The sequence below is a fragment of the Marinicrinis lubricantis genome, assembly GCF_042658665.1.
Lineage (GTDB): Bacteria > Bacillota > Bacilli > Paenibacillales > KCTC-33676 > Marinicrinis > Marinicrinis lubricantis.
The window spans coordinates 1-57,094 of record NZ_JBHSQV010000175.1 but is presented as its reverse complement, the minus strand read 5'-3'; the positions used below and the strand labels follow the sequence as shown (position 1 = coordinate 57,094).

The 57,094-nt window shown below is 47.3% G+C and carries 61 protein-coding genes, 2 pseudogenes, 1 riboswitch and 1 other annotated feature (1 of these 65 cut by a window edge); of the genes and pseudogenes, 8 read left to right on the top strand and 55 right to left on the bottom strand.

Going from position 1 to position 57,094, the window contains the following annotated elements:
* The 7 genes from ACFPXP_RS16915 to ACFPXP_RS16885 form a co-directional block, all read right to left on the bottom strand.
* Nucleotides 1-6 carry the start of a hypothetical protein gene (locus tag ACFPXP_RS16915; protein WP_379895527.1) on the bottom strand. The gene continues 216 nt to the left of window position 1, outside the view, so 6 of the gene's 222 nt are visible here — the first part of the coding sequence; its start codon is at nt 4-6; its stop codon lies off the left edge, out of view.
* Nucleotides 7-80: 74 nt separating this feature from the next.
* The gene (locus ACFPXP_RS16910; RefSeq protein WP_379895526.1) at nt 81-734 is read right to left on the bottom strand and encodes a flagellar brake protein; all 654 of its coding nucleotides are present in this window, start codon (nt 732-734) and stop codon (nt 81-83) included.
* Nucleotides 735-991: 257 nt separating this feature from the next.
* Entirely contained in the window at nt 992-2,329 is a 1,338-nt protein-coding gene (gene ypeB / locus ACFPXP_RS16905) for a germination protein YpeB (protein ID WP_379895525.1), read from the bottom strand.
* A gap of 77 nt (nt 2,330-2,406) precedes the next feature.
* A complete protein-coding gene (locus ACFPXP_RS16900) occupies nt 2,407-2,562 on the bottom strand; it encodes a hypothetical protein (protein ID WP_379895524.1) in 156 nt (51 codons plus the stop codon).
* 54 nt (nt 2,563-2,616) lie between these two features.
* Nucleotides 2,617-3,330 carry a glutamic-type intramembrane protease PrsW gene (gene prsW, locus ACFPXP_RS16895; RefSeq protein ID WP_379895523.1) on the bottom strand — a complete coding sequence of 238 codons (714 nt, stop codon included), beginning with the start codon at nt 3,328-3,330 and terminating at the stop codon, nt 2,617-2,619.
* Nucleotides 3,331-3,518: 188 nt separating this feature from the next.
* On the bottom strand, nt 3,519-4,115 hold the full coding sequence (locus ACFPXP_RS16890; RefSeq protein ID WP_379895522.1) for a genetic competence negative regulator: 597 nt from the start codon (nt 4,113-4,115) through the stop codon (nt 3,519-3,521).
* 262 nt (nt 4,116-4,377) lie between these two features.
* Nucleotides 4,378-4,671: a hypothetical protein gene (locus ACFPXP_RS16885; protein WP_379895521.1), complete on the bottom strand. Its 294-nt coding sequence runs from the start codon at nt 4,669-4,671 to the stop codon at nt 4,378-4,380.
* A gap of 230 nt (nt 4,672-4,901) precedes the next feature.
* On the opposite strand from ACFPXP_RS16885, the gene ACFPXP_RS16880 reads away from it, so the two are divergent.
* On the top strand, nt 4,902-5,783 hold the full coding sequence (locus ACFPXP_RS16880; RefSeq protein WP_379895520.1) for a polysaccharide deacetylase family protein: 882 nt from the start codon (nt 4,902-4,904) through the stop codon (nt 5,781-5,783).
* An 8-nt stretch (nt 5,784-5,791) separates the two neighbouring features.
* Here ACFPXP_RS16880 and ACFPXP_RS16875 read toward each other — a convergent pair whose 3' ends face one another.
* Together ACFPXP_RS16875 and ACFPXP_RS16870 are read right to left on the bottom strand one after the other, a co-directional pair.
* On the bottom strand, nt 5,792-5,980 hold the full coding sequence (locus ACFPXP_RS16875) for a hypothetical protein (protein WP_379895519.1): 189 nt from the start codon (nt 5,978-5,980) through the stop codon (nt 5,792-5,794).
* Nucleotides 5,961-6,563, bottom strand: a complete 603-nt coding sequence (locus tag ACFPXP_RS16870; RefSeq protein WP_379895518.1) for a CPBP family intramembrane glutamic endopeptidase — start codon at nt 6,561-6,563, stop codon at nt 5,961-5,963. Before ACFPXP_RS16870 ends, ACFPXP_RS16875 begins: the two co-directional genes overlap by 20 nt.
* 121 nt (nt 6,564-6,684) lie before the next feature.
* Here ACFPXP_RS16870 and ACFPXP_RS16865 point away from each other — a divergent pair, with 121 nt between their 5' ends.
* From ACFPXP_RS16865 to ACFPXP_RS16855, 3 genes are all read left to right on the top strand, one after another.
* A complete protein-coding gene (locus ACFPXP_RS16865; protein ID WP_379895516.1) occupies nt 6,685-7,617 on the top strand; it encodes a hypothetical protein in 933 nt (310 codons plus the stop codon).
* 63 nt (nt 7,618-7,680) lie between these two features.
* Nucleotides 7,681-7,909: a binding site (T-box leader), on the top strand.
* An 87-nt stretch (nt 7,910-7,996) separates the two neighbouring features.
* On the top strand, nt 7,997-9,583 hold the full coding sequence (serA, locus tag ACFPXP_RS16860; protein WP_379895515.1) for a phosphoglycerate dehydrogenase: 1,587 nt from the start codon (nt 7,997-7,999) through the stop codon (nt 9,581-9,583).
* Between the two features lie 120 nt (nt 9,584-9,703).
* Nucleotides 9,704-10,519: a sulfite exporter TauE/SafE family protein gene (locus ACFPXP_RS16855; RefSeq protein ID WP_379895514.1), complete on the top strand. Its 816-nt coding sequence runs from the start codon at nt 9,704-9,706 to the stop codon at nt 10,517-10,519.
* Between the two features lie 54 nt (nt 10,520-10,573).
* Here ACFPXP_RS16855 and ACFPXP_RS16850 read toward each other — a convergent pair whose 3' ends face one another.
* From ACFPXP_RS16850 to ACFPXP_RS16805, 10 genes are all read right to left on the bottom strand, one after another.
* Complete coding sequence (locus ACFPXP_RS16850; protein ID WP_379895512.1) at nt 10,574-11,995, bottom strand: sensor histidine kinase; 1,422 nt, start codon at nt 11,993-11,995, stop codon at nt 10,574-10,576.
* Between the two features lie 2 nt (nt 11,996-11,997).
* Nucleotides 11,998-12,711, bottom strand: a complete 714-nt coding sequence (locus ACFPXP_RS16845; protein ID WP_379895511.1) for a response regulator transcription factor — start codon at nt 12,709-12,711, stop codon at nt 11,998-12,000.
* Nucleotides 12,712-12,876: 165 nt separating this feature from the next.
* Complete coding sequence (gene ccsB, locus ACFPXP_RS16840; protein WP_379895510.1) at nt 12,877-14,118, bottom strand: c-type cytochrome biogenesis protein CcsB; 1,242 nt, start codon at nt 14,116-14,118, stop codon at nt 12,877-12,879.
* Nucleotides 14,115-15,782, bottom strand: a complete 1,668-nt coding sequence (locus tag ACFPXP_RS16835) for a cytochrome c biogenesis protein ResB (RefSeq protein ID WP_379895509.1) — start codon at nt 15,780-15,782, stop codon at nt 14,115-14,117. Before ACFPXP_RS16835 ends, ccsB begins: the two co-directional genes overlap by 4 nt.
* A gap of 18 nt (nt 15,783-15,800) precedes the next feature.
* Nucleotides 15,801-16,334, bottom strand: coding sequence for a redoxin domain-containing protein (locus tag ACFPXP_RS16830; RefSeq protein ID WP_379895508.1), 534 nt, complete (start codon nt 16,332-16,334; stop codon nt 15,801-15,803).
* A gap of 101 nt (nt 16,335-16,435) precedes the next feature.
* Nucleotides 16,436-17,182: a pseudouridine synthase gene (locus tag ACFPXP_RS16825; protein ID WP_379895507.1), complete on the bottom strand. Its 747-nt coding sequence runs from the start codon at nt 17,180-17,182 to the stop codon at nt 16,436-16,438.
* A 166-nt stretch (nt 17,183-17,348) separates the two neighbouring features.
* Nucleotides 17,349-17,891, bottom strand: a complete 543-nt coding sequence (locus ACFPXP_RS16820; protein ID WP_379895506.1) for a spore maturation protein — start codon at nt 17,889-17,891, stop codon at nt 17,349-17,351.
* 6 nt (nt 17,892-17,897) lie between these two features.
* Nucleotides 17,898-18,497, bottom strand: coding sequence for a nucleoside recognition domain-containing protein (locus ACFPXP_RS16815; protein WP_379895505.1), 600 nt, complete (start codon nt 18,495-18,497; stop codon nt 17,898-17,900).
* Nucleotides 18,498-18,519: 22 nt separating this feature from the next.
* Nucleotides 18,520-19,683 (bottom strand): D-alanyl-D-alanine carboxypeptidase family protein, encoded by a 1,164-nt coding sequence (locus ACFPXP_RS16810; protein ID WP_379895504.1) that lies wholly within the window; start codon nt 19,681-19,683, stop codon nt 18,520-18,522.
* A 228-nt stretch (nt 19,684-19,911) separates the two neighbouring features.
* Complete coding sequence (locus ACFPXP_RS16805; RefSeq protein WP_379895503.1) at nt 19,912-20,742, bottom strand: AraC family transcriptional regulator; 831 nt, start codon at nt 20,740-20,742, stop codon at nt 19,912-19,914.
* A gap of 203 nt (nt 20,743-20,945) precedes the next feature.
* On the opposite strand from ACFPXP_RS16805, the gene melA reads away from it, so the two are divergent.
* Nucleotides 20,946-22,244 (top strand): alpha-glucosidase/alpha-galactosidase, encoded by a 1,299-nt coding sequence (melA, locus tag ACFPXP_RS16800; RefSeq protein ID WP_379895502.1) that lies wholly within the window; start codon nt 20,946-20,948, stop codon nt 22,242-22,244.
* 76 nt (nt 22,245-22,320) lie between these two features.
* Here melA and ytfJ read toward each other — a convergent pair whose 3' ends face one another.
* The 26 genes from ytfJ to ACFPXP_RS16670 all read right to left on the bottom strand — a co-directional run bounded on the left by ytfJ (nt 22,321) and on the right by ACFPXP_RS16670 (nt 45,232).
* Entirely contained in the window at nt 22,321-22,770 is a 450-nt protein-coding gene (gene ytfJ, locus ACFPXP_RS16795; protein WP_379895501.1) for a GerW family sporulation protein, read from the bottom strand.
* A gap of 124 nt (nt 22,771-22,894) precedes the next feature.
* Nucleotides 22,895-23,581 (bottom strand): DUF2953 domain-containing protein, encoded by a 687-nt coding sequence (locus tag ACFPXP_RS16790; protein ID WP_379895499.1) that lies wholly within the window; start codon nt 23,579-23,581, stop codon nt 22,895-22,897.
* A gap of 120 nt (nt 23,582-23,701) precedes the next feature.
* Nucleotides 23,702-24,304: an SMC-Scp complex subunit ScpB gene (gene scpB / locus ACFPXP_RS16785; RefSeq protein ID WP_379895498.1), complete on the bottom strand. Its 603-nt coding sequence runs from the start codon at nt 24,302-24,304 to the stop codon at nt 23,702-23,704.
* Entirely contained in the window at nt 24,273-25,055 is a 783-nt protein-coding gene (locus ACFPXP_RS16780) for a segregation and condensation protein A (protein WP_379895497.1), read from the bottom strand. The genes scpB and ACFPXP_RS16780 overlap by 32 nt, the downstream gene beginning before the upstream one ends.
* A gap of 5 nt (nt 25,056-25,060) precedes the next feature.
* Nucleotides 25,061-25,531, bottom strand: coding sequence for a 6,7-dimethyl-8-ribityllumazine synthase (gene ribH / locus ACFPXP_RS16775; protein ID WP_379895496.1), 471 nt, complete (start codon nt 25,529-25,531; stop codon nt 25,061-25,063).
* 38 nt (nt 25,532-25,569) lie between these two features.
* The gene (locus tag ACFPXP_RS16770) at nt 25,570-26,790 is read right to left on the bottom strand and encodes a bifunctional 3,4-dihydroxy-2-butanone-4-phosphate synthase/GTP cyclohydrolase II (RefSeq protein WP_379895495.1); all 1,221 of its coding nucleotides are present in this window, start codon (nt 26,788-26,790) and stop codon (nt 25,570-25,572) included.
* A gap of 26 nt (nt 26,791-26,816) precedes the next feature.
* Nucleotides 26,817-27,473 (bottom strand): riboflavin synthase, encoded by a 657-nt coding sequence (locus ACFPXP_RS16765; RefSeq protein ID WP_379895494.1) that lies wholly within the window; start codon nt 27,471-27,473, stop codon nt 26,817-26,819.
* 4 nt (nt 27,474-27,477) lie between these two features.
* Nucleotides 27,478-28,584 (bottom strand): bifunctional diaminohydroxyphosphoribosylaminopyrimidine deaminase/5-amino-6-(5-phosphoribosylamino)uracil reductase RibD, encoded by a 1,107-nt coding sequence (gene ribD / locus ACFPXP_RS16760; protein ID WP_379895493.1) that lies wholly within the window; start codon nt 28,582-28,584, stop codon nt 27,478-27,480.
* Nucleotides 28,585-28,980: 396 nt separating this feature from the next.
* Nucleotides 28,981-29,142, bottom strand: a riboswitch (FMN riboswitch).
* A 199-nt stretch (nt 29,143-29,341) separates the two neighbouring features.
* Nucleotides 29,342-29,782, bottom strand: coding sequence for a peptidylprolyl isomerase (locus ACFPXP_RS16755; RefSeq protein WP_379895492.1), 441 nt, complete (start codon nt 29,780-29,782; stop codon nt 29,342-29,344).
* Nucleotides 29,783-29,800: 18 nt separating this feature from the next.
* Nucleotides 29,801-31,135 (bottom strand): diaminopimelate decarboxylase, encoded by a 1,335-nt coding sequence (lysA, locus tag ACFPXP_RS16750; protein WP_379895491.1) that lies wholly within the window; start codon nt 31,133-31,135, stop codon nt 29,801-29,803.
* Nucleotides 31,136-31,233: 98 nt separating this feature from the next.
* Nucleotides 31,234-32,820, bottom strand: a complete 1,587-nt coding sequence (locus ACFPXP_RS16745; protein WP_379895490.1) for a spore germination protein — start codon at nt 32,818-32,820, stop codon at nt 31,234-31,236.
* A 16-nt stretch (nt 32,821-32,836) separates the two neighbouring features.
* Entirely contained in the window at nt 32,837-33,268 is a 432-nt protein-coding gene (locus ACFPXP_RS16740) for a stage V sporulation protein AB (RefSeq protein WP_379895489.1), read from the bottom strand.
* A 39-nt stretch (nt 33,269-33,307) separates the two neighbouring features.
* A complete protein-coding gene (locus ACFPXP_RS16735; protein ID WP_379895488.1) occupies nt 33,308-33,946 on the bottom strand; it encodes a stage V sporulation protein AA in 639 nt (212 codons plus the stop codon).
* 127 nt (nt 33,947-34,073) lie between these two features.
* Entirely contained in the window at nt 34,074-34,829 is a 756-nt protein-coding gene (gene sigF / locus ACFPXP_RS16730) for an RNA polymerase sporulation sigma factor SigF (protein WP_379895487.1), read from the bottom strand.
* Nucleotides 34,830-34,837: 8 nt separating this feature from the next.
* Nucleotides 34,838-35,284, bottom strand: a complete 447-nt coding sequence (gene spoIIAB / locus ACFPXP_RS16725) for an anti-sigma F factor (RefSeq protein WP_379895486.1) — start codon at nt 35,282-35,284, stop codon at nt 34,838-34,840.
* Entirely contained in the window at nt 35,281-35,634 is a 354-nt protein-coding gene (spoIIAA, locus tag ACFPXP_RS16720; protein ID WP_379895543.1) for an anti-sigma F factor antagonist, read from the bottom strand. The genes spoIIAB and spoIIAA overlap by 4 nt, the downstream gene beginning before the upstream one ends.
* Nucleotides 35,635-35,840: 206 nt before the next feature.
* A complete protein-coding gene (locus tag ACFPXP_RS16715; RefSeq protein WP_379895485.1) occupies nt 35,841-37,016 on the bottom strand; it encodes a D-alanyl-D-alanine carboxypeptidase family protein in 1,176 nt (391 codons plus the stop codon).
* Nucleotides 37,017-37,155: 139 nt separating this feature from the next.
* Nucleotides 37,156-38,487 carry a pyrimidine-nucleoside phosphorylase gene (locus ACFPXP_RS16710; RefSeq protein ID WP_379895484.1) on the bottom strand — a complete coding sequence of 444 codons (1,332 nt, stop codon included), beginning with the start codon at nt 38,485-38,487 and terminating at the stop codon, nt 37,156-37,158.
* Nucleotides 38,488-38,537: 50 nt separating this feature from the next.
* A complete protein-coding gene (locus ACFPXP_RS16705; RefSeq protein WP_379895541.1) occupies nt 38,538-39,359 on the bottom strand; it encodes a purine-nucleoside phosphorylase in 822 nt (273 codons plus the stop codon).
* Nucleotides 39,360-39,396: 37 nt separating this feature from the next.
* Nucleotides 39,397-40,575 carry a phosphopentomutase gene (deoB, locus tag ACFPXP_RS16700; protein WP_379895483.1) on the bottom strand — a complete coding sequence of 393 codons (1,179 nt, stop codon included), beginning with the start codon at nt 40,573-40,575 and terminating at the stop codon, nt 39,397-39,399.
* A gap of 84 nt (nt 40,576-40,659) precedes the next feature.
* A complete protein-coding gene (xerD, locus tag ACFPXP_RS16695; RefSeq protein WP_379895540.1) occupies nt 40,660-41,559 on the bottom strand; it encodes a site-specific tyrosine recombinase XerD in 900 nt (299 codons plus the stop codon).
* A gap of 190 nt (nt 41,560-41,749) precedes the next feature.
* Nucleotides 41,750-41,980, bottom strand: a complete 231-nt coding sequence (locus tag ACFPXP_RS16690) for a YqzK family protein (protein ID WP_379895482.1) — start codon at nt 41,978-41,980, stop codon at nt 41,750-41,752.
* Nucleotides 41,981-42,117: 137 nt separating this feature from the next.
* Nucleotides 42,118-42,570 (bottom strand): ferric iron uptake transcriptional regulator, encoded by a 453-nt coding sequence (fur, locus tag ACFPXP_RS16685; protein ID WP_379895481.1) that lies wholly within the window; start codon nt 42,568-42,570, stop codon nt 42,118-42,120.
* 177 nt (nt 42,571-42,747) lie between these two features.
* On the bottom strand, nt 42,748-43,380 hold the full coding sequence (gene spoIIM, locus ACFPXP_RS16680; protein ID WP_379895539.1) for a stage II sporulation protein M: 633 nt from the start codon (nt 43,378-43,380) through the stop codon (nt 42,748-42,750).
* 106 nt (nt 43,381-43,486) lie between these two features.
* Nucleotides 43,487-44,665, bottom strand: a complete 1,179-nt coding sequence (locus tag ACFPXP_RS16675; protein ID WP_379895480.1) for an endonuclease Q family protein — start codon at nt 44,663-44,665, stop codon at nt 43,487-43,489.
* A 3-nt stretch (nt 44,666-44,668) separates the two neighbouring features.
* Complete coding sequence (locus tag ACFPXP_RS16670; protein ID WP_379895538.1) at nt 44,669-45,232, bottom strand: NUDIX hydrolase; 564 nt, start codon at nt 45,230-45,232, stop codon at nt 44,669-44,671.
* Between the two features lie 135 nt (nt 45,233-45,367).
* Here ACFPXP_RS16670 and mciZ point away from each other — a divergent pair.
* Nucleotides 45,368-45,448, top strand: a pseudogene (mciZ, locus tag ACFPXP_RS16665) (Z-ring formation inhibitor MciZ); the annotation flags it as partial.
* A 19-nt stretch (nt 45,449-45,467) separates the two neighbouring features.
* Here the strand turns inward: mciZ and ACFPXP_RS16660 are convergent.
* On the bottom strand, nt 45,468-46,604 hold the full coding sequence (locus ACFPXP_RS16660; RefSeq protein WP_379895479.1) for a DUF3866 family protein: 1,137 nt from the start codon (nt 46,602-46,604) through the stop codon (nt 45,468-45,470).
* 188 nt (nt 46,605-46,792) lie between these two features.
* A pseudogene (locus ACFPXP_RS16655) lies at nt 46,793-47,919 on the bottom strand (M20/M25/M40 family metallo-hydrolase).
* A gap of 74 nt (nt 47,920-47,993) precedes the next feature.
* Between ACFPXP_RS16655 and prli42 the strand changes: the two are divergent.
* The gene (prli42, locus tag ACFPXP_RS16650) at nt 47,994-48,098 is read left to right on the top strand and encodes a stressosome-associated protein Prli42 (protein ID WP_379895478.1); all 105 of its coding nucleotides are present in this window, start codon (nt 47,994-47,996) and stop codon (nt 48,096-48,098) included.
* A 7-nt stretch (nt 48,099-48,105) separates the two neighbouring features.
* Here prli42 and ACFPXP_RS16645 read toward each other — a convergent pair whose 3' ends face one another.
* The 4 genes from ACFPXP_RS16645 to lpdA form a co-directional block, all read right to left on the bottom strand.
* Nucleotides 48,106-49,419 (bottom strand): dihydrolipoamide acetyltransferase family protein, encoded by a 1,314-nt coding sequence (locus tag ACFPXP_RS16645; RefSeq protein WP_379895477.1) that lies wholly within the window; start codon nt 49,417-49,419, stop codon nt 48,106-48,108.
* Between the two features lie 65 nt (nt 49,420-49,484).
* A complete protein-coding gene (locus tag ACFPXP_RS16640) occupies nt 49,485-50,468 on the bottom strand; it encodes an alpha-ketoacid dehydrogenase subunit beta (protein WP_379895476.1) in 984 nt (327 codons plus the stop codon).
* 14 nt (nt 50,469-50,482) lie between these two features.
* Entirely contained in the window at nt 50,483-51,508 is a 1,026-nt protein-coding gene (locus tag ACFPXP_RS16635) for a thiamine pyrophosphate-dependent dehydrogenase E1 component subunit alpha (protein WP_379895475.1), read from the bottom strand.
* 89 nt (nt 51,509-51,597) lie between these two features.
* A complete protein-coding gene (gene lpdA, locus ACFPXP_RS16630; RefSeq protein WP_379895474.1) occupies nt 51,598-53,019 on the bottom strand; it encodes a dihydrolipoyl dehydrogenase in 1,422 nt (473 codons plus the stop codon).
* A 209-nt stretch (nt 53,020-53,228) separates the two neighbouring features.
* Here lpdA and ACFPXP_RS16625 point away from each other — a divergent pair, with 209 nt between their 5' ends.
* The gene (locus tag ACFPXP_RS16625; protein ID WP_379895473.1) at nt 53,229-53,534 is read left to right on the top strand and encodes a DUF2627 domain-containing protein; all 306 of its coding nucleotides are present in this window, start codon (nt 53,229-53,231) and stop codon (nt 53,532-53,534) included.
* A 27-nt stretch (nt 53,535-53,561) separates the two neighbouring features.
* Here the strand turns inward: ACFPXP_RS16625 and ACFPXP_RS16620 are convergent, their stop codons facing one another.
* From ACFPXP_RS16620 to steA, 4 genes are read right to left on the bottom strand one after another with little or no spacing between them, the layout of a single operon-like run.
* A complete protein-coding gene (locus ACFPXP_RS16620; protein ID WP_379895472.1) occupies nt 53,562-54,434 on the bottom strand; it encodes a hypothetical protein in 873 nt (290 codons plus the stop codon).
* Complete coding sequence (locus ACFPXP_RS16615) at nt 54,413-55,111, bottom strand: glycosyltransferase family 2 protein (RefSeq protein WP_379895470.1); 699 nt, start codon at nt 55,109-55,111, stop codon at nt 54,413-54,415. The genes ACFPXP_RS16620 and ACFPXP_RS16615 overlap by 22 nt, the downstream gene beginning before the upstream one ends.
* Nucleotides 55,074-55,688: a copper transporter gene (locus tag ACFPXP_RS16610; RefSeq protein WP_379895469.1), complete on the bottom strand. Its 615-nt coding sequence runs from the start codon at nt 55,686-55,688 to the stop codon at nt 55,074-55,076. Before ACFPXP_RS16610 ends, ACFPXP_RS16615 begins: the two co-directional genes overlap by 38 nt.
* 47 nt (nt 55,689-55,735) lie before the next feature.
* Complete coding sequence (gene steA, locus ACFPXP_RS16605; RefSeq protein WP_379895468.1) at nt 55,736-56,860, bottom strand: putative cytokinetic ring protein SteA; 1,125 nt, start codon at nt 56,858-56,860, stop codon at nt 55,736-55,738.
* Between the last annotated feature and the right edge of the window lie 234 nt (nt 56,861-57,094).

Genomic DNA, 57,094 nt, shown 5'->3' with positions numbered 1-57,094 from the left:
GTTCATAAAAAAACCACCCTCAACATAGGATAAGGGTAGTTTATACACTCGTGCTCTTTTTTATACTGCGCCCAGCTGTCTTATTCTTTACGATTGGAGAGCTGGAATTCGAAGCAGTAACGAATGATTTTTTGCCTTTCTTTATCCCGCATATCCGTAAATTGAATCATTGCCAGCTGAATATGATTCTCCAAAGGCTTTGTACGAACGATTTCACCTTGAAAATGGGCATGTTCAATTTCTCCGCTTTTATACGGGATGAGTATCCATCCCGAGACTTCTTGATTGGAATGCAGCTGATAGGTATTGCTGCAGTATACCGCAATGCCACCACCGCTTACATCATCGGTCATACATGTAAATCGGATTTCATCCGTCGCTTTAAGAGCAACCTCCAGCTTGGCAGGAACCCGTAAAAAGTTTCTGCGGTTACTCTTCGAAACATCAGCAGGCTGAGGCTTGCTGATTTTATATAATTTCACTTGATCTGATGTTGACCCCAACACAGTAGTCGAAAAAAAATAATGTATGCCATCGGAATCGACGAATTGAACCGAAATTTGTTCACCGGTATGAAGTCTTCTCCATTTCCCCGACCTTTCGTCCAAAGGAACCTCGATGTACAGCGTATCCTGCTTCACGTCAGCGACTCTTGTCTTATAATGTCGGTTTTCTTCTTCTGGGTCAATGGAAGCGATTTGAATAGAAATCACTTGATTGATGTTTGGCAGCACAGCTGTTTCCACCTCTTATAGTTCTTTATGTATAACTCCACTTCCTATTATATAGCACCACAGCCCTATGAAAAAGGACTATTTTCCATAAATAACGCCTGACGGCGTTCTTTCAATACAAAACCTATTTTCATACAGGCATAGGGTCGGTGTGGTAACCTTTCCGGGACCCCCTTGCAGCCGCGTACTTTTCATTCATGGATGACACAAATTTAAAAATAAAAACCCTTCCGTTAAGGAAGGGCGATCCGGCTTCATTATACTTTTGTCTCCTGTAAATTTTCAATTTTTACGATGTTTCCTGTGTTGGCATCAATAAATACACGATAGAACGTTGAATTCGACCGACCGACGAATTGATATGCCAGGACTTCTTTTTTGAAATCATCTTGGATCAGCGCTAAACCGGAATCGCTGACTTTAAATCCGTCACTTAAGCTCTTTGCGGCTTCCTGCTTCGAGAGCTTCGGCGGACTCCACTTCCGATCCTTCTTCTCGTATACATAATCGGCTGCACTGAGGCCCGCAACTTCTCCGTTATCAAGTGCAACCCGAACAACCAATTTTTCTGGATAGATCACGACGTTATTTTTCTTTGTTGCGAAGGTGATGGAAGCCACGTTTTCATATTCGTCGTAGCTGATCGGCTCCATGGCGCCACCAATATTCTTCTTCAAAAACTGACTAGCTGATTGTATCGCTTGATTCTGATCGATTTGCTTGTTCTTAATTTCCCTCTCTTTTATGAAATAAACGAGGTGGCCGCCCTTCGTCGTGTAATCCATCTGCATTCTGGGTCCGCGTTTAGTTTGCGCGGTTACGCTGTAAGATTGAAATTCTGTTCCTTTCCCGTTGTGAACGACTTGGATATCGGAGCCCTGCAGCGCAAAATTTTGCTGCGCTTTTTGTAAAATCTCCTCTTTCGTCATCATTTTACCTGACAGCTGCTTAATCGATCGCGTCTCGTATGTGTCTGCAGATGACGGTCCGAAGTCAACATCCTCGTATTCTCCAACCTTTTGATCAACTAATTTGAAACCATCTATAATCGCGTTGTCTCTAACGGAGTCTTCTTGAGCGACCGCAACTTCTACATCCATCCATCGCAGATGATTTTCGATAACCTTGTCCTGCACATCCAGCACGTTTTTCGAAATTTCATCCGAATGCTTATATAGGGTTTGGAGTGTTTTCATTTCTTTTTCGGACAAAGGCTCCTTCTCGAAATCCCTTACCGCCGTATGATACGTAAAATCGGCAATATTCGCCAAAAACTTTTCGGTTTCGTGGAATGTCAGCAAACTTAGCGGCAGCTGACTAATTTCGCTTTGCGCTTCACTTGTAATCCGCCATACATTCACCAATTGTCTGCGTTGATAGTCCTTTGAATTGGTACTGATCGCTAGCGTATTCCCCAGCTCGTTATGGAGCTGATCCAGATGGTACGATAAATTGTGAAAAGCTCTTTGGTATGAGTTTTCAGCCTTAATTAATATCGAGTTTTTCTCTTGGTTCTCTTGGTATCCCCAATAAACGGCCCCGATCAGCAGGATTGCCGTAATCGGAAACATAATGGCGCTTAATCGTTTATACACCTTAAAGACCCCTTTCGTCCTTCATCCTTTAAGGATAGTGTGGATTGTCGAAAGGGGTCTTATGCATGAAGCTATGATTATACTTTCGGTTCGATTTCAAAGTCGCTCTCATTGTCGCAAATACACCGCTTAAAGCCGGTATGCATTCTGCCTTTCTCCTCTTTCGCCCGCAGAATGAAACGTTCCCCGCATCGATTGCATCGAATCGATACCTTTACTCTGGTACCCGCCATCAAAAGCACTTCCTCCAATAATGAAAATTCAAAAAGATTCATTTTTCACTTTCATTATTGACTTTTTGAACGCATTTCAATCTCATCTTCCAATAAAACGGTTCGAAATGGAGACTTCGCATTGGCCAAGTTGACTTTTCGAATGCCATACAGCCATAAAACCAGCATAAATAACACGATAAACCATGACCACACCGCTTCTGCATTGAGTACGATCCAATCGAACGCTCCATGCCAAAAAACAGGAAACAGCACGGAATACACCAAAAATCTCTGCTTTTTCTCCTTCACGAACTTAGCTTTGCCTAAATAATAGCCCATAACGACTCCGAACAAAGCGTGTCCGGATACGGGAAGAAAGGCACGCAGCAGCAGCATGGACATATCTGCATTATACGCCCAGGCATATATGATGTTCTCTAACGTGGCAAATCCCATGGATACCGAAACCGCATAGACAATACCGTCATACGGCTCATCAAATACAGAGTGTGTAAAAATCGCCACATACAAAATAAACCATTTGAGCGATTCTTCTAATCCCCCGGAAATGAGGAACGAAAAAACAATATCATTATCGCCGAGCCAGATCATGAGGCCACGTTGTAAAACCATGATCGGAAAAACCAGTAAAATACCGTAGAGAAACAGCTTCAAAACGATATGAAGCGGCTCTGTTACATACTTATCCTTCAAATAAAAATAAGTCAAGAGAGCGATGCCTGGCGCTGACGCCGCACTAAACAAGGATATGAACGTCAACGACACACCTCCCCCTAGTAAAACCAAGTGAATTACCAAATCGATGGCTTTCATAAGAAAAATCGATGATCAAGCACCCTTAGCGCGATACCAAGGAAAAAAGCACCTTTCGGTGCTTGGATCATCCGTTTTACGCTGTTCAACTTGTATGAGAAAACCTCTTCAGGCCATGTAAACTTTTAAATTCAGTGCGGTTAAAAATGATCACAAATGCGACGTACAGCATGCTCAGCCATGACGACCTTCCCATACTCCTCTAAAACTGCTGTAGTCACTGCTGACGATTCTCCAAACTCAGATAAGATCGCAATCACGGATTTAAGCGGCTCCTCATCCATTGTTTTCGGATCAAATTGCAGGAACCAACGATCGTTAAAGGCATACAGACTTCCCGCATCAACGACATGGCGCTGGACAGATTTGGCTGCTTGAATGACATTCTCAAAATCCTGAAATACAAAGGTGATGCTTTCACTTTGGTCAAGCGTAACTTCCATCTCGTACACATCATCATCGTCGTCAAGATCATCTTCATCATTTGCGTGTCTGCCTTTGCCTTTCGTGACGATCACAACCATCCCTTGAGCTGGCAGCGAGAAAACCTCCACCGCGAGAGGCCCAGTTGCATCAAAGCCTAATTCTGTATATGCTTGATCCATCATTTCACTGAATAAATCGTGAACTTTAGGAATTTCCTTCCACATGTCATCCTTCTGTATGCCTCTCTCTGTGAGATCCTCGAACGTAAGGAAAATCCTTATTTTATCTTGACTCAAACGTTCTATTTTCATAGAAGGATCCTCCCTTGCTGCATCTGTTATATTAAATTATGTTGAAAACATTCCATCGGTGAGTGAATATGCTAGTCTCTAATCATGTTATCATTATTTTCGTTGAAATGCACTAGTAAAATGAGAAAAATCGTGACGGCTTCCGGCCTTTTTCCAGAAGGGAATATGTACATCAATCGCCATTATTATATATATGAAAAAACGACCATTCTTTCCGCATGATCTGCGAATAAGAATGGTCCTCTTCAAGACTTTAAAAAAACTAATGCTTTACACTGTTTTGTCCGTTCTCTTCCATAATTTTATTCACTTCGCCCATAACGGAAGGGTCTTTTGAGGCCATTTCCGCTACTTTGTCTAAATCTGCTGCCGAATCCGTGCCGCTGCCACTGCTTTTGGATGTGCTGCCGCCAATGTCACGGGAGCTTTGCATCGTATTTTTGAGGCCTTGCGTCAACTGCGGCATCACTGCCATAACGGAAAAATTGCGCTTAGATAAATACATAACCGCTGCCGCACCTGCGATACCGCCTAATAAAAATGTGCCCATCCTCATGAAGGTTACCCTCCTTTTGATGTGTTATCCCGCAAAGCTATGTTGTGCAGAAATAGCGGAAACCATAACAAATAAAATTAGGAAAAGAATGCGGCATCCCCATTTTTTCAGAAAATTACCTCTGTTGCCGGAAGCCTTTTTACATGTACAATAGTATAGCCATTCTATATTCCAAGGATGTTGGACAGTTTTGGTATGCTCATTTTACCTACGTGAGGAGTACATTGCAGATGAAAAAATGGATGTTTGCTGCGGTCATCACCATGTCTTTAGCATGGCTTGCTGCATGCGGAAACGGAACCAACGAACCAACTTCAACCGAACCGAAACAGGAACCAAATCAGTCGGAGCAATCACAAGAAGCCGTAACACCTGACGCATCCGAAGCAGAAAATGCCGCTGATTCGGTTCATGAGCCAGCTCAGTCTGCGGAGTCGGAAGTGGAAGACTCTGGAGTCACAATGCAGTACTACATTAACGAGATTTTCGACGTGAAGCCAGTATCGGAGGAAATCAACGAAAAGGTCGTCCTCCTGACTTTTGATGACGGTCCAAAAGATGAACAAATGGTAGGACAAATGTTGGATATTTTGGACCGGCACGATGCGAAGGCGATATTTTTTGTGAATGGGTACCGAGTAGAGCAAAATCCAGAGCTTCTGGAGCTGATTTATTCACGCGGTCACGAAGTAGGAAACCACTCTTGGGATCACATTGTACTTAGCAAGGAATCAAGCGAAGTCATCGATCAGCAGATCGATGATGTCCAAACACTGGTGAAGGACATCATTGGCAAAGCGCCTAGATTTTTCAGAGCACCGAACGGTTCCCGCAACGACCACGTGACGAAAAAAGTTCAAGAGGAACAAATGATATACATGAACTGGTCAAACGGTTCGTTAGATTGGGATGCAAGCTCCCAGACACCTGAGGCGGTCATTCAAAATGTCATGGACCAGCTGCGACCTGGTTCCAATATTTTGATGCATGAGCTGCCTTGGACTGTTGAAGCGCTGGATCCTTTATTAACTCGTCTCGAGGAAGAAGGATATGGCTTTGTAGACCCGTCAACTATCCAAGCCATGCCCGAAAATGAAACCAAAAGCAAATAAAAAAGCAATCATTTCAGCAATTGATTACCCCACAGCATTAAAGAAACGGTCAATAAAATAAAAATAAACAACAATACGGAGTAATATATTTTGACCCATCTTCCCTTTTGGGATGGATGAACAGCACTTCTCGGAGGCAGCGAATCCGCTGCTTTCTCTTCTCTTTCATTATCGTCCTTAACTGGATTGCTCCTCACCTTTGTTCCCTCCAAATCGAATAAAGCACCCCATAACAAAATCAATAAAGAAGTGAGCCGCGATCGGGGTCCATAACGTCCCTGTTTCATCATATATCCATCCTAAACCATAGCTGATTCCAAACACAAGCCCTGTGAGCAGCCAATGTCTTAGATATCTGATATGGATAGCCGCAAACAAAATACTCGTCCAGTAAGGTCCCCATACATGTTGAATGGCTCCCCGAAACAAAAGCTCCTCACATACGGCGACGACCATACAGATCAACAAAATATGCCAAAGCGGTCTTTTGGCAAACAGCTTTTCATTAATGCCGCCATCATCGGTGAGCTCCTCCGGTACCAGCTTAGAGATCAGCAAATCAGCCGTCACGACAGCTGCAGCGAACAAAGCACCCCACCATAAAAATTGCAGGCTCTCTGGAAGATCAAGCAAATTCCACGCATAGCGCCTTTGAAACAATAAGATGACGAAGGCGGTGATTAATGTAATGCACTGCGTAAAATACAAATTAATGATCAGCAGCCGGTCGTCAATTTGATCGATATTCACTTGCCTAACACGTATTTTAAATTTCTTCATGTTCGTAACCTCAATTCTTATCATTTCGCTGTGTTCCTGCCCTTTTTCCTTCAAGTTTGAAAATAGCCATAAAAATAAAGAAGAAATTTGTCGATAACAATATACAGGAGGAGATTCAGCTATGGAAAAACGATTGTCAATGTCAGACTACGTATTGGTGCTGGTTTTTATTTTTATGTTCTTCTGTATTATTGGAGCCTTTTTCTTCGGATTGCAAATGGGGAAAGATAAAACGGAACAAAAATATGAGCTCATGCTCGAAGAAAAACAGGACTCGGGTGCTGCTGCTGCCAGTTCTTTAAACGCGTATGACCAACAGCAGTTCATTTCATTTTATCACATGGTATACGAACCATACCGAGAATTTCAAAATAAATGGTTTGATGAATTGGAGCAATTGGATCAAAACAGTAAGGCAGAAGATATCACTGCTGCACTGAAAAGCGTCAAAGGAGAATCACAAAATACATACGCGAAGCTGAAACAATTGACCGCTTCCCCCTCCTCCCCGCTGCTCATTTCGTCTCAGGAGCTTTATATGAAAAGCTTGCAGCAGTTTACTTCAGCGATGGATGAATTAATGAAACTGAAATGGGAAGGCAAAGCCCCAGCAGATACGATTCATGCAAATCAGGCTTTGATGGAAGCACAACGATCGGCCTTGAACGCGGAGGCATCGTTTTACGAAGCCATCACAAAATGGCACGAGAGGTATGAGTATCGAATCGAGGATATTGACTTGATGAACAAGCAAAATCTGACGATCGAGGAATGGAACAAGCTCGCCTTCAACTACAAAAATGCATACATTGCCGTATATATGAAAGAGCACCAAATGTATAAGGCTTATGCAGTTCATGATGTGACGGCTCAAATCGATCTGCTCTTATCGACTCAAGGGGCAGAAGCATTTCATTGGAGTAACGTCTCACAGGCTATCACGATGGTCGAAAATACAAGATCCGTACGAGCAGGCGATTTTAAAGCGAACAAAGCTAGGCTGTTTAAGGACGAGCTTTTCGTTGATATTCCTTTATTTACCTCAGCGGATTGAAATCACGATTCGGATATTGACATAACATATCAGAACGTGTTACATTTTAACAAATAATGAGATCATAAGACAGTGAAGGAGCCAAGCATTTGGCGAACTGCAGAGAGCCGGTGGTCGGTGTGAACCGGTGTTTCAAAAATGCGGAGCACTCCGGAGTTGTTGCGCTGAACCTTTCATTAGGCGCAGACGGTTTAATACCGTTATCATTGGGTCTACTGACCATGGAGGCATCGTGCTTACAGCACGGTGTAAACTAGGGTGGCACCACGAAGTGAAAACTCTCGTCCCTTACGTATATTTGACGTATGAGGATTGGGAGTTTTTTTGGAATGTGTGCTATTTTCATTAAAATAGACAATCATTTGAGGAGGAAACCATCATGTTTAAAGTACTTATCTCGGATCCTATCAGCGATCAGGGAATCCAGCTGCTGCATGACGCTTCGGATGTCCAGGTAGACAAACAAACAGGACTGAGCGAAGATGAACTGTGTGCCATCATTGGCGAATACGATGCATTGCTCGTAAGAAGCCAAACGAAAGTAACCCGTCGTGTCATGGAAGCCGGCACGAAACTGAAAGCTGTTGGACGGGCTGGTGTCGGTGTAGATAATATCGACCTGGAAGCCGCAACAGAACGAGGCATTGTCGTTATTAACGCTCCAGACGGCAACACGATCTCGACATGCGAGCATACTTTTGCGATGCTGATGTCCTTAGCCCGCAACATTCCACAAGCTTATAAGAAAACCGTCGGCGGCGAATGGGACCGCAAATCGTTCCTCGGCGTCGAGCTGCGGAACAAAGTGCTTGGTATCGTTGGAATGGGCCGAATCGGCAGCGAGGTTGCACAGCGTGCGAAAGCGTTCGGCATGGAAGTGATCGGTTATGATCCTTTTATGACAGAAGAAAGAGCAGAAAAGCTTGGTGTGAAAGCAGGCAGTGTAGACGATATTGTGACACAAGCAGATTTCATCACGGTCCATACACCGCTGACCAATGAAACGAGACATATGATTGGCAAAGAACAATTTGCCAAAATGAAGAAAGGTGCTCGCATCATTAACTGCGCTCGCGGCGGTATTGTCGATGAGAACGCCCTAATGGACGCGATCAATGCAGGCGTCGTTGCTGGAGCAGCATTCGACGTTTTTGAAGAAGAACCGCCTACGTCAGAGCATCCATTCTTAAATCATCCGAAAGTCATCGTGACACCGCATCTGGGGGCTTCCACAGTAGAGGCTCAAGAAAATGTGGCCATTGACGTATCCGAGCAGCTTCTGCATATTTTACGGAACGAACCGTTTAAGAATGCGGTCAACATGCCTGCTGTACCTGGAGACGTGCTTAAAAAGCTTCAGCCTTACTTTGTCGTCAGCGAGAAAATGGGAAGCTTCTTAGCACAAATTACTGAAGGCGCACTGCAGGAAATTCAAATTAATTTCTCCGGTGAACTAACCGATGTGGACACATCCACACTGGTTCGCTACATTTTAAAAGGTGTATTATCCTACCATCTCGGTTCGGATGTCAATCTCGTCAATGCAAACCATTTGGCGAAATCGAGAGATGTTCATATCGTTAGACAGAAATCCTCGGCGACAAAAGGCTTTACGAACCTGATTACTTTAACACTCAAAACGAATAAAGAAGAACGCTCGATTGCCGGTACACTGCTCAATGGGTACGGTGCCAGAATTGTCGCGATTGACAAATATCCCGTCGATATCGAGCCAAGCGGCACATTGATTCTCGTTTCCCATAACGATAAGCCTGGTATGATCGGCCGTCTTGGTACGGTGCTCGGCAACAACGATGTCAATATCGCGACCATGCAGGTCGGTCGTAAAATTATTGGCGGGGCCGCCATTATGGCACTCAATGTGGACAAGCACGTTCCTAAGGAAGTATTGGACGAGCTTAGCGCTTTACCGGAAATGAAAACGGTCAAAGAAGTGATCCTGTAATAAACGATGCGAGCGGACAAGGAGTGGATGATGTTCATCTGCTCCTTTCTCTTGTGCAATCGCGTATGATGACAGCCCGCTCTTACATATACTTACTACTATGAAACGGAGGTGTCGGCTTTGTCCTATGTACTGCTGCTGTTGACCGGCTTTGTTTCTGCCGTATTTGGAAGCATCGTAGGTCTAGGCGGAGGCATCATTATCGTTCCAATGCTGATCTATTTTGGCGAATATATGCTTGGTGAAAGCATCAGCACTTCCGTCGCGGTAGGTACATCTTTAACGGTGTTGATCGTTACGGCACTAGCTTCGTCTGTCAGCTATCACAAACAAAAGCGGATCGATATGAAGTCTGCCTGGCTATTCTTCGCGGCGAGCGGTCCGGCCACGATCGTTGGTGCTTCTCTGACCGACTTATTTAACCCCGATACCTTTGAACTCGCCTTCGGTATATTCATGCTATTAATGGCCATTCTGCTCATTGCTAGAGCCTATATGAAGCCCTTAAATATCCAATGGGGAATTCGCCGCACATTCACAGACCAAAAGGGAACGACTTATGAATATGGTTACGGAAGGGTTTCGGCTCTCATCGTGGGTTTCTTTGTAGGGTTCGTATCCGGTTTGTTCGGTATTGGGGGAGGATCCTTATTCGTTCCTGCGATGGTGCTCCTATTTGGTTATCCTCCCCATGTTGCAACGGCGACTTCCATGTTTGTCATTTTCTTATCCTCTCTTATGGGCAGCACTGCGCATTGGGTACAAGGCAACATTCACCTGATCGCAGCACTACTGCTTGCGCCTGGCGCTTGGTTGGGGGGAAAGACAGGAGCCTGGATTACGATGAAAATGAGCAGCGAGGTACTGCTGTGGGTTCTTCGAGTGACCTTCGTCGTCGTCGCGTTTCGAATGATTTTCTCCGGCATAACTGGTTAATTGTTCCACGGAGAACAAGATTTCCTTCTCTTTTTCATCAAAAAAGGCGAAAACTTAAGTTTTCGCCTTCTCTCTTTTTCGGGAACGACACGGAATCGTGATAGAAAATGTCGTACCTTCTCCTGTAGTGCTCTGGACTTGAATTTGACCGTCATGCGAATCAATAATGTTTTTGACAATAGCCAATCCTAAACCGGTTCCACTGTTCTTGCCTCTCGTTCTTGCTTTATCCGCCTTATAGAATCGCTCGAAGATGTAGGCCAAATCCTCTTTTGGAATTCCAGCCCCTTGATCCTCCACCTCAATGAGCACAGCTTTTTCTTGCTGAAGCTCCGAAAGGCTTGCTCGGACAAAGATTTGCTTTCCTTCTTGCGTGTGGCGAAGCGCATTATCTACCAAATTCGTCAGCACCTGCTCCAGCCGATCCTCATCCGCGCATTCCAGCAGCAAATCATCCTCTGCTGTGCCCGATAGCTCGATACCTCGTTCCTTCGCATAGACGGAAAATTTGCGTACCGTCCGCGCAACGATTTCCTGTACATGAACAGTTTCGCAGCTCATTTCGAAGTTCCCCGTCTCCATACGAGCCAAGTCGAGCAGGTTTTTCACCAATCGCCCCATCCGCATCGATTCGTCATTGATAACCTGGGCAAGCTCCTTGCGCTCCTCATAAGAACCTGCAATATCGTCCAGCAGTGCTTCGCTGTATCCCTGCAGCATGGCAAGCGGAGTCCGAAGTTCATGAGAGACGTTCGCCACAAAATCCTCACGCAGTTTATCCAGTTTCTCCTCTTCGGTGATATCCCGAAGCACTGCAACCGCACCGCGGATGACTTCATTCGAATATAAGGGTGTCATCACGACAGAAAAAACATCATTCTGCACATAAATCTTGGAGGTCATTTCCCTGCTCTCCGTCAGCACACTCTCAAACAGCGCACGCAGCGGTTCAGGGGTATGACCTTCCTCATCGTCCCAAGCGATGCTGCGCCACTCTTGTACTAAGCGATCGCCCTGAGGATTCGTCATCATAATCCCCCCGTCTGCATCCAGTGTTATCACCGCGTCAGACATACTGCGCAGAATGGAACCAAGATGCTCTTTTTCGTGACGGAGATCCTTAATCGTTTGCTTCAATCGTTCCGACATTTGATTGAATGAATTCGCCAGATCTCCAAGCTCATCCCTTGACCGGATCAGTACGCGCGTTTCATAGTCGCCTTCCGTAATCTTATTCGCCGCTTTTTTCAATTCGATCAGGGGCTGCGTAATTTTGGTCGATAAGAAAAAAGCAAAAAAAGTAGTAAGCAGAAAACCGATAATGCAAATATAGATAAACAGTCGCTTTACATCACCGGCATTCGTAAAAGCAATATCGATATATTCCAGCAGGAATAAGCCGAGGATCATCAGGACGACCGCCACCATGACATTGATCGTCATCCACAGCTTACCTACAATGCTTCTCCAAAGCATTTTCACTTAGCCACCTCGAGCTTGTACCCTACACCCCATACGGTCGTAATCATCGCCGCAGCTTCCGGAGAAACGCGATTCAGCTTTTCACGTAGTCTTTTCACGTGGGTGTCGACCGTGCGAAGATCGCCGAAAAACTCATAGTTCCAAACATCTTTTAGAAGCTCTTCACGCGAGAAAACTTTATCCGGCGATACAGCCAAATAATGCAGAAGCTCATACTCCTTTGGAGTTAAGCTGATTTCTACCCCTCCGGCGGTAACACGATGCGCGTCGTGCTCAATGATGAGATGAGGGAACACAATGTTATTGCTGGCTCTTCCTTCCTTAGAAAGGTAAGCCGTCGCAGACGAACGTCTTAAGATCGCCCGAACACGGTAAATCACTTCTCTAGGGCTGAAAGGCTTAACGACATAATCATCTGCCCCGGCTTCAAAACCCTGGACTCGATTCACTTCTTCTCCTTTAGCCGTAAGCATAATGATCGGAGTCGATTTGTGAGTGCGCAGTCTTGCGCAAACTTCCGTTCCGTCAATGCCCGGAAGCATGACATCAAGCAGAATCAATTCATAATCCTTATCGATGGCCTTTTTCAAAGCGGTCTCTCCGTCTTCCGCCTCTTCAATCGCATATCCTTCTTTTTCCAAATACATGCGGAGCAAGCGGCGAATGCGTTCCTCATCATCTACAATCAAAATCGTTTGATTATCCGACATTCCATCTCAATCCCTTCAAGCCAAACTAATTTTATTATAACATGAATCCATTTCATAATCCCTTTAGCTGCTTTAATCAGACTACATGTTGTATCGAACGATTTAATCGATCATTTGTAGTTACACAGTGGGATGTTATTCATTTATGAAATTGATTCGCAATGGTTAAACGCCAGAGTATGAATGAAGACCCGCAATCACCAGATTTACACCGATTAATGTAAACATCACAATGACGAAACCAATGACGGCGAGCCATGAAGACGGTTTGCCCTGCCATCCTCGGGATAATCTGAAGTGCAAGTATGCGCTGTAGAACAGCCATGTAATTAAAGCCCAGGTCTCTTTTGGATCGAAGCCCCAGAATCTTCCCCAAGCATAATGTGCCCAAATCATTGCAAAAATCAGCCCGCCCAGCGTAAAGATGGGAAAGCCAATTGCGATGGCTCGATAGCTGATTTCATTCAAATCTTCTGGATCCAAATCCTTCAAATACGGCTGAATCGCAGCACCCAAAGGCTTGCGTGTGATCAGCCTGAACATACCGTACAGGATGAGACCTAATAAAATGGACCAGATCACGGTATTGAGCTTTCTTCCCGCGTTGACACCTTTCAGCCAGCTTGGGGCCTCGAATAATGGCTCCGAAATGATGAACGTATCCATCTGCTGCAGCTGTGCATCATTCGGCTGTACGATAGGCGGAAGCGTATAGCGAATCGTCGTTTCCACCGCTTCCTCCTGCTTTGTGAAGACCGCTTCATAGCCTGCTCCACTAAAGGACAAGCTGCTGGCAATGAATCCGATCAACATGCACACCGTCAAAAGCGTAAATTCAAGTGCTCTTTGCTCCCGCTTCGCTTTCTTATCGGTAGAACCGTATCGTACGGTGCGAAGCAAATACATCAATCCGCCCGCAAAACCAATGGCGAAGAAGGCCTCGCCAGCCGCAGCTGTGGAAACATGAAGCCCAAGCAGCCATCTTTTATCGCCTTTCTCCAGTGCGGGCTGAAGCGGTACCGGATCCCATGGAAATACAGCAGCGTATCCGAGTACAATAATGGCAAGCGGCATAACGATCATTCCAAGCATCGGTGTACGATAAATCAAAAAGATCACGCTGTATGCTATGACCGTCATCAATGCTAAGAAGGTCATAAATTCAAATAAATTAGAGACGGGAACATGTCCAATATGAATCCATCGTGTAATATAGAATACTAAATGCCCCGCTAAGCCCAGCGTGGAGATGGTAAAGCCGATCCATCCCCACTTTTTCTGATGCATCTCGGGAACACGATTTCTCCATGTTTTCCCGATCACTGCAACCATATAAGCGATAAACGCTGCCGTATACAAGAGCAATGCGACAATTAGCGCCGCATTACTCCATTCCAGTAAAGTCATGATTTGTTCACCTCATTCGCAAGAGCTTTCGGATCGACCGAAACTCCTGTCTTTTTCAACGCATCTGCGATTTCTTTACGTAACCCGAACCAGTTCTTGTTCGTGTGTGCTCCTAAGGAAAGCTGATTTCCATCCAGACGAAGCCATATTCTTCGATGCTGCCAGTAGAAGCCCATGACGAGACCGATCATACTAATCGCAGCCCCAACCCAAATATACGGCATCGCTTTGTCCTTTCGAAGATTCAAAAAGGCGCTGTATTCCGATAATTGAACGTCCTCATCCGATCCAATGGCGAATTCAAAGCTGCCTTGGTTCGGCTGCGTCAAATCAATTTGGTCGCCGCCCAGCAGCGTCATTACGCCCATCATCGGAATGAACATATATCGTTCCCCTTCCTCGGGCAAGTCTGGGCCTGTGATCTGCACGATAAAGGCTGGATTGATCGGATCTCTAGAATTCGTTGCCGGCTTCCCTTCGCGAATCGTGAGCTCCGGGAAATAATCCTCAATAAATATCGAATAGCCCCCCACCTCGTACGAGGCTGACGGATTCTTCATATCGAGCTGAAACTGGCCGACAGCTTCTCCACTGCCCATATGCTTTAACGTAATATTCATTGACAGCAGCTGCGTGGAACGCTCGTAGTCCACCAAATATACAAGTAAATCCTCATGCTGCAGCGGATAGTTAACTTCAATCTCATGGCGTTTCACTTCCTCGAGCTTAGGCTCGACTGAATTGCAGTTATCGGTACATTGATACAAAACCGCATCCACCCGGTACGTCTTCGCTATCGTTTGGCCTTTATCCAGCATCGATTGAGGAATCTCATCAGGATTATAAAATTCTACGGTGAATTTCTCATTTTTAAGAAAATAGGCCGTATCCCCAAGTCGTACCGTATCGTGTTCCAATGACCATACGTATGAGTCCATATGCCACCCTGGCAAGCTTCGAGCCAGCACCGCGAGTAAGAAAACAATCAAGCCGATATGATTAATATAAGGCCCCCAACGGCTAAATCGGTTTTTCTCAGCAAGTAGAGCACCGTCTTCCATATGTACACGGTAACGCTTCTTTTTCAGCTGCTTGCTGAATTGATCAAGCCATCCTCTTTCCGCTTGTCCTTTTTCGGCAGGGACTTCTCCTTGAAATACGACTTTTTGGCGCAAAATAAACTGCGGATGCTTGCGAAGCTTCTGCTTACTAAGCGCTCTGTACAGCGGCAGTACCCGATCCAGACTGCAGATGACGAGAGAAGCGCCAATCATGGCCAGCAGTCCTCTAAACCACCACGATTCATAGGAATGTGTAATCCCTAAGTAATATGCAACCTTACCGAACCAGCCATATTCTTTTTCATAGAACGCCAAAAAATCGACTTCGCCAATAAAGCTGTCTTCCTGCTGAAAGAACGTTCCCGGTATCGAGACAATGAACGTGATCAAAATTAAATAAACCGCTACTTTGACCGATGAGAAAAAGCTCCATATTCGGTCTATCCACGATTTCTTTGTTTTTTGAGAACGGCGGGCGACCCCGTCATATCGCATCTCCAGAGGCGCAGTATCATTGGTATCCTGCAGCGGCTTGCCGCAAGATTCACAGAGTACGGTACCGTGATGATTCTGGTGGCCGCACTCGCATTTCGTATTTTCCACCTTCGTGTCCCCCCTTGCCTATTTCACCGGAATATCCATGATGCGGCTAAGATGAGACTTCATATCCAGTTCCTTCATTTCTCCGATCTTCTCAGACGAAAGAATACCGTCTGCATCAATAAAGAAGGTGGTAGGATAAGATACCACACCGTAACGCTTGCGAATGGTGCTGCCTGGATCAAGCAAAATCGGGAAGGATACGCCGACTTGTTCTGCGAATTTTTGAACGCGAAGCTTCGGCTCATCTAAATTCACACCAATCACCACGAGACCGTCATCTTTATATTCTTCATAGTACTTTTGAATAAGCGGCATTTCTCTGACACATGGCTCACAGAATGTTCCCCAAAAATTAATAACGACAGGATGCCCTCGAAACTGCTCTAAGTCCATGGCCGTTCCATCCAAGGATTCCAGCTCAAATAGAGGGACCGACTTGCCTGCCTCCGGGAGCGGTTCCTTTTCCTCAAACAGCCCGGATGCAATCGTGTAGCCTCCAAGCAGTACAAACAATGCCAAAATGACAATTTGAACGGTTCTTCTGTTTTTCATCGTTTTCGACCACCCGCAATAAAAATCTCAAAAAGCCTATAATGGTGATCCACAATTTGAAGTGGATCACCTATCATTATAGGTGAAGAACGATGCGCGGTCTAAATTTCTTTGTGAACTTTATGTGACCTTAACGCTAAATCCTTCAGTTCCTTCACTTCCTCTTTCGACAAGTGGCGGAATTTACCGCGACTTACGCCGTGCAGAGTCAAGAAGCCAAACTGCACTCTCCTTAATTTCTCCACCGGCGTATGTATCGCCTCGAACATTCGGCGAACCTGCCGATTTCGTCCTTCATGGATGGTGACAGAAATCACGGAAATGTTCTTCTCCGGATCGACATCATGATACTCGACTTCCGCAGGTGCCGTTATCCCATCGTCCAGTTTTACGCCATTACGAAGCTTCTCCAATAAATCTCCGTGCGGAACCCCTTTTACCGTGGCAAAATAGGTTTTCGGGATCTCATGCTTCGGATGTGTCAATAAATTCGCAAACTCCCCATCATTCGTTAACAGCAGCAGTCCTTCGGTATCGTAATCCAATCGACCTACAGGGAATACGCGCTGCTTCACATCCTTCAGAAAGTCGGTCACAACTTTGCGCCCTTCCGGATCTTTGACACTGCTGATCACGCCCTTAGGCTTATGAAACAGCAAATACACGTTTTCTTCCTTGCGAATCGGTTTACCATCTACCGTAATTTCATCCGTGGTCGGGTCTACTTTCGTACCCAGCTCCGTCACAATCTCATCGTTGACTGTGACACGGCCCGCGGCAATAATCTCTTCACATTTTCGGCGGGATGCGATCCCGGCTTGCGCCAATATTTTTTGCAAACGCTCCATTGAAGTTCACCTCAAACCTTATCATAGCGATTGTGAATGCAAAGTACAAGGTGATCGGGGATAGAGGCTCATTTTATCCGCAAAAACAAGAAAAAATCCACGAGGCGAAAGCCGTCATGGATTAGATGATCAACGATGTATGAATTGGAGGGCTTGCAAGCAGCCTTCAAGTTAATGCGCCAAACACGATCAAGCAAACGATGATCGACGAGATAAAGCCCACTAGATCAGCGAATAAGCCAACCTTCAAAGCATATCTCGTTTTGCGAATTCCGATCGCTCCGAAATAAACCGTCAGCACATACAAAGTCGTATCCGAGCTGCCTTGAATCGTCGAAGCAATTCGACCTATAAGCGAATCTGGACCATGCTCTTTCATTAGATCAGTGGCGTACGCCAGAGCACCGGACCCCGTAATGGAACGAAGAATGGACAGCGGCAGCACTTCACTTGGGACTCCGATTCGGCTCAGCAGCGGCTCTAGCCATCCAAGCAGCAGATCCATTGCTCCGGAAGCACGGAACACGCTGATCGCTACCATCATGCCCACAAGGTGAGGGATGATTTTGATGGCGGTATCGAATCCTCCCTTCGCTCCATCTACGAAGGCTTCATAAACTGGAATTTTTCGATAGTAGGCAAATAAAGGTATAAGCACGATGATGACAGGGATCGCCCAAATCGATATGGTGTTGATCACATTATACAACCTCGATCACTCCTTGATATGCGGACGGATCCTGCTCGTTTTTTGATACCATTTATCTAATAAAATCGCTGCCAAAGTGGAAATCATGGTGGCAATGATCGTCGTCCCTACGATTTCCGCAGGATTGGCTGATCCGAAATTCATTCTTATGGCAATCACGGTCGTCGGAATGATCGTTATGCTGGAAGTGTTAATCGCGAGCAGGGTGCACATAGCCGGCGTGGCTGTATCTTTATCCGGATTCAGCTTCTGCAGCTCCTGCATCGCTTTTATACCCATTGGAGTCGCTGCATTGCCCAACCCCAATATGTTGGCGCTCATATTGGACATAATGTATCCTAATGCCGGATGATCCTTAGGAACCGTTGGGAACAGTACTCTCACGACAGGACGCAAAAGACGCGTTAAGGCGTTCAGAAGCCCGGAATCTTCCGCCAGCTTCATCATTCCCATCCAAAAAACGAGAATGCTGATCAATCCGAACGACACCGTGACCCCTGTCTTCGCCCCGTCGAACACTGCCGCTGTCACAGCCTCCATTCTCCCGTTGAATGCCGCAACGACAAAGCCAACGACGATAAAAAACAACCAAATGACGTTAACCATGGTTTCCCCCCCGATCCCCTGACTAACCAATGGTGCCCGTAAACAAGGTTTTCACCAGCCTAGACAAAGTGTCCTTGAAGCTATCATCCTCAGATGAGGTGTTTGTCGCTTGCGTTCCTGCTTCGATACGAGGGTCCCCCTGGCTGTAAAGAGGAATTGTTCCAAGCAGCTGGTCTTTGAGATAAAAACGGATGGTTCCCCTATCCCCAAGCCGATAATCCACACTTTTGGGTTCCGTACTTGTCGTTTCATATCGAAGCTCGGACATTTCGCTTTCATGAAGCGGATAAACAAGGGTTCTCCCTGCAACAAGTCCTTCTTGCCCCGGAATCGCTTGGCCGGATTTCATAATTTCCTTCAGCGGATAATGCTTGAAACCATAATCCAGCAAGTTCGAATGGTCAACCCAATCATTCGGATCATTCAGTGTCACAACAGCGAGCTGCTGATTGCCGCGTGTTGCCGAGGACACGAGGCATCGACCCGCCTTTTTCGTATAGCCTGTCTTCACGCCGTCTGCCCCTTCGTACATGGACAGCATCTTGTTCTTGTTGCGCCATACGTGATCCCAATCCTCGAAAGGATTCGGTACCTTCTTATATTTCGTACCGACGATCTCCTGGAAGGTATCGTTCTTCAGTGCATATGCGGTCAGCTTCGCCATATCCTCCGCAGTGGAATAATGCCCCTCAGAATCGAGTCCATGGGGATTCATAAAATGGCTGTTTGCCATACCGATCTCCTGTGCTTTCTTGTTCATTAAGTATGCGAAGCCTTCAACGGACCCGCCCACATGCTCAGCAATGGCAACCGCTGCGTCATTACCGGAACGAAGCATGAGGCCGTACAGTAAATGTTCCAAATTCATCTCTTCGCCAAGCTTCAAATAGATCGATGACCCTTCTTCACCGAAGGCGTTCCGACTAACCTTCACCTTATCCGCTAAATTCCCTTCCTCAATCGCGACGATGGCGGTCATGATCTTCGTCAGGCTCGCAATGCGCATTTTTTGATGGCCGTTATGCGAGTATATGATTCGACCTGATTGTACATCGATCAGTGCTGCAGCCTGCGCGCTGGTGCCAACAGTCGGCGGCTTTGCATAGATTGATGATGTAGACAGCAGTAATATACACAGCACTGTGAATATCATTTTTAGACTCAGTCTTTTTTCTGCGAATTCCATAGTGACCTCCTGCCGGGTAAGATAGCTTGTATTTTGTTACATATATATGCTTATCCCAATAAAATATTATTCATGTTCTGAACAAGCTGTTATTCTTTTCCAAACATGCAGCCCAACTAAAAAGTGGACAAGAACAAAAAAAGAGAAAAATCACATGGTCATGAAACCAACGATTTCCCTCTTTTCGCTAAAATAGATTTTATTCATATCGAAGACAGTTGCTCCATACTACTCACGCGATCTAAATGCTGTCGGCGGGCTGCCGAACCACTCCTTGAACTTCTTGGAGAAATAGAGAGCATCGGTAAAACCGACGGAGCTGGCCACCTCCTGCACGGTGAGCGGCTGCGACAGGAGACGTTTGGCATGCTCCATCCGTACTTTCAACAAATACTGTACAGGAGATATGCCCATTTGCTTGCTGAACACTTTGGACAAATACGTTCGGTGATACCCCATTTCTTCCGCCAGCTCCTCTACGGTAACCGGTCTAGCGTACTGTACATTGAGCCACTGCACGGCCTTTTGGACCAATAGAGAGGCTTGATCTACATCGGTCGCTCTCTTCTTGTCCGCCGTGGCAGAATGGAATTCTGCGAGCGCCATGCGGAACAATCCGCCTGCCTTCATGTCACAGTAAGGCTCGCCTTCCTTGCAGACTCTCTCCATCTCTTTAAAGATCGACCAGAGCGGTGTGATCGGACAATTGCGAACAACGGGCTTCTCCGGGTGAATCCCCATTCGGCTTAATATCGCGGCTGCTGCATGGCCTCTAAATGCTGCCCACCTGTATTCCAGTGGATCCTTCTCATCCGATTCATAGGAGACCAGATTTCCGGGGGCGATAAAGAATGCATCGCCTGGACGCAGCTCGAACGTTTTACCTAAACAGGTGAATTTGCCTTTTCCGGCATATACAATGTGAACCAACCCGTAAGAAAGAACCTGCGGACCAACCTTATGACCGCACGCAGTAGACTCATAGCCGGAAAAAAGAACGGCGAGCTCTCCTTCTTCCGGGAAGGGATTGACACCAACAGAATAGGTTGACACAGGCATGATCTGCACCCTCTCCCATTTCAAACTACAAATTTCCATATACTGATTGTTTCTCTCCATATGCAAGCACAGCCATGATCGACTAATCTATGAGTAATATTTTTGCGGTTTGCTGTTATATGTATCGATGTGATCTGTCATCTGCGTAATTTCCCGCAGCGAACTGCCCAAATTATTTCATAGGTAAAGGAGAATCGTCAACCATGTCAAAAATTACATTTATCGGAGCAGGAAGTACCGTGTTTGCCAAAAATATTTTAGGGGATACGATGCTGACCCCAGCATTGCAGGATTTCGAATTGGCGCTCTACGATATTGATGCCGAACGTTTGCAGGATTCAGATCGGATGCTGAAAAATCTTAAGCAAACAACCGGCAGCAGCTGCCGTATTACATCATACCGCGACCGCCGCGAAGCACTGAAAGGAGCCAAATACGTCATCAACGCCATTCAGGTCGGCGGGTACGATCCGTGTACGATTACTGATTTTGAAGTGCCTAAGCGGTATGGTTTGAGGCAAACGATCGCGGATACGGTAGGCATTGGCGGGATATTCCGAAACTTGAGGACGATTCATGTAATGCTGGATGTCGCTCGAGATATGCGGGAGGTATGTCCAGATGCGCTGTTTTTGAACTACACCAACCCTATGGCGGTACTCACGAATGTGATGAATACGTACGGCGGAATTAATACGGTCGGTCTATGCCACAGCGTCCAGGCCTGTGTGCCGCGGCTGTTTCAAATGTTGGAAATGGACGATACGGGAGTGCAGTGGAAAATTGCCGGTATCAATCATATGGCTTGGCTGCTTGAGGTGACGAAGGATGGCAAGGACCTCTACCCCGAAATCAAGCGCAGAGCGAAGGAGAAACAAAAGGAAAAGCATCATGATATGGTCCGCTTCGAAATGATGCTGAAATTTGGATATTACATCACGGAATCGTCCGAGCATAATGCCGAATATCATCCGTATTTTATTAAGCGTACTTATCCTGAGCTGATTGAACGCTTTAATATTCCTCTGGATGAATATCCAAGACGATGTGTGAACCAAATCGAGGGGTGGAAAAAGCTGAGAGACAGCCTCGTCCATGATGAGCAAATTCAGCACCAGCGGACAGGAGAGTATGCGTCCTACATTATGGAGGCCATTGAAACGGATTCTCCTTTCAAAATCGGCGGCAATGTGATGAATACCGGACTCATTACCAATCTGCCCAACGAGGCTTGTGTCGAGGTTCCATGTCTCGTTGATGCCAGCGGTATCCAGCCCGTTCATATCGGCAATCTGCCGCCGCAGTGTGCAGCGCTCAACCGCACCAACATAAATACACAGCTGTTGACGATCGAAGCAGCCATCACAGGCAAGAAAGAACATATATATCACGCCGCTATGCTGGATCCGCATACGTCCGCAGAGCTTTCGTTAGACGACATTACGTCCTTGTGTGATGACTTGATCGAAGCCCATGGCGATTGGCTTCCGAAGTTCCAATAATCCAATTGCAAAAAAAGATCGCCTCCCAGCGATGTGCGGGATGGCGATCTTTTTTACTTACCTAATGACTTCAATTTTAGACAATATAGTTCGGATCCGTTTGGGTGTTGTTGTTGTTCATTCGATTTTTCATCATGCCTTGAATACGTTCAAATACATTGGGAGCAGAATCGATCAACTTCTCAAAAATGTGGGTTTGGTTATCAAGCGGAACGACTTTAACTCCGCTGTGCCCCACAACCAGAAAGGCAATCGGAGTAATGGATACGCCTCCGCCGCTGCCGCCTCCGAACGGCATCGATGCAGCTTGCTGGTTAGATCCTTCACCGAAGGAAAGATGCTGGTCTTTATCCACAATATAATCGCTTCCGCCTGCTGCAAATCCGAATCCCACCTTGGAAATCGGCATGATCACACTGCCGTCCGGCGTTTCCACTGGATCGCCGACAATCGTGTTCACATCGACCATTTCCTTAATGTTTTCCATTGCTGTCTGCATCAGGCCTTGAATCGGATGTTCATTCATACGTATCCTCCTTCATCCATCTTGGGCTGAGCATATCATAATGAATATAGCTGCATTTGTTATGATGCCCACAGCGCCAAAGACTATAATCCCTGCGGTCGTCCCACATATAACCAATACAGCTTTAGGACGAGAGACGATGTCTGACGGTGCGGATCCAGTATCTCAGCCCGTCCTTCGTTTTGATGATTCTGCGCAGTAAATGAATCATAGCTACAACCGCATGAAACGTACGAATTCTAAATCTTGCCTCTCCCTCCAGCACCAATGCCGTTTGGTTGTATAACGGTTCTACATCCAGCATAGGGAATGCCTTCATGCTAAGCCTGCTGGATAGAAAACCGATGAACCAGCTTTTAATTCCCCAGACAATCCCTACGCTAACGCCTGTATAAGCTGCGTCTCCGACACCGAGCTTTGTTTTCCAGCGCAATTGGACGCATTTCACATGCTTCATGGTGTCTTTACTCCAATCCATCATCCCGTATGTATGCTTTAACAGAGCCTTAGCACGATCCACAATCTCCATCACTTTGTGAAAACCGACTTCCCAATCCCACTCCTTTTTATTTTGATTCATCACATTATTTGTCGAGGTTCCCGTTTTAAACTCGACACCTTCCAGCCCTTTGAACTGGATCACAGGGAGCTCGAGGCTATATTTGAACAATCCGAACAGAGCGGACAATTCTACGATGAATCGATCGTTTTCTTGCCGCCGTTTATACTGCACATGGATATGAATATGGAGAAACATCACTATGAGTATGACCAATAACAGTATACTAAGCGTTACCCACAGCCAAAGCATTGTCGTCACATCCTTGTCACGGATAATAGAACGGTGCCGCATCGTTTCACATAAAAAAAAGACCAGGCCGGCAACTTCGGTCTGGTCTAGTATCACACATCCCACTACAAATCATTCGGTTCAATCTTCGACTTCGTCGAGCGTGATCTGCTTCGCGTCAAGCTTTTCGAACAGCATACGGGTTTCCTGCTCCAAATCCTCTGCCGACATAGCCATCCCGGTGCTCGGCAGCTCGTCAATATGATTCAAGCCGAAATAATCTAAAAATTGTTTCGTTGTGCCGTACAAAATCGGACGGCCGATGGCCTCCGCTCTTGCCACTTCACAGATCAATTCCTTTGCAACAAGGGTATGGATGGCCCGGTCCGATTTCACACCTCGGATTTCTTCAATGTCAACGCGTGTAATCGGCTGGCGATAGGCAACGATTGCAAGTGTTTCTAGCGCGGCCTGGGATAGAGTCCCTCTCGTCGGCGTATGCGCCAATCGTTGAAAATAGACAGCATGAGAAGGTAGTGTCGTTAATTCATATGCACCTGCGATTTCAAGAATTTGAATGCCTCTTTGCTGTGCTTTATAATCTTCCTTCATTTGCTGCAGCAGCTTGACAACCAATGCCGGATCGACTTCCAAGACTTCAGCAATTTGCTTGGCTTCCAGCCCTTCGTCTCCTACGGCAAACAGAAGCCCCTCAATAACTGATTTCATCTGTGCTTGATCCATCCCGGTAATCCCCCACCCTTAATTCAATCACAATATCCTCAAACAAACGGTGCTGATAGCACCGCACTTTCTTCATTTTCATCAGCTCCAAAATAGCCAAAAACGACACAACCAGTTGTTCTCTGGTCCCGTCTTCCTCGATGAGCTTGCTGAACAGCAGCTTATGCTCCGCCTGCTCCTCCAACAGCCCGATCACTTCATGAATTCGATCCTTGACCGAAATTTCATCGCGCCTAATTTTCGCCACAGAAGTGCGGTTCACGGCTTTTTTAAGCGCCTTTTGAAAGGCTACCATCAAGTCTGCGACATGCAATCCCTTTACAGGATTCTCGGCAATTTCGGGCACGAATGGGGTCAAATCCATGGGCTCCTTAGAGTAAATGAGCGATCTTGCCAATTCTTTATCTCGTAAATGCTCAGCAATGTCTTTATACTTTTTGTATTCAATCAGCTTTTCAACAAGCTCTGCCCTCGGATCCAGCTCTTCTTCCATGTCCTCCAGCTCCAAGTCAATCACAGGAGGCTTAGGAAGCAGCATTTTGCTTTTGATTAACAAAAGCGTGGCTGCCATGACGAGGAATTCACTGGTTGGCTCCAGATCGAGCTCCTGCATGCTGTGAATGTAATCCAAGTATTGCTCTGTAATGACCGTGATCGGAATATCGTATATATCTACTTCCGCCTGATCGATTAAATGAAGGAGAAGGTCCAAAGGACCTTCGAACGCTTCAAGTTTGTAGTGGATGCCCATACCATTTATCCTTCAAATTGTTGAATAAGATTGGCCATTTCAATCGCCGTACAAGCTGCTTCCCAGCCCTTATTGCCTGCTTTCGTGCCGGCACGCTCAATCGCCTGCTCAATAGAATCCACGGTCAATACTCCGAATACGCAAGGAACGCCAGTAGATAGTCCTGCCTGCGCAACACCTTTGGCCGCTTCATTGCACACATAATCGAAATGAGGTGTGGACCCGCGGATAACAGCTCCTAACGTGATTACTGCATCATATTTACCGGATTTCGCCATTTTTTGCGCAACCAAAGGAATTTCAAAAGCGCCTGGAACCCATGCGACTTCTACTTCTTCATCCAATGCTCCGTGTCTCTTGAACGCATCGAGGGCGCCGGACAGCAGCTTGCCGGAAATAAATTCATTGAACCTGCCTACCACAACGCCGTATTTCAAGCCTTTCGATACTAATTGTCCCTCGAATACTTTAACCATGTAAAAAGCTCCTTCCGAATGTACAAAATCGATTCGATTTATTTTTGATTATTGCTGAAAAAAAGCATATGTCCCAATTTTTCTTGCTTTGTATGCAAATATCGACTATTATTTTCATTTTCCTGCATTTGCAATGGTACTCTTTCTACAACCTCCAGCCCGTATCCTTCCAATCCTTTAATTTTTCTTGGATTGTTCGTCAGCAATTTCATTTTACGGACTCCAATATCTTTTAAGATTTGCGCACCGATGCCATATTCGCGCAGGTCCGGTGCGAACCCCAGCTTCTGATTCGCTTCGACTGTATCATAGCCTTGTTCTTGAAGAACGTACGCTTTCAGTTTATTAATGAGGCCGATGCCGCGTCCTTCCTGACGCATATACAGCAATACTCCTTGGCCGGCTTCGTTGATTTGTTTTAACGCTGCTGCAAGCTGCGGTCCGCAGTCGCATCTTTGCGAATGAAAGACGTCCCCGGTTAGGCATTCGGAATGTACCCGGACTAACGTCGGCAGATCGCCTGTAATCTCTCCCTTGACCAAAGCGACATGCTCCTTTTGATCGACTTCATTGGTATAGGCGATCGCGGTGAACTCGCCAAAGTCGGTTGGAAGATTGACCTCGACTTCACGTTTTACGAGTTTTTCCTTCTCGTTTCTGTATTTAATCAGGTCTCGAATCGAAATCAGCTTTAGTTGATGTTTTTGGGCCATTTCACGTAAATCCGGCAAACGCGCCATGGAGCCGTCTTCTTTAATAATCTCACAAATGACGGCCGCTGGATAGGATCCGCACATTTTGGCGAGATCAACGGCTGCCTCCGTATGCCCCGCCCGGCGAAGAACTCCGCCTTTCTTGGCGATCAAAGGAAAAATATGGCCGGGTCTGCGAAAATCGCGCGGCTTCGTCTCCGGTGAAATGAGCGCACGGACGGTCATTGAACGTTCATGTGCGGAAATCCCCGTCGTCGTCTGAATATGATCCACCGAAATCGTAAAAGCTGTCCCATGATAGTCTGTATTATGAGTCACCATGGGCGGCAGATTGAGCTCCATAGCCCGTTCTTCTGTAATCGGCGCACATACGAGCCCTCGCCCCTCCGTAATCATGAAATTAATCACTTCTGGAGTAGCTTTCTCGGCAATCGCGATGAAGTCTCCCTCATTCTCGCGATCATCATCGTCAACGACAATGACGACTTTCCCTTGCATCAAATCTTGAATTGCATCCTCAATACGATCCAAATTCTCGTTTTGCATTGTTTCTCCTCCTCGTCTCCGATCCGTCACATAAATCCGTATTTGATCAAGGTTTGTTCTGTAATGCCTTGTTCTGCATGGTCTAAACCGTGTTTTATACCTAATAAATGGTGAACATATTTGCCGATAATATCGCATTCGATATTTACCGTATCTCCGGCCTGCTTCGTTCCGAGAGATGTCTGCTGCAGCGTATGCGGAATAATCGAAATCGTAAGCAGATCATCGTCAGAAGATACGACAGTCAGGCTGATGCCATCGATCGTAATCGAGCCTGTGGGAAGAATTAACCTGCTCAGCTTCGCATCGGACGGTTTAATTTTAAAGACAACCGCGTTCTCATAGGACTGCCTGGACACAATCTGGCCCGTACCATCCACATGACCCTGTACGATATGTCCACCAAAACGGGCGCCTGCCTGCATCGCTCTTTCCAGATTGACCGGTGATCCCGTCTGTAAATCCTTTAAGTTCGTTTTACGAAACGTTTCCGGCATGACATCGGCATAAAACCATTCTTTCGAAAAATCGGTTACGGTAAGGCAAACCCCATTCACTGAAATACTGTCCCCGAGCTTGACATCAGACAGCACCGTCTTGGCAGCAATCGAAAGCACCAAGGTGCTTCCCTGCCTTTTCACCTGTTTGACCCATCCGATTTCCTCGATAATACCCGTAAACATTTGATCACGCTCCATAGTGGGGATAACCGATGATGCAAATATTATCCCCAATCTGTTCATAATGAATTGAGCTCAGCGTATACGCTTCGTTCATCAAAGCTTTGCCTTCCATTTGGAAAATGGATGGTGCGCTTACGCCCCCAATAATCTTCGGCGCCATAAAGATGACCATTTTATCGATCAATTCAGCCTCCAGCATCGCGCCGTTAAGTGTGCCTCCACCTTCAAGCAGCACCGAGCTGATCTCGAGCTCCGCCAGCTTGCGCATCGCCTCTTGAAGATCGACTTTCGGACCCGTACCGCAGCGGTACACCTTGACTCCACATGCTGCGAGCCTTTCTTCCGCTGCTGCATCTGCCGCAGCGGAAGTCAGTATGACCGTCGGTGCGGTACGGTCCTGAATCACCTTTGCTGTAAGAGGAATCCGCAGCCTCGAATCCACGATAATCCGTGTCGGCTGCACCGCACCCGACTCAAGCCTAGCGGTAAGCAGCGGATCATCGGCAAGAACCGTGGCGGCCCCAACCATGATGCCTTGATGCTGATGTCTCAGGACGTGCACCCTTTGCCTAGCCTCTTCATTGGAAATCCATTTGCTGTCTCCTTGTTTGGAAGCCACTTTGCCGTCTAAGGTCATCGCTGTTTTCAGCGTAACGAACGGCATTCCTGTACGTATAAATTTAAAAAACTTCTCATTCAGCTGCTCAGCCTCGTTTTGCAATAGACCCACATGAACCTCGATGCCTCGATCTCGCAATTTTTGAATTCCCTGTCCCGCAACGAGCGGATTCGGATCTTCACAAGCAACATATACCTGCTTTACACCTGCTTCAATCAATTGATCTGCACACGGCGGCGTTTTTCCGTAATGACTGCAAGGCTCCAGTGTGACATAAGCCGTACTGCCTTCCGCTTCAGCTCCCGCCATACGCAGAGCGTGAACCTCGGCATGTGCGGTGCCTCTCTTCAGATGAGAGCCTAATCCCACAATACGGCCTTCCTTCACGAGTACACAGCCTACGATGGGATTGAGGCCCGTCTGTCCCATCGCAGCCCGTGCCAATTCAAGAGCGGTCCGCATATACCCTTCATGGCTTAATTGGTAATCCACTCTTTCACCTCTTTTCCAAGCAGTTCTTGTTACCTCTTCGAATGACTATTTAAGTTCATGCCTGCAGCGGCATGTATGCAAAAAACCCCCTGCACCTTCGTACAGAGGGATTATGGATCAGCCTAATATGCGAAAACAAAACGAGTCCGGACCGCTAATCCATGCTTATAGAAACTCCGAATCATTGGGCGATGATTGAATGCATCCCCATGAAAACAAAAGATTCTTTTTCCCAATAGAAAGAAGCCTCAATCCACTCCGAGAGCATCAAAATGCTATTGGTAAATAAGCCTTCTGCCACAGATTGTGAAAGAAAGCACATTGCATGGTAATATCGACAAGCTAACAGGTTGGACAAACCCTTACCCTTGGATATCGTTTGTTTTCCAAAAAAAGACGATCCTTCTCCCATCCAGACTGTTACTGTCGGTTTCGGAGTTTCACCGAATCCACCGCCTGTCTGCTCAATGCATACAGCCGGGTCACGGACTAAGGTCAAAAGCGTAAGCTCATGCCATCACCGCCGGTGGGGAATTGCACCCCGCCCCGAAGGATTTGCGCTTAATGTCTTCAATTGAAGATAATTCTATGCTGTCAAAAAGCATATCACCAAATTTGTGAAATTGCAAGGTAAGAATCAACAACCACCCTGGCTGATCGAGTAGGATTGGGGGTTCGCCTTCAAAAAAAGAATTGTCGGCGTGAGAAAAAAAGCCTGCGATCGCTTTTTCAGCGCATCGCAGGCTTTAGGTACTTCTTAGGCCACGTCTTCGACCTTAACTTCCTTCATCGTGTCCCCTTGAGTAATTTGATCGACGACATCCATACCGCTCGTCACTTTACCGAATACGGTATGAACACCATCCAAATGAGGGAACGCATCATACGTAATATAGAATTGGCTGCCGCCGGTATCTTTGCCGGCATGGGCCATCGCAATCACGCCGCGAACATGCTTGTGAGGATTACCCGCTGTTTCGCATTTGATGGTATAGCCGGGACCGCCTGTGCCAGTACCGTTCGGGCATCCGCCTTGGGCTACAAAGTTAGGTATTACCCGATGAAAAGTAAGGCCGTTGTAAAATCCGGAATTGGCTAATTTCTCAAAATTAGCTACCGTTCCCGGTGCATCTTTCTCGAACAGCTCAATTTGAATGGTGCCGCCCTTTTCCATTTCAATCGTTGCAATCTTCGTCATACTCATTTCCCTTCTGCCTTATGATTTGGCCAGCGCTTCCTTGCTCAGACGAGCAGGGATCACATCATTGACAATGATGTCATCATGGGATTCACGTTCCACGACCACATCAGCTTGTCCGTCCTTCACGAAGACGACCGCCGGTCTGCGAATCCGATTATAATTGCTTGCCATAGCATAATTGTAGGCTCCCGTACAAGAAACTGCAAGAATATCGCCTGTATTCGCGCGAGGAAGCTCCAAATCCCAGATCAGCTTGTCTCCGCTTTCGCACGCTTTACCCGCAACCGTAACGGTTTCTTCCGCAGGGTCATTCGCGCGGTTCGCCAGCATCGCTTCATACTTGGAACCGTACAATGCAGGACGAATGTTGTCCGTCATCCCGCCGTCTACGGCAATATATTTGTTCACGCCTGGAATATCCTTGTAAGTTCCGACCGTATAGAGCGTCGTTCCAGCATCCCCAACAATGCTGCGACCTGGTTCTACCCAAATTTGCGGAACTGGATATTGATGCTGTGTGAAGTACTCCTTCACCGCGTCAGTGATCGCTTGAACGTACTGACTGACAGGAAGCGGCGTATCTTCACCTGTATAACGAATTCCAAATCCGCCGCCCAAGTTCACCACTTGGAAGGTCACATCCAGCTCGTTGCGAACGTCAGCTGCAAAGCCAGCGACTTTCTCAACCGCCATTTTGAAGCCTTCCACCTCAAAAATTTGCGAGCCGATATGCGAATGGATACCTAAAATTTCAATTTGGCTTAATGCCTTAGCCGTTCTTACAGCTTCCATTGCAGAGCCGTTGCCAAGGTCAAATCCAAACTTCGAGTCCGTCTGACCCGTGGAAATAAATTCATGGGTATGGGCTTCAACACCCGGTGTAATACGGAACAAAATGTTTACTTTTTTGCCTTTATCCTTCGCCAGCTCATTCAATAACTGAAGCTCCACGAAATTATCTACAACGAAGCAGCCGATACCTGCATCAAGAGCCATCTCAATTTCCTGCGGTGTTTTATTGTTGCCGTGGAAATGAATACGTTCTACAGGGAAGCCTGCTTTCAAAGCCGTGTACAATTCTCCGTCGGAAACAACGTCAAGAGACAGCCCTTCCTCATCGGCAATACGGCACATGGCCATTACGCAAAACGCTTTACTCGCGTAAGCCACTTGAAACTGCAGTCCAGAAGCACGAAATGCTTCCATATATTCACGGCAGCGCTGGCGAATGAGCGCTTCATCCATGACATACAGCGGGGTGCCGAATTGCTGTGCCAATTCCGTCGCATCGCAGCCGCCAATCGTCAAATGTCCTTTATCGTTAATCGTACTTGTTCCATGCAAGTGCATTGATCAATTACCCCTCTTCCTATTTTGCAATAAATAAAAATTAACATACCGGATAAGGGATTACAATGCATTTCGTGAAACAAAATTTGTACTAGTCGTTATCTCGGTTTGCGAGTGCTGTCTACAGGCTTGGTAATGCTTGGCCGAACCTTCGGTTGCTGAAACGGTTTACGGATGGCAATGGAAAATAATGCCTTGGCGTTAAAAGGAATAAATGGCCACATATAAGGAGCATTGAAGGAGCGCTGAAAGATTAAGATCAGCAGGATTGCCGTCGTACCTATAACAAATCCTGGTACTTTAAAGAATGCCACCGCCACAAGCAAAACCAACCGTACAAGCCGAATCGCAACACTTAATTCGTAGCTCGGAGTTGCGAACATTCCAATCGCGGCAACGGCCATATACAAGACAACTTCCGTAACGAACAATCCGGTCTTGACCGCGAACTCACCAATGATGATCGCTGCAATTAAACCCATTGCGGCCGTTAGCGGCTGAGGTGTATGAATGGCTGCCATCCTCAGCATATCGACCCCAAGCTCGGCAATGAGGAATTGCAAAATAAGCGGAACATTGGCCGTTTCCTGCGGGCCGATCCATGCAAGTGCTTCCGGCTTTACGGATGGTTCCGTGACCATCAAAAACCACATCGGGAGCAAGAAAATGGATGCCAGAATCCCAAAAAACCGAACCCACCGAAAATAGGTGCCCACCGTAGGCGTTTGCCGATATTCTTCCGCATGCTGCACGTGATGAAAGAATGTCGTTGGCAAAATCATCGCACTCGGCGATGTATCCACGAACAGGACAACGTGCCCTTCCAGCAAATGCGATGAAATGACATCCGGCCGCTCTGAATATCGTACCAGCGGGAAAGGATTCCACGTTCTTCCCAGCAGCTCCTCCTCCAGCTGCTTATCCCCAAGCGGGAGTCCATCCACTTCAATTTGCGAGATTTTATCCTTCACCGATTTCACCAAATCCAGGTCTACGATGTCGTTGATATACGCAATGCACATATCTGTCCGGGTTCGTTCCCCAATGGTCATCAGCTCAAATTTTAAGCGGGGATCTTTGACTCTCCGCCTTACCATCGTGACGTTCAGCATCATCGTTTCTACAAATCCGTCACGCGCTCCGCGAACCACTTTCTCCAGCGTAGGCTCTTCTATGGAACGAACCGGATAATCTTTCGCATCGATGGCGATCGCTTCCGAAGCGTTCTCGACAAACAATATACTGCTGCCAATCATCAGCTTCTGGACCGCACCAGACATCGTATGCACTTTTTCCACTTGAATATGCGGAATAATCTTTTTAATAAACGAATCAATCGTATTCGAACCAAGCTCCTCCGGCTTGACCCGTGTTAGCTGTTTAACAACCTCAACCATCACTTCGTCCTTGGCATAACCGTTGAAATACAGCAGCGCGGCTTTCTTCCCTACGTATTCCATTTCTCGAAACACAATATCAAAACTCGTGCCCAGACCGATGAGTTCCTCCAATATACGCTTGTTGTCCTCAATCCGATGGGCAATCACATCCGTATTCTTCAGTTCCCACTCCTCTGCCGTAAATATATCCTCCGCCTGCAGCGGCTGCTTCTCGTCTTTGTGCACGCTTACCTTGTGTTTTCTTTGATTCTTGTTCTTCAGATCCTTCGTAGAAAAAAACTTCATGTCCACGTTCCTCCTGTCACGAAAGCTGTTGATACACGAACCAATCAAATAGCGAACCGGCGATTTTGCCGAATACAAACGCCATCAGCAGCCAAGTTAAAACCGATTCTAATCGAAGACGTTTCGCCAAAATGGGAAATACGTTCAAGACTTCCGTTAATGCAGCCGCCAGCATCCCGGTAAACATTCCCTGCAGTAATCCGATAAATCCCGCTCCCATCGGAAAAAAATGAAAATGAATATTATAAAAGTAAATCTGCGTCCATAGTATGGCTCCTAAAACAACGGATCGCTCCAGCTGCCGGATATGTATTTGCCGCCCCAAAATTTGCATCATTCGAGGGATAATATCGAGCACAGTAATAAAAGCGACAAATCCACAGCCTACAGCCAGCCCCGCGGAAAGACCGACGATGACCACCAAAATGACATGAAGTACATGAATCATTTGGACAGCCTCCTAGATTTGCCATACGTTCAGAATTTTTTATCCTTCATGGTGACGATGCGAGTCGGTCATTTTCTTATACTCATCTTGAACGACGTACTGCCTCACGCTTTCTTCATACATAAACATCTCGACCTCTAAAGGATTGGGTTCCTCGTTAAACTTTCGTTTAAAGATGCGGTTAAAGAATAAAATCATGCCTGCCCCTAAACCGAAAGAATAGGGTACCTGCAAGAAAAACGGATTTTCTTGGAAATCCCCCGTAATCAATTGATATATTTTTTGGTGCACTTCCTTCATACTGACGTCCGCGTGAAAATTCATAATCGCAAGCCCCGAACCGAAAAACAATAGCAGCCATATAAAGGCGATTAGCAAAATATTCGGCTTACCCTGCGGCTTGCTCATTTCCACAAGCACATGGGGTTCTCCCAAATTTTCAATGGTCACATGCAGATGTGCCGCCTTCATCTTCTGCATAATCGTGATCATGTCGAGTAGAATCAAATTTCCGTCTTCCTCTGCAGGAGAAGCGAGTACAAGATCGCGCAGCTTCGATTCCAGTTCAGGCTCCGTCATCATCAATGCCACCTGGCCAAGCTTAATCGATTCCCCTCTCGGCAAAACCACCTTTTTTCGGAGCTTCATATAGACAATCGTCGGCTTACCTGGTTCCACCCGGTCTCACTCCTTTCGTGATCCCACTGCTGTCTCGCCTTGTTAGTATGTGACATATGATCAAAGATAAACCCTTTTCAAGCAAAAAAGACGAGACGCGCTGGGAATGGCGCGTCTCGCCCTTGATCTATTGAGCGATTTGATTTTTGATGGATTTCAATATTTTTTTCTCGAGTCTGGAAACCTGCACCTGAGATATGCCAAGGCGGCTGGCAACCTCTGATTGGGTTTGATCGCGATAATACCGTAAATAGACGATCAGCTTCTCCCGTTCAGTCAAGGACCCGATGGCTTCGTGCAGAGCCAGCTTATCGAACCATTTTTCCTGGGAATCGTCAGCGATTTGATCCATAAGCGTAATCGGATCGCCGTCGTTTTCGAATACGGTTTCGTGAATCGATGTCGGCGGCTTGTTCGCTTCCTGTGCAAAAACAACGTCTTCCGGTGTAATCCCCAAATATTCCGCAATTTCTTTAATCGTTGGCAAACGACCCAATGTTTTCGACAGTTCATCCTTTGCTTTACGGATTTTATTCGCTGTTTCCTTGAGCGAACGGCTGACTTTTAACGTACCGTCATCTCTCAAAAATCTTTGAATCTCTCCGATGATCATCGGGACCGCATAGGTTGAGAATTTCACGTCATAGGACAGATCGAACTTATCTACCGATTTAAGCAATCCGATACAGCCAATCTGAAACAAATCCTCCGGCTCGTACCCTCGATTCAGGAATCGTTGGACGACGGACCATACCAGTCTGATATTGCAGTTAACCAGCGTATCCCTGGCACCTGTGTCGCCGGTCTGAGCAAGCGCAATCAGCCGTTTGACCTCGTCGTCATCTAGAAAGTGATGGGTTGATTTTTTCGTATCCAGATCCATGCGACCACCTAATTGTAGAGCGCCTGTTTAGATTTGATCCGCTTCATCATGGCAATTTTCGTACCCTGTCCCGGTTTTGTCGTGATTTCAATCGCATCCATAAAGTTCTCCATAATGGTAAAACCCATCCCTGAGCGCTCCAATTCCGGCTTTGACGTATACAGCGGCTGTCTTGCTAATTCAAGATCCTCGATCCCTTTGCCTTCATCCTCAATGGTGATATAAATTCGGTCTTCTTCTATGCGAGACGAAATGGTCACCAATCCGTCCGTTTTTCCTTCGTAGCCATGAATGATACTATTCGTAACTGCCTCGGAGACAACGGTCTTAATGTCTGTCAATTCATCGATAGTCGGGTCTAATTGGGAAACAAACGATGCAACTGCAACCCGTGCAAAAGATTCATTCTCGGATCGGCTGGAAAACTGCAGCTTCATATAATTGTTTCCATTCATGATACAACCCCCAAACTTGAAAGAGCGAGTCTTTCATTTTGTTCAATAGACATGATTTTAAACAGTCCCGACATTTCAAACAATCGATATATCGATGGATTCACGTCGCAGACGACCATCTTGCCGCCCTTCCCGGTAATTTGCTTATATCTCCCCAAAATGACGCCTAAGCCGGAGCTGTCCATAAAAGAAAGCTCCTTCATGCTCAGGATAATATGACGGCTTTGACCACTCTCGATAACCTCTTCCATCTTCTTCCTTACTACGTCGGCCGAATGATGATCCAGCTCACCTTTCAACCGAACAATCAAAGTGTTGCGGTACATTTCCATGTCCATTTGCAAACTCATCATGCTCACTCCTTCCCACTCTTGATCAAACAGTTTCGCTGCATCCAGAATCAATTCCTGCCCCTCGACAAAACTAGAAGCTGGCGGTCATGAACAGACACGTGAAGCGTACGTTCTGCAGCACAGATAACCAAAAAGCCGGCAAAAAACGCGTAGATTCGATCGCAGCGTCTAGTTGCCGGCTTGCTGTAAGTTGTTTGCGAAGGCTAATCGAAAAACACCATTTTTTTCATCGTCCGTTTAAACAACTGCCACCAAGTTGCTTTATCAATCGCTTGATCCGACTTGATGGGGAACTTCTTAATGATCTCATCGCCGTTTTTCACGACGAGCTCACCGATTTGCTGATCTTTCTGAATCGGCGCTTTCAGCTTCGGATCAAGAACAATCTCATGCGTAAATTGATCTGGGCTTTGTCCTTTTTTCGTTAAAATGCTGTAATGCTGATCTGCTTTAAGCTCCATTTCCTCAAGCTCCGCTTTGCGGATTTTCAATTTCCCGATGACATCCCCTTTTTTATAAATCGGGACATTGTCATAGTGAGCAAAGGCGTAGTCGAACAGCTGCGACACTTCTGCATTTCTTGTTTTGGTGTTCGGCTCGCCCATAACGACAGAGATAATTCGGAAATTATTTCTCTTTGCCGTTGCTGCAAGACAGAATTTCGCTTCACTCGTAAAACCTGTTTTCAAGCCATCCGCCCCTGGATAAAAGCGAACCAGCTTATTGGTATTCACTAGCCAGAACGGATTGTCCGAGTCTTGTCTAAGATAATCTTGATATTTACTCGTATATTGAATAATCTCTTCATGCTTCAATAATTCTCTGGACATCATCGCGATATCGTATGCCGATGAATAATGCTCCTCAGCGGGCAATCCATTCGTGTTGACGAAATGGGTATCCTTCAGTCCGAGCTCTTTCGCCTTATCGTTCATCATTTGAACGAACATCTCTTCAGAGCCTGCAATTTTTTCTGCCATCGCTACCGTAGCGTCATTTCCGGAAGCCATCGCAATGCCTTTCAGCATATCATTTACGCTCATTTCTTCGCCAGGCTCAAGAAAAATTTGCGATCCACCCATCGATGCCGCATACTCACTTGTCCGCACCATATCTGTCAACTTGATTCTGCCTTCGTCTAACGCTTCCATGATCAGAAGCATGGACATGACCTTCGTAATGCTGGCGGGAGGCAGCTTTTCATGCGGATTTTTCTCGTAAATCACCGTTCCCGTATCCGCGTCAATTAATATCGCAGATTTCGCATTTGGCGCCAAGTCTACCTGCGCAGGTTTCTTCTCTTCAGCGAATGCCGGAGCCCAGCTTGCAGAGCCAATCACGGCGGCGGTCATGAGGATGACCATGATTTTTCTCAGCATCGGAATACCCCTCCTATGTTTGCTTGTACACGATCTTCTTAGTAGTGTTAACTGAAGCGGAGTAAAATATTCCAACTAGAACCATCCGATCAAACAAAAAAAACGGACACAGCGCATCGGCCGCTGTCCGTCTATACCATTATCGATATTCAATTCCATCCTTCGTTACAACCGCATAGATCAGCGGCGGCTTCTCTACCGACTTATCAGAGAAGGTATAAGCGGCCAGCAGCTTATCCTTCACGGTTTGCAGCGTTTCGGCATCCTCTGAATTGGCATGCAGTACGGCCAGCACATCGCCCATCTGAATCGCATCGCCGATCTTTTTCTTCAGCTCGATACCGACCGCGAGATCGATATCGGCTTCCTTCGTCTCACGACCCGCCCCCAGCATCATCGCACAGATGCCGATCTCCTCCGCTTCCATGCTATGTATGTAGCCGCTGGTCGGAGAACGAACCTCAAAGAACACCCGGGCCTTCGGAAGCCGTTCCGGGTCGTCGATCACGGAACGGTCCCCGCCTTGTGCAGCGATGAATTCCTTCAATCTGTTCAAGGCTTCACCGGATGCAATAAGCTGCTTCAACTGTTCCTTCCCCTGCTGCACATCTTCTGCCTTCTGGCCCAAAACCAGCATATGTGCGCCGAGCTCGAGGCACAGCTCTGTCAAATCCTCCGGTCCCTCTCCTTTGAGCGTATGTATCGCTTCTTTAACTTCCAATGCATTGCCTATGGCGAATCCGAGCGGCTGGTCCATGCCAGTGATTAGTGCGATCGTGTCGCGCCCTACCTCCGTGCCGATCGCAACCATCGCTTTTGCCAGCTCGATAGAATCATCGGTCGTCTTCATGAAGGCGCCGTCACCGGTTTTGACATCCAGAACGATCGCATCCGCGCCGGAAGCGATTTTCTTACTCATGATGGAGCTTGCGATCAGTGGAATCGACTCTACTGTCGCCGTTACATCTCTTAGCGCATAAAGCTTCTTATCAGCCGGTGTAATGTTGCCGCTTTGGCTGATCACGGAAACGCCTTTCTCCCTCACCTGCTGAAGAAAGTGTTCCTTTGACTGCTCCGCTGCAAATCCCGGGATTGCCTCCAGCTTGTCGATCGTTCCGCCTGTATGCCCAAGTCCTCGGCCGGACATTTTGGCCACAGGCACTCCAGCTGCTGCGACTAACGGCGCAAGTACTAGTGTCGTCGTGTCTCCGACGCCCCCTGTGCTGTGCTTATCCACCTTTATTCCAGCGATGGAGCTTAAGTCCATCTGATCGCCGGATTCGGCCATCACCATCGTCAAATCCGCCGTTTCCTTTGCACTCATCCCTTGAAAACAAACCGCCATCAAGCATGCGGATATTTGATAATCCGGAATTGTGCCGCGCACGTATCCGTCAATCAAAAATTGAATTTCCTCCCGAGAGAGCTCCTGGCCCGCTCGTTTCTTGTGAATGATATCCACTGTTCGCATTCCAGCACCTCGCTTCCGTAAACAGCATTCCAGCAAAGACTTCAATCACATTATAATTTCGGTATGACGTTCAGCACCAGACCGATGAACTTTTCCTTCACCTTCTCTGTCGTCTCCATCACTTCTTGATGAGACAACGGCTGCTGCAATATGCCGCTGGCCATATTGCTGATACAAGAGATGCCAAGCACCTCAAGCCCGGCATGCCTTGCCGCAATCACCTCGGCGACCGTCGACATCCCAACGGCGTCCGCTCCCATTCCTCTCATCATACGAATTTCCGCCGGCGTCTCATAGCTCGGACCGAGCAAACCGATGTATACGCCTTTCTTCAAGGAAATCCCCTGCTCCTGAGCCGCCTGTAATGCCAGCTCTCTAAGCCGGCTGCTGTACGCCTCGGACATATCGGGAAAGCGTGAACCCATTCTTTCATCGTTCGGTCCGATGAGCGGATTGCGGAACGTCAGATTGATATGATCCTCAATGAGCATTAAATCTCCCGGCTCGAATGAAGTATTAATGCCCCCCGCAGCATTGGTGACGAGCAGCGTTCGAATCCCTAGGAATTTCATCACGCGGATCGGGAAAGTCACCGTCTGTACATCATATCCTTCATAGAGATGAAAACGGCCTTTCATCATAAACACATGCTTTCCGGCAAGCTTCCCTACGACCAGCTCACCAGCATGTCCTTGAACCGTGGAAATTGGAAAATGAGGAATTTTATGATATGGAATCGTCATCGCTTCTTCAATTTGTTCAGATAATACGCCGAGTCCAGAGCCCAGAATCAACCCGATTTCAGGCACCTGCCCAAGCTGGGAACGCAAATATTTACCCGCTTCCTCCACTTTCATAACTAATGTATCCATGGACAAAAGATATCCTCCCTTTCAACCTTTCGTTGTTCTACAATATGAGTTCATCCAAAAAACTCTCGCCGTTGCTCGGCATCGTCACATCGAAATTATGCGCAATCGTCGCCCCAACGTCCGAGAATGTTTTTCGAATTTGTAAATTCGCGCTTTGCATGTGTGGACGCCACACGAGCAGCGGCACGTATTCTCTCGTATGATCCGTTCCGTGATGAATCGGATCGTTGCCGTGATCGGCCGTGATGATGAGCAGGTCATCTTCCTTGATTTCCTTCATTAATTCGGGCAGGTGGCGGTCAAATTCCTCAAGCGCACCGGCATAGCCTTCCGGATCCCTGCGATGCCCGAACAACGAGTCAAAGTCGACTAAATTCGTAAACAGCAGTCCTTCAAAATTCGTTCGAAGCAGCTCGATCGTCTTTTGTATCCCGTCTAGATTGCTCTTCGTCGGGTAAGACGCGCTTACCCCTTCACCAGAGAAAATATCGTTGATCTTCCCTACGGAAATGACATCCAGACCCTTGTCGAACAAATGATTCATCACCGTAGGATGTGGCGGCTTCAGTGCATAATCATGCCGATTTGGCGTGCGTTTAAAGCTTCCCGGCTGGCCGACATAAGGTCTGGCGATCACTCGGCCAACGGCATAAGGCGCCTCCAATGTCAGCTCACGAGCGATTTCGCACGCCCGATACAGCTCCTTCAGCGGTATGACGTCTTCATGTGCTGCAATTTGGAACACACTGTCTGCTGAAGTATATACGATCCAGGCTCCGGTCTTCATCTGTTCTTCGCCAAGTTCATCCAGTATCGCCGTACCGGAGGCTGGCTTATTGCCGATCACCTTTCTACCTGTTCTCTCTTCAAAGATCCGTATCAGCTCTGGCGGAAACCCGTCAGGATACGTTTCGAACGGGATGCTCACCTTCAGCCCCATAATCTCCCAGTGGCCGGTCATCGTATCCTTGCCGACAGATACCTCAGCCATCCGGCCGAATTTTGCCTTCGGCGTCTCGACCGGGGGCAGACCCGGAATGGGCACGATATTGCCAAGCCCTAAGCTTCTCAGATGAGGAAGCTGTATATTGGGTACACGCTCTACAATATGTCCGATCGTATGTGAACCCTCATCCCCAAACTTCCCGGCATCCGGCAATTCACCAATACCGACACTATCCAAGACGATGAGCGCAATGCGTTTATACCGCTTCATTGGAAACCTCCATAATTTGGATCTCAGTTGCATAACGTCATTATCTCATGACTGTAATCACAAAGCAAAGTTAAAGAAACATCCCTATTTTTTAGCTCTCGGATGCGTTTGATCGTAAATTTCCTTCATTTTCGATTTTGTGACATGGGTGTATATTTGTGTCGTTGAAATATCGGCGTGGCCCAGCATTTCTTGCACAGCACGCAGATCCGCACCGTTTTCCAACAGATGTGTAGCGAAGGAATGCCTTAACGTATGAGGTGTGATCTCCTGCCTAATCCCTAATTGCAGGGCGTATTTTTTAATAATCTTCCAAAAACCTTGCCGTGTCATTCGGCCGCCTGCTTGATTTACGAATAAGGAAGCCTCATCCGGCTTTTTCTTCGTCAGTACCGGTCTGGCTGCAGATAAATATCTGTTCAAAAAATCAATACAAATTTTTCCTAAAGGAATAATCCGTTCTTTGGAACCTTTACCGATGCACCTAACGAAGCCCATTCCCGTATTTACATTGTCCACATCAAGATCCATCAGCTCGCTTACTCGCATGCCGGACGCATAGAGCAGTTCCAGCATCGCCTTATCGCGCAGACCTGCCGGTTTCGAGATGTCGGGTGCCGCCAGCAGCTTTTCTACCTCCTCGATCGTAATCGATTTGGGCAGTCTGCGATCCTGCTTCGGAGATTCCAAATGCTGGGCAGGGTCTTGTTCAATGAACCGCTCCAGTGTTAAAAATTGAAAGAAGCCTCTGATGGACACAACATTGCGAGTCACAGTCGAGGAGGCTTTGCCCTTCTGCCTTAAGGCGAGCAGGTATGATGTAATATGAAGTTTGGAGACCTCTCCTGCTTCATCCAAACCGAATGTTTCTTTCATATATGAACAAAACTGAGATAAATCACGCTCGTATGACTCCAGTGTGTTGACGGCTAAACCTTTCTCCACTGATAAGTAATCGATAAACTGTTTCAAGTGTTCCAGCATCTTCATCTGTTCCTCTCTGGCTCATTCTACTCATTTGGTTCAACTGTTCCTCTCTGGCTCATTCTACTCATTTGGTTCAACGCTAGAGCCGCCATTTCCTGCATATCATTGTTGGCTTAATGAAAAACGGGCTGTCCACCGGCAAAAATCTTCGTTCAGATCTCTGCTTGCTCGGGCAACCCGCTACTCACTATTCTCCATACCAATAAAACCATTTCAAGCGGTCCACCGTATTCATAGACTGCATATCGTCTTCGACGCTGAATGCTTTCACGGCATTGCCTTCTGGCTGCTTATACTTTTCTGTCGGATCGATCCAATCCGTGACCCACTGGTATACGTAAGAAAAAGCATAAGTCATGATGACGAACATGCCAATAAATTTAATGCGCTCCAGCCATCTTCCTAAATGAATGATCACCCTTGCAACGCCCTCTTCCCTTTTTCATCCTTTACCTCATCCTATGCGGACAACTCTGCCCATATTCGGCCAAAGGACAAGCAAAGGACTGCACCATTCGGTTACAGTCCTTTGCTATAAAAGGTATAGAAAACATATTATGACTTTTTGTTTTTCTCGTTGCAGCGATGACAAATGCCCTGAAAATCCAACCGATGATCCAACACAGTAAAGTGATATTCCTGTTCCAGTCGATGCTCCAGCGGAAGAAGCCAATCCTCCATAATCTCATCGACGGAACCGCACTGTACACAGATTAAATGATGGTGATGATGCTTGCTGTTGTCCCCTCTCAAATCGTAACGGGCAACTCCATCGCCAAAGTTCATTTTCTCCACAACGTGCAGCTCTGTGAGCAATTCCAGCGTTCTATATACAGTAGCTAAGCCGATTTCCGGCGCAATTTCCTTGACCAGCATAAATACATCTTCTGCGCTAAGGTGATCCTCTTCGTTCTCCAACAGTACACGAACCGTTGCTTCCCGCTGAGGGGTCAATTTATAGCCTTGCGCCTGAAGCTGTTGTTTAATCTTCTCAATTCGTGTTTCCATCTCGCTCCCCCTCAGTCCATGAAAACAGCAGATCGTCTAAGATGGCAATCTATCATCTCACCCGTCAGTCACTAATAAAACTGACCATCCGCCTGATCATTTCGCTTCATCGACAAAGGCCCCCAATGAAGCAATCATATGTTTCCATTATAGTGGGATAGCTTACGAGAAGTCAAATCAACCTGCCGCGGTCTGAATGATCGGAGTTACCCATTTCATCAGCACAGGGGATAAAAATGCTTCCAGAAGCGAAGCTCCGAACAGCACAAACATAAATCCGATCATCCCAAAGCTGTATTGTGTGAATGCTTGGGAAACGGAGCCCTTGCGCTCTATTAATCTATTTTTTATCACGAACATCGAAAAGACAACGGCAAGAACACTGCTTAATATTAAAGAAGGAATGATCAGAATGTTTTGCGGTGCAATCGAAGCCAGTGCGAACAGCATTCCCTTCCAAGAAAGCTCCGAAACCAAATATCCGACGGAGAACCCCACGAGTACTCCTTTCAGAAAGATTAATATAAACACGAGCGGCAATCCAACAACGGACAACCCTAATACCCAAATGAGCAGGATCCATTTCAAGTGCATTCCAAACACCTGTTTGAACGAATCGGAGGCGTCAATCGCTACACCCTGCAGATCGTTAAAGAAGCTGCCCAAATAACGGTACATATCCTGCTTCTGCTCCAATGACAAAGCATTGACCAGAAGTGCGCCGAACACCACTCCCATAATAAACAATACCGATACAAAAATGGTCAAAGGCAAATATTCCTGCGTCATTTTCTTCATTTTAAGCTGCATATTCACGTTCGATTTCCTCCCTTGTCCAGTTGTTACATCATATGAGCTAGGGAGCAAATCTATGACATCTAGATCAAAAACCATATGTTCATAGAGTAAGTATGGTTCAGGATTCCGTCTGGACTTTGCCGTATTTACCGCCGCCGCCCGTCGAGATATCCAGGGTCCCTTGGCGCGCTTGTATAATGTACCGGCTCAGTTTTTCTCCGACAGCCTCTATTAATTCCGCTTCAGGCACGCGGTGCAAAATATTCATTTCCGTACCGAACCGTTCCATTAATAAAGCGAGCGTCCGCTTGCCGAGACCGGGAATAAAATCAAGCGGTATTTGGTAATGATATGGCGGTCTCGAAGGATCGACCTTCGGCTCGTCCCGGTCGGCGATATCCCGGATCCGATCCATAACGCCGGAGGTGATTTTCGTACTTCCGCAGTAGCTGCAACGCCCTACTACCGTCTCCGGATCATCTATAATGGTTCCGCAGTTCAGGCAATAGGTGCGGTGATACTTGCCGAGCAGCGGATTCAGTCCGTAATTGGCGATGATTCCGCGATCTCCTTCTCCGCGCAGCGCCTTCAGCCATTCGTCGAAGGAGGCTTCCTCCATACGCAGAAGGTTGTACTCCCTGCCGATTTTCCCTAAGGAATGCGCATCCGAATTCGTAATGAACGGATACCGATCAAGTTCAGACAAATATCCCGCCATCCGCGTATCGGCACTGAGTCCCAGCTCAACGGCTTCAATCAGAATGGGATCCAAAACGGACTCAAGACGATCCGTGCAGCTGCCGTATAAACTTTTGTGCGGTGTAAAAATATGAGCAGGGATCATAACGCCGCCTAGCTCGTACACCACCTGCTGTATTTCTCTGGCAGGGGCGTATGTTCTCTGGGAGCTCAGCGTAATATTCTTGACGTGCCTTCTATGCCAAGCCGTCCACTTCTGCATCGTACTTAAATCTGGAAAGTACACGAGCAAATGTGCCGGACCGGTATGCTCCTCCTTCACCTCAAGCTCACAGCCCAGCAGCACAGTTGTCTGCTGATAGCGGATCCCCCCGCCGCTGACCTCGCTCATTTCACCCGCATCAAGATATCGGATCATATCTTCCTGCACCGCAGGCGAATGACAATCTATAATGCCGATCAGCTCGATTCCTTTGCGCTCTGAGGCTTCTTTAGCGATATTGTAAAATGACAGATTTCGACTGCCCGAAATTTTAACCGGAGTTCCATTGTCTGTTCGGCCAATATGAATATGCAAGTCTGCAAAAATGGGCTTCACTAGTTAGTCCATCCTTCCGGTCTTCTGATAAAGCTCCCACGCATAAATGGCGGTGATCGTTTTCGCGTCCCTAATTTTTCCTTCGGCCACATAAGCCTTCGCCTGCTCTAAGGTGAGAAATTGCTTATTCAAAAACTCGTCCTCATCCAAACGGCTTTCCCCTTGTGTCAGCTGTTCTGCCAAAAACAAATGAATGATTTCATCCGCGAATCCAGGTGAAGTATAGAACGAACAGATCGGCCGCAGCTCCTTACACTCGAATCCCGTTTCTTCTTTCAATTCCCGCATCGCTGCATCCATCGGCTGCTCACCCGGATCCAATTTGCCGGCAGGAATTTCAATAAGGCTTCGCTCCAGCGCCTTACGGTACTGCTCCACAACGACCATCTGATTTTGCCAAATGGCCAATACCGCTACCGCTCCAGGATGCTTCACAACCTCGCGAAATGCAGTATTGCCATCGGGCAGCGTCACCTTATCCTTTTGCAAAGAAATGACTTTCCCCTCATAAATACGTTCGATTTCCATTGTTTCTTCTTTATACGCTTGGTTCTGCTCTGCATACATATCCTTCATCTTCGCGCTCTCCTCCCACGAGTGGTTCTCGCATATTTTGTTTTCAACCGCATACCGTAATTATATAGGATTCCGTTTTGAGGAACAAAAGGGTACGGATCAAGCAATCGAAAGGGGCGTCTTATCGTGAAATGCTATTTGGACAAGCAGCAGCTGCATCTCGTTGGGAAGGCATGGGAAATAAAGTATTACATCCGCAAGCTCGTAAGGGAGTATCCAACATCAGTCAGTCTGGAGCATGTATTAAACTCCAGGCATATTGCGCAGCCGCACATACTGCCGAAAAAAAATCAGGATCGTCATCCAAGCCTCTTCCCATCGTCTTCATCGAATGCGGGTAGAGACCTATCGCAGACCTGATTTCTTCGCTGCTCATCTCACACCAGTGAATTTCGTGTTTTTCCGGAATCCCCCATTGTTCCAGCTGCCGCTGAATCGTTCGTTTATGCTCCTCATTCATAATAGAGGACAGCGGAATGACGGCAGGAGACATGGCCGCAATTTGCAAAATTCCTTCCGTGTGATGGCTCAAACCTTGATGACGGATACGCCGATCTGCAAAGCTGAGTCGAGGCATTAGAATGGGAATCCCCTTCAAGCTTCTGACCGCATTGATGATTTCGCCAACCTCCATTCCAGTATGTCCATACGGAGTACCGGTACCCGCGATTCCTGGGCCCATACATACGATGACTGCATCCGCCTCAAGAACCCATTTGGCAGCTATAAGGGCGGTATATTTGTTCAGTGCTTCAACATCGCCTCCATACGCATGTCCGTATGTCACGGTGCCGTGCAGCCATCCCGACTGCTTCAGCTGACGGACGTGCGAACTGAAGCTGATCGGAAGAGCGCCTCCATCGGTCATGACATATACCAATCTAGGAATAGGCCGCTTTTCCATCCTGCTTTGATGTGCGAACCAGCTGGAGGCGACGGGCAGCATGCTGTGCAGCTCGCCGATGAGTACGGGAAGCCCTTGAAGCTGTTTATGCTTATGGAACAAGTGATGAACGGGACTTGCCTCTTCTTCTGCAGCAAGCATTTTTCTCTGAAGCGGCGTATAACGCAGCTTGATCATGTGACCAGGCTGCTGGGAGACAGCTGTTGTATGCACTTCATGGAAACCGCCCCTGTCCGGTCCAAGTACATGGATAACAAAATGAAAGCCGCCTGTGCCCAGCCCCAACCGAACGGCCGTCGTGTTAAGCAGCAGAAAATCACCGATTGCAGGCTTTTTCTGGTGCCATTCTTGATAATGAAATGCCTTCTCTACCTGTTCCCCAACCTGCACTTTCAGCTCGATGAGATCCCCATCATCCCCCACGACTTCCAGCACTTTTCCGATTTCTGTGTACATCATTGTGACCTCGACCTTTCCCGCATATATTCACAATTATGCACAAACTCACTAAATGACATACGCTCAAGGAATCGGCTTGGAAGTTCCACTGTATGAATGGATCTGCGCAGACTCCAACAAAAAGAACCGTACCTGGAAGCAGCATAGGCTGCACCAAGCACAGTTCTTTTATGTTACGATGAAGACTATCATTCAGCGACCGTCTGTATAATGGAGTAGACCAGCTCCGCTGTTTTGACCAGCTCTTCCACTGGAATTTGCTCTTTCTTCGTATGAATATGTTCATATCCGATTGCAAAATTAATCGTAGGCACGCCCATGCCATTGAAGATGTTTGCGTCGCTTCCGCCGCCGGAGTGGACCAGCTTCATCTCTCTGCCGATTCGTGCCAGTGCCTTTCCTGCGGTTTGAACGACCTCTGCATGCTCGTCATGCATAAATGCGGGATAAATCAACTCGCTGCGAAACTCAGCGCGTGCTCCGAACGATTCCGCTGTCTCTACAAAAGCCGAGCGCATTTTTTCAATTTGTGCCTGCAGCTTATCGTTATTCAAGCTGCGTGCCTCCGCTTTAATTAATACTTCTTCGCAGACGATATTCGTCTCTTGGCCGCTTTGAAGCTGCCGATATTGGCCGTTGTTTCATGATCAATTCGGCCGAGCGGCATTTTCGAAATTGCTTTGCTGGCGACTTGTATGGCGGAGATGCCGTCCTCGGGGTTGACGCCGGCATGAGCGGATCTGCCTATGATATGAATAAACAATTTAGCTTGAGCCGGCGCAGCAACAGCGATTTCGCCTACTTTCCCGTTCGAATCAAGGGCGAAACCATAGCGCGCTTTCAGCTGGGAGGCATCCATCGCTCTTGCACCGACCAAACCCGATTCCTCGCCTGCCGTAATAATGAACTGAATCGGCCCGTGAGCTATGCCGTTCTCCTCGACAGCACGGACCGCTTCAATGATTGCGGCTAGACCGGCTTTATCATCGCTGCCTAAGATCGTCGTGCCGTCGCTGCGAATGTATCCGTCCTCGTCCACCTGCGGCTTGATCCCACGGCCGGGCACAACCGTATCCATATGGCAAGTAAAGAAAATCGGATCAACCTGCTCTTTGCCTCTGCTCGGAGCCCAGTCGATGATAAGGTTTCCTGCGCCATGCCCCGTACGAGAGGCAGAATCATCCTCATGCACATTCATGCCGAAACCGAGAAAAATACGTTTCAATGCGTCGCAGATCACTCTTTCATGTTTTGTCTCGCTGTCAATACGCACTAAATCTAAAAACTGATTGATCGTTCTCTGCTGATTGATCATGCCTCGAACCTCCGGCTTAAAATATGTTACAATACGAAATAGTTACGAAAAACAACCAAAAAGGGGGATTTGCAATGAAGCGGCGGCAAAAAATCCAAAAGATCGTGATCTATTTCATTATCGCTGCCTTAGTCCTGTCGACCGTTGCAATGGGAATGCAGGCACTTACCAGCAGCTAGGCTATTATCAATACAGTTTTGTATCCGGCCCATACGCTTCCACATTATCTTTCACTCTTTGCAAGAAGCGGCCGCAAATAACACCGTCCAATATCCGATGATCTAAGGAAAGACAGATGTTCGCCATGTGCCGCACGGCAATCATGTCATTGATAACGACAGGCTTCTTCACGATCGCTTCGAACGTCAAGTTCGCCGCCTGCGGATAATTTATGATTGGCTGAGACATGATCGATCCGAAGGACCCGGTATTGTTGACGGTGAAGGTTCCTCCTTCTACATCCGTCGGGGACAGCTTACCGGAACGTGCTTTTTTCGTGAGCGTGTCAATTTCTCTGGCCAGACCCGCGATATTTTTCTGATCCGCATTTTTAATGACAGGCACAAATACAGCATCCTCGGTGCCGACAGCAAGAGAAATATTAATATCCCGCTTCACAATAATCTTATCCACGGCCCAAACCGAGTTCATAATGGGGTAGTCCTTGATCGCGTTGACGACGGCTTTGATAAGAAAAGCCAAGTAGGTCAAATTGACACCTTCATTTTGGACAAACTCTTCCTTCAGCTTATTTCTCAGCATGACGATATTCGTCACATCGACCTCAATCATCGTCCACGCATGTGGAATTTCCGTCACACTCTGGCGCATCCTTGTAGCGATCGATGTTCGAATGGGTGTTACATCGATTAAATATTCTCCCTTGCCCTTCAATTCCGCATCCGCATCCAGCTGGAACGCCGGAGCCGGTGTCAAATGCAAACCGCTGCGGCGAACGGGTACGGAAAGCTCTTCCTGCGGTTGGGCAACAGATGAACCTTGTACCGCATTGGACTGCGCTGCAGATGCGGCTGCACCACCGGATTGCACAAACTGGAGAACGTCTTTTCTTGTGATACGGCCTCCTGTTCCAGTGCCCTGAATGTGTTCCAGAGAAACCCGGTGTTCCTGTGCCAATCTTTGAACTGCCGGAGAGTATCTTCCCCGCATGGATGTGTCACCGGAAGGGACTGCGGTTTCCGATGGATTCTCGCTGAAATCAATCGCCTGCTCTTCCGCATATCCGCCTTTCGTCTTGATGGTGCATACGGGCGCTCCCACATCCACGGTCTGCCCTTCTTCTACAAGGATTTCCTCGATTACGCCTTCCTCCGTGCTCGGCAGTTCTGCGGTCACCTTGTCGGTAATTAATTCACAAATCGGCTCATACAATTGTACGCTGTCTCCAGGCTTTTTAATCCACTTCGCAATCGTCGCATTGACTACGCTCTCTGCGAGCTTGGGTACAACAATCGGTTTTACTTGGTTTGAATGAGACAATTGTATCACTCCTCTCCATCCTTCTGATCCACGTTCTTCTATAGCCGCTCTTGATTGGGATGATTTCAATATTCAGCTAATTCCTTCATTGCCTTCTTCAGCTTATCCTTGTTCAACATATAGAACTTCTCCATCGGCGGACTAAATGGCGTAGCCGGCACGTCATAACCGCACAGCCGTTTAATTGGTGCATCCAGCTCATACAGCAGTTCTTCAGCTATGATCGCAGAAACTTCTGCGCCCACGCCGCCTGTCTTATGATCTTCGTGCACAATCAGCACTTTCCCTGTCCGGGAGGCCGCCTCAAGGATCGCTTCTTTGTCTAATGGCTGGATCGTTCTGAGGTCGAGAATATGCGAACTGATACCTTCCTGCTCTAATTCTTCTGCCGCTTGAAGCGCAAAATGAACCGTTAGGCCGTAAGTAATGACGGTAATGTCGTCACCTTCCCGCTTTACATCCGCTTTTCCGATCGGCACGACATAATCTTCGTCCGGAACTTCTCCCTCGATCATTCGATAACACTTTTTATGTTCAAAGTAAAGAACAGGATCCGGATCGCGGACCGCCGCCTTCAGCAGACCTTTCGCATCATACGGTGTGGAAGGGACTACGATTTTCAGGCCAGCCGTTCCGAAGAAAATCGATTCAACGCATTGGGAGTGGTAGAGTCCTCCGAATATCCCCCCGCCGATAGGTGCCCGAATAACCAGCGGACAATCCCAATCGTTATTGGAACGATATCTGATTTTAGCAGCCTCATTAATGATTTGATTCGTCGCAGGGAGCATGAAGTCAGAATACTGCATCTCCGCAATAGGCTTCATTCCGACCATCGCCGCGCCGATTGCAACGCCGGCAATAGCAGATTCAGCAAGCGGCGTATCTAACGCTCTCATATCGCCAAACTCCTCATACAGCCCCTTCGTCGTTCCGAAGACACCGCCTTTGACGCCCACATCCTCGCCTAAAACAAAGACATTGCTGTCCCTTCTCATTTCTTCTGCCATACCCGTACGTATCGCTTCGATATAGCTTATTTTCGCCATCTTCGTTCCCCCCGTTATCCGTTCACTGCGTCATCCGCATACACGTGCAGCAAAGTATCTTCCGGCTTCGGAAAAGGCGCTTGCTCCGCATACTGCGTCGCTTCGTTAATTTCCTGTGTGAATTTTTGAATCAGCTGCTCTTCCTGATCATCCGACCAAATGCCGCAGTCGACCAAATATTGTCTAAATTTCGGCATGCCGTCCTTTTCACGGTGAAATTCAACCTCTTCCTTCGTACGATATGCTAAATCGTTATCCGAAGTGGAATGAGGCGACAATCGGTAAACGACAGCTTCAATCAATGTCGGTCCTTCTCCTCTAAGCGCCCGTTCTCTAGCTTCTTTCACTGCACGATATACCTCAAGGGGATCATTGCCGTCAACTCTCACTCCTGGGAAACCGTATCCCTTCGCTCGATCCGCGATGCATTCCGCACCGACCTGCTTGTTGTACGGCACTGAAATCGCATATTGATTATTTTGACAAAGAAAAATAACGGGAAGCTTATGCACCCCAGCAAAATTGCAGCCTTCATGAAAATCTCCCTGATTGCTGGAGCCCTCGCCAAACGTCACGTAAGAGACGTGGCGTTCTCCTCTCATTTTAGCGGCTAAAGCTACCCCTACAGCATGAGGCACTTGCGTGGTGACTGGGCTTGAACCCGTCAGCATGTTTAAACGCTTATAACCAAAATGAGCGGGCATTTGCCGCCCTCCGCTGTTCGGATCTTCCGCCTTCGCGAATAAAGAAAGCATTAATTCCTTCACCGTCATTCCCATGGAGAGCACAAAAGCAAAATCCCTGTAATAAGGGAGGATATAGTCCACCCCTTTTTCCAGCGCGAAAGCAGCGCCTACCTGAGCTGCTTCCTGTCCGATTCCGGATATATGAAAATTAATCTTACCTGCTCTTTGCAGCATTAAGCCTCGTTCTTCATACTTTCTTGCCAGCAGCATCATCGAATACATGTCGATGACCTGTTGATCGGTCAAACCTAATTCATGATGGTAAAAACTTTGAGTTGCCTGTGCTTCACTCACTTGGGCAGCCTCCTTTTAAATTCAAATCTTATGACACTTCCTCTTATGACCTGGTACTAAATCACTCTTCTATTATACCTTTTTTCCGCTCAGATTCCAATGGCTTTGCCGTCCACTGCCAGCATCGCTTCAGAAATCGCTTCGGATAAGGTCGGATGCGGATGAATCGCGAGCGATACTTCCCATGGCGTTGCTTCCAACAACTGAGCCAGCGATGCTTCGGAAATGAGATCCGTCGCATGAGCGCCAACGATATGCACGCCAAGCACATCATCATTGTCCGCATCCGCGATCACCTTCACAAATCCTTCGGTTTCGCCCATCACCCAAGCTTTACCTAACGCTTTAAACGGAAACATGCCTGTCTTAAGGCGACGGCCCGAGGATTTCGCTTCACTCTCCGTCATGCCTACGCTTCCGATTTCCGGACGTGAATAAATACACTTCGGAATCCGATGAGCGGGAGTATGGTAAGCGGCTTGTCCTGTTAAATGCTCGACCGCACAAATCGCTTCATGAGCTGCCGCATGAGCCAGCTGAAGCCCGCCGTTTACGTCTCCTACCGCGTAAATATGATTCTCATTCGTTTGATAGTGGCTGTTGACACGAATGACACCACCCGCAACCTGTACATCTGTATTTTCCAAACCGATTTCTTCTACGTTCGCCGCCCTGCCAACGCTGACGAGCATTCTTTCCGCCTCTAAAGTCTCCTCTTGGCCGCTCACATCAATCGTATATTGAACGAGGTTTCCGCCCGGTTCCACTCGTTCAGGTATAATCGAAGCGCCTGTCCGAACTTGAATGCCGCGCCCTTCAAATATACGGCGAATTTCACGCGACACCGCCTCATCCTCCATCGGCAGCAGACGATCCGAAGCTTCGATTAATGTGACTTTAACGCCCAGATCGTTCAGCATAGATGCCCATTCGACCCCGATTACGCCGCCGCCGATAATGGCAATGGAATCCGGCAGCTGCTCCATCTGGAAAGCCTCATCACTTGTCATAATTTTCTCGTCCTGCGGAAGACCTGTTAATGTTCTAGGACGTGATCCGGTTGCGATAATGGTGCTTTTCCCTACAACCGTCACCATCTCCCCATCTTCCATCTCTACTGCAACAGCTCCGCTGTTCGGTGAGAAAATCGAAGGACCCATTAATCGGCCTTTCCCTTGAATTACATCAATCTTGTTTTTCCTCATTAACAGCTGGACACCTTCGTACAGCTGGTTCACCACTTCGTTTTTCCTCGCTTGAATCCGTCCGAAATCGACGGTCAGTTCACCCGTTTGAATTCCGAATTCGCTGCTTCGCTTCATCTGGGAAAACAGCTCTGCACTTTTCAGCAGCGCTTTGCTCGGAATACAGCCTCGGTGCAGACAAGTACCGCCCAGCTTTCGGCTTTCCACGACAAGCGCTTTTTTTCCTAATTGCGAAGCCCGTATCGCTGCAGTGTACCCGGCAATTCCGCCACCTAAAATGACAACATCACATTGTATTGCTTCCATACGCACCCTCCATATATGTATATTTCAATTCTATGAAAATATCGAACAAGCTATACTTGCATGCTCAAGGTAAAATCCCTAAAGTTCATTGTAGCGGTTCTGTAATTAGAAATATAGTGTTAAGTTGACATGGACACGGAACAGACAGTATCGTATCATTGGTATTTAGAGAAATCTGATTAGGAATCTGTCTGAAAAGAGGGCGCATAATGAAACAAGTCAACCCCATATTCGCCAGACTCGTTGCCGTCCTGCTGCTGGTCATTCCCGGTTGGGCTGCAACCTATGGCTTTTTGGTCATTAAAAATACGCTATTCGCTTATTTCTCCCAGCACGGCGATGACGGTGCAGACCCGTCGTTGAACTGGCTTAAGCTGATCATCGGGATTGTACTATTTTTGGCTGGCATCAGCTTTATCGGGGGATGGATATTCTTCCGCGATCGCAAGCGCAACTACGTGGCTCCCCGCTTTAAAGAAAAAAAGCCGCCGCGCAGACCCCAAAACAACACTTAAAGGGTGCCTCGAAAGGCACCCTTATTCTTATCCATGCACGCGTCCTATCCGATCGAGCCAGCGAAGCAGCGCATTATTCTCGATCAGCTTGGATATCGAGCTTCTCTCCGCAATCCAATGCAAATAAACGCATCCAACCAGCAAACCGATCTGCACCCAGAGGGGGGCAGTGAAAGCTGCCGTGTAGCCTGCGGAAAATCCAAGCAAATTGGAACCTGTGTCCCCCAGCATCGCCTTCCCCCTTACGTCTAGAGGAAACAGCATAAGAACGGAGATGATCACCGGAAACATAAGAAGGAATGGCAAGACGGGTTCAGCGGCAAACATGAGGGCGGCAAACATCAGAAAGCCATATCCCTTCATCGCTCTTCCCGGCCGAACATCGAGCAGATTGATGGTATTCGTCATGAAGGCCATCAGCAGGAAAGCAAGAACACCTTGTTGAAACGGCAAATTCCACTGTAACACGACGGTTAAAGCAACGATGCCCGTCCCGCCAGCTTTCAATATACCTGTCGTAAACTGCTTTTCCTTGAACACCGCTCCAAGGTGCCCCTTGAATCCTTTAACCGCCGTTGTCCCGATCGTATCATCCAGCCAGCCAATCACGAAAATGATCGATTGATACCATAAGAGAGGAAACAGCAGCGATGTAAGGAGCCTGGACTCTGTCTGCGGGCCTAGCATTCTCTCCAGTATGATCCATAACACGCCATACAGCACGGTTAGAAGCCAAATATAAATGCCGCTCATACTCGGAATACGCTGCCCGGCAAAGTTGTCCCGCTCCAAACCATAATGCTGTAAAAAACGCAAACTTCTCGGTCTTAGCCAATATGCTGCGATGGTAAACAATAGCAGCGCAATACCGACTGTCATCAGGTTGCCCGCTGTCTCCATTTCTCCAACAACGCCCTCCCAACGGCCAAAAATTGTTTCCCCCGATGATAAAAGCCGCTCCAATCTCTACCGGATTCCCGATGCTTAAACGGTACTTCGATTTCCACAATACGGAAACCGCTGCGAGCTGCATCAATCGTCAGACCCACCTCAATGCCAAAACCGCTGCTGAGACCCCCAATTCGCTCCAATACCGCTTTTCTTATCGCTCTTTGACCGGACAAAGGGGCCGCCGATTTAAACCCGCACAATCGATAGATGCCTCCTGAAGCGAGTTTCTTGACAAGTCCAAATCCTCCTTTTCTACGCGCTGGAGGGAACTTGGCAATCGTCATATCCGCGAGACCATCCATCACCGGCCGGATCAGATGAACGGCATGAACGGCACTCTCTCCTAAATCCGCATCGAGAAAAACGATAATATCTCCGCTAGAGCGGAGAAAGCCTTCCATCAGTGCGGCACCTTTCCCCTGATTTTTTCCGTACCGAATCAGCAAATCACACCATCTATCGGCAACCTGCGAAGTCCGATCATTGCTGCCGTCGTCGATCACGATCATCTCCGTCCAAGCTTGCGGATCAACCTCCGTCTTCATTCGATGTAAGGCCTGAAGCGTCTCCCCGATTCGGTGCTCCTCGTTATAAGCCGGAATAATGATAGAAATAGAAGGCCGCATGCGTTTCGTCCTCCAATACGGTTTTTAAATATTGCAAAAACTCAGCGATAGCCGCAGGTTTGGAAATATCCATCTGTTCTGGCTCCAAATATATTATTTTGGGATGATCGATGTCTTCTTGCATCACCGTCTGAACCTCCTCAGGCCACTCGTTCGTCCAGTTCGTACCGGATACGATGAGAAGATCAGGCTTCTCTACCGACTCGCGCCACTTGTTTGCCAAGTCTGCTGGTGTTGTGCCTTCCTCTAGATGTACCTCTTCCCAGACGATGCCTGCCGATTTCATGACGAAAGACAGCATATCCTGCTTCTGATCGTCCGAGCGATACCAGACGACCTTTTTATTCTGAATTCTTGGCGTCAGCTGCTGGTTCACCGTTTGCAGATACACTATCTGCTTCTCCAGTGACTGTGTGCGCTGAATTTGATTTTCATAGCGGGTCATTAGTCGGTCCACCAAATTGTTTTCCGTATGATTCATCCATGTCTGCCCTAAGGTTCCGCCGATAAGAATGCCGATTCCAAGAGCGAAGAAGATGGCTACGATCGATCCAATATGATACCTTGTTGTCAGCATGCCATTTCCCTCCTGTCATCTAAAGCATGCGAGCGGATTAAGAGATATTAGGACAAAGACAATTTAATGTAAATGCGAATCATATCTAAAAAATGACGAAATCCAGGATGAATATAGCCGAGCATCGCAAGTGGAAATAAGGCAGCTACAGGTAGATACCATAAATTTCTCATCTTGACAGGACGATGGTACAGCTTGCTGACTCCTTTCGCATCGACCAGTTTATTGCCAATTTTCATTCGGACAAGCAGAGTGCTGGCCATTCCTTTTCTGCCTTTTTCCAGAAAATCGATCATGTGCGTATGAGCACCAAGCGTAACGATAAGCTCCGCTTTTTTCTGAAAGGCGAGCAGCATAGCGATATCCTCGCTCGTACCTTTCGCTGGGATGGTTGCCGCTTCAAGACCTAATTTGTGAATTCGATGCAGCCCCGGCGCCTCCCCGTCTGCATAAGCGTGGACAAGCAGCTCCGCACCGCACTTGAGCGCTTGATCGGATACACTATCCATATCTCCAACGATCAGATCCGGTTGAAAACCGTTCTCAAGCAGTGCATCCGCACCGCCATCGACTCCGATCAGCACCGGCCTGTAATCTTGTATATAATCATTTAATGCAATGAGATCCTTCTTATAGCCGCTGCCGCGAACAACAACGACGACGTGTCTTCCGAGCATGGAGGTCTTTATGTACGGCAGCTGCAGATCATCGATGACGAAATCCTTTTCCTTCTGTGCGTAAGTAAGTGTATTATCTATAAAATCACTGAGTTCACTTCCGAGGTTTTGCTGAGCTAATGCATTCATCCGTTTCCATCGCTCTCGAGTAAATCGTCTGTACGCCACCTCTCCTGCAGGCGTGACAATGGCCAATTCCGAAATTTTGATCGGATCTCCATGATGAAAATGCTCGAAATCCACCTCGGCGATTTCAAAAATCGGGATATCTGCCTTCAGTAGAATATCAGCTCCACAAGCAGGATAGCGTCCGTTCATCGTGAGCGAAGCATTGATCACGGCTTTCACTTTCGCCTCGATCAATCCGTTCGCCGCCATTTCATCGATGTTTTCGTGTCGGATGACCGCAATTTGTTTTGGCTTGATCGTCCGAAGAAGCTGTTTCGTGCTTTTACCTACACTCGCCACACCGCTTATTTCTTTCGTCCAGCCCATGCTTACCTAACCTCCCAAGCTGTTTCGCGAACGAACTACCACTTAGTATGGTTATTCTTTACAAGCCTTATACTTCGAAACGTAGAGGCAGCTCCATTCTTGAAAGGAAATCATAACCACCCGTCCAACGGGTGGTTTGCTCTGGGGGTATAACCCCCTGTTGCCAAACTGCGCCTAAAGACGCTAGCCTGACAATAAAATTGTTCAGGCTCAGTGTAATTTGTCGCTTTCACT

What these genes read in the sequence shown, in the direction of transcription:
- ACFPXP_RS16900 (WP_379895524.1), bottom strand. Translation starts at nt 2,562, where the DNA reads ATGGCGGGTACCAGAGTAAAGGTATCGATTCGATGCAATCGATGCGGG.
- ACFPXP_RS16890 (WP_379895522.1), bottom strand. Translation starts at nt 4,115, where the DNA reads ATGAAAATAGAACGTTTGAGTCAAGATAAAATAAGGATTTTCCTTACG.
- ACFPXP_RS16885 (WP_379895521.1), bottom strand. Translation starts at nt 4,671, where the DNA reads ATGAGGATGGGCACATTTTTATTAGGCGGTATCGCAGGTGCGGCAGCG.
- ACFPXP_RS16880 (WP_379895520.1), top strand. Translation starts at nt 4,902, where the DNA reads ATGAAAAAATGGATGTTTGCTGCGGTCATCACCATGTCTTTAGCATGG.
- ACFPXP_RS16870 (WP_379895518.1), bottom strand. Translation starts at nt 6,563, where the DNA reads ATGAAGAAATTTAAAATACGTGTTAGGCAAGTGAATATCGATCAAATT.
- ACFPXP_RS16865 (WP_379895516.1), top strand. Translation starts at nt 6,685, where the DNA reads ATGGAAAAACGATTGTCAATGTCAGACTACGTATTGGTGCTGGTTTTT.
- serA (WP_379895515.1), top strand. Translation starts at nt 7,997, where the DNA reads ATGTTTAAAGTACTTATCTCGGATCCTATCAGCGATCAGGGAATCCAG.
- ACFPXP_RS16850 (WP_379895512.1), bottom strand. Translation starts at nt 11,995, where the DNA reads ATGCTTTGGAGAAGCATTGTAGGTAAGCTGTGGATGACGATCAATGTC.
- ACFPXP_RS16845 (WP_379895511.1), bottom strand. Translation starts at nt 12,711, where the DNA reads ATGTCGGATAATCAAACGATTTTGATTGTAGATGATGAGGAACGCATT.
- ccsB (WP_379895510.1), bottom strand. Translation starts at nt 14,118, where the DNA reads ATGACTTTACTGGAATGGAGTAATGCGGCGCTAATTGTCGCATTGCTC.
- ACFPXP_RS16830 (WP_379895508.1), bottom strand. Translation starts at nt 16,334, where the DNA reads ATGAAAAACAGAAGAACCGTTCAAATTGTCATTTTGGCATTGTTTGTA.
- ACFPXP_RS16825 (WP_379895507.1), bottom strand. Translation starts at nt 17,182, where the DNA reads ATGGAGCGTTTGCAAAAAATATTGGCGCAAGCCGGGATCGCATCCCGC.
- ACFPXP_RS16815 (WP_379895505.1), bottom strand. Translation starts at nt 18,497, where the DNA reads ATGGTTAACGTCATTTGGTTGTTTTTTATCGTCGTTGGCTTTGTCGTT.
- ACFPXP_RS16810 (WP_379895504.1), bottom strand. Translation starts at nt 19,683, where the DNA reads ATGGAATTCGCAGAAAAAAGACTGAGTCTAAAAATGATATTCACAGTG.
- ACFPXP_RS16805 (WP_379895503.1), bottom strand. Translation starts at nt 20,742, where the DNA reads ATGCCTGTGTCAACCTATTCTGTTGGTGTCAATCCCTTCCCGGAAGAA.
- melA (WP_379895502.1), top strand. Translation starts at nt 20,946, where the DNA reads ATGTCAAAAATTACATTTATCGGAGCAGGAAGTACCGTGTTTGCCAAA.
- ytfJ (WP_379895501.1), bottom strand. Translation starts at nt 22,770, where the DNA reads ATGAATGAACATCCGATTCAAGGCCTGATGCAGACAGCAATGGAAAAC.
- ACFPXP_RS16790 (WP_379895499.1), bottom strand. Translation starts at nt 23,581, where the DNA reads ATGCTTTGGCTGTGGGTAACGCTTAGTATACTGTTATTGGTCATACTC.
- scpB (WP_379895498.1), bottom strand. Translation starts at nt 24,304, where the DNA reads ATGGATCAAGCACAGATGAAATCAGTTATTGAGGGGCTTCTGTTTGCC.
- ACFPXP_RS16780 (WP_379895497.1), bottom strand. Translation starts at nt 25,055, where the DNA reads ATGGGCATCCACTACAAACTTGAAGCGTTCGAAGGTCCTTTGGACCTT.
- ribH (WP_379895496.1), bottom strand. Translation starts at nt 25,531, where the DNA reads ATGGTTAAAGTATTCGAGGGACAATTAGTATCGAAAGGCTTGAAATAC.
- ACFPXP_RS16770 (WP_379895495.1), bottom strand. Translation starts at nt 26,790, where the DNA reads ATGCAAAACGAGAATTTGGATCGTATTGAGGATGCAATTCAAGATTTG.
- ACFPXP_RS16765 (WP_379895494.1), bottom strand. Translation starts at nt 27,473, where the DNA reads ATGTTTACGGGTATTATCGAGGAAATCGGATGGGTCAAACAGGTGAAA.
- ACFPXP_RS16755 (WP_379895492.1), bottom strand. Translation starts at nt 29,782, where the DNA reads ATGACGAAGATTGCAACGATTGAAATGGAAAAGGGCGGCACCATTCAA.
- lysA (WP_379895491.1), bottom strand. Translation starts at nt 31,135, where the DNA reads ATGCACTTGCATGGAACAAGTACGATTAACGATAAAGGACATTTGACG.
- ACFPXP_RS16745 (WP_379895490.1), bottom strand. Translation starts at nt 32,820, where the DNA reads ATGAAGTTTTTTTCTACGAAGGATCTGAAGAACAAGAATCAAAGAAAA.
- ACFPXP_RS16740 (WP_379895489.1), bottom strand. Translation starts at nt 33,268, where the DNA reads ATGATTCATGTACTTCATGTCATTTTGGTGGTCATCGTCGGTCTTTCC.
- sigF (WP_379895487.1), bottom strand. Translation starts at nt 34,829, where the DNA reads ATGGATCTGGATACGAAAAAATCAACCCATCACTTTCTAGATGACGAC.
- spoIIAB (WP_379895486.1), bottom strand. Translation starts at nt 35,284, where the DNA reads ATGAATGGAAACAATTATATGAAGCTGCAGTTTTCCAGCCGATCCGAG.
- spoIIAA (WP_379895543.1), bottom strand. Translation starts at nt 35,634, where the DNA reads ATGAGTTTGCAAATGGACATGGAAATGTACCGCAACACTTTGATTGTT.
- ACFPXP_RS16715 (WP_379895485.1), bottom strand. Translation starts at nt 37,016, where the DNA reads ATGCTGAGAAAAATCATGGTCATCCTCATGACCGCCGCCGTGATTGGC.
- ACFPXP_RS16710 (WP_379895484.1), bottom strand. Translation starts at nt 38,487, where the DNA reads ATGCGAACAGTGGATATCATTCACAAGAAACGAGCGGGCCAGGAGCTC.
- ACFPXP_RS16705 (WP_379895541.1), bottom strand. Translation starts at nt 39,359, where the DNA reads ATGGATACATTAGTTATGAAAGTGGAGGAAGCGGGTAAATATTTGCGT.
- deoB (WP_379895483.1), bottom strand. Translation starts at nt 40,575, where the DNA reads ATGAAGCGGTATAAACGCATTGCGCTCATCGTCTTGGATAGTGTCGGT.
- xerD (WP_379895540.1), bottom strand. Translation starts at nt 41,559, where the DNA reads ATGCTGGAACACTTGAAACAGTTTATCGATTACTTATCAGTGGAGAAA.
- fur (WP_379895481.1), bottom strand. Translation starts at nt 42,570, where the DNA reads ATGGAAACACGAATTGAGAAGATTAAACAACAGCTTCAGGCGCAAGGC.
- spoIIM (WP_379895539.1), bottom strand. Translation starts at nt 43,380, where the DNA reads ATGCAGCTTAAAATGAAGAAAATGACGCAGGAATATTTGCCTTTGACC.
- ACFPXP_RS16670 (WP_379895538.1), bottom strand. Translation starts at nt 45,232, where the DNA reads ATGTATGCAGAGCAGAACCAAGCGTATAAAGAAGAAACAATGGAAATC.
- ACFPXP_RS16660 (WP_379895479.1), bottom strand. Translation starts at nt 46,604, where the DNA reads ATGATGTACACAGAAATCGGAAAAGTGCTGGAAGTCGTGGGGGATGAT.
- prli42 (WP_379895478.1), top strand. Translation starts at nt 47,994, where the DNA reads ATGAAGCGGCGGCAAAAAATCCAAAAGATCGTGATCTATTTCATTATC.
- ACFPXP_RS16640 (WP_379895476.1), bottom strand. Translation starts at nt 50,468, where the DNA reads ATGGCGAAAATAAGCTATATCGAAGCGATACGTACGGGTATGGCAGAA.
- lpdA (WP_379895474.1), bottom strand. Translation starts at nt 53,019, where the DNA reads ATGGAAGCAATACAATGTGATGTTGTCATTTTAGGTGGCGGAATTGCC.
- ACFPXP_RS16625 (WP_379895473.1), top strand. Translation starts at nt 53,229, where the DNA reads ATGAAACAAGTCAACCCCATATTCGCCAGACTCGTTGCCGTCCTGCTG.
- ACFPXP_RS16620 (WP_379895472.1), bottom strand. Translation starts at nt 54,434, where the DNA reads ATGGAGACAGCGGGCAACCTGATGACAGTCGGTATTGCGCTGCTATTG.
- ACFPXP_RS16615 (WP_379895470.1), bottom strand. Translation starts at nt 55,111, where the DNA reads ATGCGGCCTTCTATTTCTATCATTATTCCGGCTTATAACGAGGAGCAC.
- ACFPXP_RS16610 (WP_379895469.1), bottom strand. Translation starts at nt 55,688, where the DNA reads ATGCTGACAACAAGGTATCATATTGGATCGATCGTAGCCATCTTCTTC.
- steA (WP_379895468.1), bottom strand. Translation starts at nt 56,860, where the DNA reads ATGGGCTGGACGAAAGAAATAAGCGGTGTGGCGAGTGTAGGTAAAAGC.